58 protein-coding genes (2 of these 58 cut by a window edge) are annotated in these 56815 nt (G+C 63.9%); 30 read left to right on the top strand and 28 right to left on the bottom strand.

What is annotated here, in order from left to right:
* The 3 genes in view from AC6H0N_RS07160 to lexA are tightly spaced (at most 13 nt apart) and all read right to left on the bottom strand, a layout consistent with a single transcriptional unit that may run on beyond the window.
* Positions 1-72, bottom strand: partial view of a Y-family DNA polymerase gene (locus AC6H0N_RS07160; protein WP_497573411.1) — the start only. Its footprint begins 1359 nt before the window's first position; 72 of the gene's 1431 nt are visible here — the first part of the coding sequence; its start codon is at positions 70-72; the stop codon falls past the left edge of the window.
* Positions 8-703 carry a translesion DNA synthesis-associated protein ImuA gene (gene imuA / locus AC6H0N_RS07155; RefSeq protein ID WP_497573410.1) on the bottom strand — a complete coding sequence of 232 codons (696 nt, stop codon included), beginning with the start codon at positions 701-703 and terminating at the stop codon, positions 8-10. The genes AC6H0N_RS07160 and imuA overlap by 65 nt, the downstream gene beginning before the upstream one ends.
* A 13-nt stretch (positions 704-716) precedes the next feature.
* Complete coding sequence (gene lexA, locus AC6H0N_RS07150) at positions 717-1331, bottom strand: transcriptional repressor LexA (protein WP_497573409.1); 615 nt, start codon at positions 1329-1331, stop codon at positions 717-719.
* Between the two features lie 233 nt (positions 1332-1564).
* Between lexA and AC6H0N_RS07145 the strand changes: the two genes are divergently transcribed.
* The 3 genes from AC6H0N_RS07145 to AC6H0N_RS07135 all read left to right on the top strand — a co-directional run bounded on the left by AC6H0N_RS07145 (position 1565) and on the right by AC6H0N_RS07135 (position 3652).
* Entirely contained in the window at positions 1565-2026 is a 462-nt protein-coding gene (locus tag AC6H0N_RS07145; RefSeq protein ID WP_497573975.1) for a peroxiredoxin, read from the top strand.
* A 13-nt stretch (positions 2027-2039) separates the two neighbouring features.
* Positions 2040-2519: an FKBP-type peptidyl-prolyl cis-trans isomerase gene (locus tag AC6H0N_RS07140; protein ID WP_497573408.1), complete on the top strand. Its 480-nt coding sequence runs from the start codon at positions 2040-2042 to the stop codon at positions 2517-2519.
* Between the two features lie 188 nt (positions 2520-2707).
* Positions 2708-3652: a GGDEF domain-containing response regulator gene (locus AC6H0N_RS07135; protein WP_497573407.1), complete on the top strand. Its 945-nt coding sequence runs from the start codon at positions 2708-2710 to the stop codon at positions 3650-3652.
* Between the two features lie 6 nt (positions 3653-3658).
* Here the strand turns inward: AC6H0N_RS07135 and gloB are convergent, their stop codons facing one another.
* Positions 3659-4450: a hydroxyacylglutathione hydrolase gene (gloB, locus tag AC6H0N_RS07130; RefSeq protein WP_497573406.1), complete on the bottom strand. Its 792-nt coding sequence runs from the start codon at positions 4448-4450 to the stop codon at positions 3659-3661.
* Here gloB and AC6H0N_RS07125 point away from each other — a divergent pair.
* Genes AC6H0N_RS07125 through dnaQ form a run of 3 tightly spaced genes read left to right on the top strand, consistent with a single transcriptional unit; the run spans position 4449 to position 6359 of the window.
* Complete coding sequence (locus tag AC6H0N_RS07125; protein WP_497573405.1) at positions 4449-5183, top strand: class I SAM-dependent methyltransferase; 735 nt, start codon at positions 4449-4451, stop codon at positions 5181-5183. The genes gloB and AC6H0N_RS07125 overlap by 2 nt on opposite strands.
* Positions 5184-5191: 8 nt before the next feature.
* Complete coding sequence (gene rnhA / locus AC6H0N_RS07120; protein WP_497573404.1) at positions 5192-5635, top strand: ribonuclease HI; 444 nt, start codon at positions 5192-5194, stop codon at positions 5633-5635.
* A 13-nt stretch (positions 5636-5648) separates the two neighbouring features.
* Positions 5649-6359, top strand: a complete 711-nt coding sequence (gene dnaQ / locus AC6H0N_RS07115) for a DNA polymerase III subunit epsilon (RefSeq protein ID WP_497573403.1) — start codon at positions 5649-5651, stop codon at positions 6357-6359.
* 8 nt (positions 6360-6367) lie between these two features.
* Here dnaQ and AC6H0N_RS07110 read toward each other — a convergent pair whose 3' ends face one another.
* From AC6H0N_RS07110 to AC6H0N_RS07100, 3 genes are all read right to left on the bottom strand, one after another.
* Positions 6368-7120: a fused MFS/spermidine synthase gene (locus AC6H0N_RS07110; RefSeq protein ID WP_497573402.1), complete on the bottom strand. Its 753-nt coding sequence runs from the start codon at positions 7118-7120 to the stop codon at positions 6368-6370.
* Between the two features lie 4 nt (positions 7121-7124).
* Positions 7125-9656 carry a DNA mismatch repair protein MutS gene (mutS, locus tag AC6H0N_RS07105; protein WP_497573974.1) on the bottom strand — a complete coding sequence of 844 codons (2532 nt, stop codon included), beginning with the start codon at positions 9654-9656 and terminating at the stop codon, positions 7125-7127.
* A gap of 76 nt (positions 9657-9732) precedes the next feature.
* Positions 9733-10521, bottom strand: coding sequence for an inositol monophosphatase family protein (locus AC6H0N_RS07100; RefSeq protein WP_497573401.1), 789 nt, complete (start codon positions 10519-10521; stop codon positions 9733-9735).
* A gap of 136 nt (positions 10522-10657) precedes the next feature.
* On the opposite strand from AC6H0N_RS07100, the gene AC6H0N_RS07095 reads away from it, so the two are divergent.
* The 11 genes from AC6H0N_RS07095 (at position 10658) to iscX (ending at position 18911) form a co-directional block, all read left to right on the top strand.
* Positions 10658-11386, top strand: coding sequence for an RNA methyltransferase (locus AC6H0N_RS07095; RefSeq protein ID WP_497573400.1), 729 nt, complete (start codon positions 10658-10660; stop codon positions 11384-11386).
* Between the two features lie 40 nt (positions 11387-11426).
* Positions 11427-12239, top strand: coding sequence for a serine O-acetyltransferase (gene cysE, locus AC6H0N_RS07090; RefSeq protein WP_497573399.1), 813 nt, complete (start codon positions 11427-11429; stop codon positions 12237-12239).
* 99 nt (positions 12240-12338) lie between these two features.
* A complete protein-coding gene (gene iscR / locus AC6H0N_RS07085) occupies positions 12339-12821 on the top strand; it encodes a Fe-S cluster assembly transcriptional regulator IscR (protein WP_497573398.1) in 483 nt (160 codons plus the stop codon).
* A gap of 8 nt (positions 12822-12829) precedes the next feature.
* Positions 12830-13978: a cysteine desulfurase family protein gene (locus AC6H0N_RS07080; protein WP_497573397.1), complete on the top strand. Its 1149-nt coding sequence runs from the start codon at positions 12830-12832 to the stop codon at positions 13976-13978.
* Positions 13979-14012: 34 nt separating this feature from the next.
* The gene (locus AC6H0N_RS07075) at positions 14013-15224 is read left to right on the top strand and encodes an IscS subfamily cysteine desulfurase (protein ID WP_497573396.1); all 1212 of its coding nucleotides are present in this window, start codon (positions 14013-14015) and stop codon (positions 15222-15224) included.
* Positions 15225-15252: 28 nt separating this feature from the next.
* Entirely contained in the window at positions 15253-15636 is a 384-nt protein-coding gene (gene iscU, locus AC6H0N_RS07070) for a Fe-S cluster assembly scaffold IscU (protein WP_497573395.1), read from the top strand.
* A gap of 14 nt (positions 15637-15650) precedes the next feature.
* Entirely contained in the window at positions 15651-15974 is a 324-nt protein-coding gene (gene iscA, locus AC6H0N_RS07065) for an iron-sulfur cluster assembly protein IscA (protein ID WP_497573394.1), read from the top strand.
* 6 nt (positions 15975-15980) lie between these two features.
* The gene (gene hscB, locus AC6H0N_RS07060; RefSeq protein WP_497573393.1) at positions 15981-16514 is read left to right on the top strand and encodes a Fe-S protein assembly co-chaperone HscB; all 534 of its coding nucleotides are present in this window, start codon (positions 15981-15983) and stop codon (positions 16512-16514) included.
* Positions 16514-18382: a Fe-S protein assembly chaperone HscA gene (gene hscA / locus AC6H0N_RS07055; protein ID WP_497573392.1), complete on the top strand. Its 1869-nt coding sequence runs from the start codon at positions 16514-16516 to the stop codon at positions 18380-18382. The genes hscB and hscA overlap by 1 nt, the downstream gene beginning before the upstream one ends.
* Positions 18379-18717, top strand: coding sequence for an ISC system 2Fe-2S type ferredoxin (gene fdx / locus AC6H0N_RS07050; protein WP_497573391.1), 339 nt, complete (start codon positions 18379-18381; stop codon positions 18715-18717). The genes hscA and fdx overlap by 4 nt, the downstream gene beginning before the upstream one ends.
* Positions 18717-18911, top strand: a complete 195-nt coding sequence (iscX, locus tag AC6H0N_RS07045) for a Fe-S cluster assembly protein IscX (protein ID WP_497573390.1) — start codon at positions 18717-18719, stop codon at positions 18909-18911. Before fdx ends, iscX begins: the two co-directional genes overlap by 1 nt.
* 27 nt (positions 18912-18938) lie before the next feature.
* Here iscX and prmB read toward each other — a convergent pair whose 3' ends face one another.
* From prmB to dapC, 5 genes are all read right to left on the bottom strand, one after another.
* Positions 18939-19889: a 50S ribosomal protein L3 N(5)-glutamine methyltransferase gene (gene prmB / locus AC6H0N_RS07040; RefSeq protein WP_497573389.1), complete on the bottom strand. Its 951-nt coding sequence runs from the start codon at positions 19887-19889 to the stop codon at positions 18939-18941.
* A 1-nt stretch (position 19890) separates the two neighbouring features.
* Entirely contained in the window at positions 19891-21039 is a 1149-nt protein-coding gene (dapE, locus tag AC6H0N_RS07035) for a succinyl-diaminopimelate desuccinylase (protein WP_497573388.1), read from the bottom strand.
* Between the two features lie 45 nt (positions 21040-21084).
* Positions 21085-22248: a PilT/PilU family type 4a pilus ATPase gene (locus AC6H0N_RS07030; protein WP_497573387.1), complete on the bottom strand. Its 1164-nt coding sequence runs from the start codon at positions 22246-22248 to the stop codon at positions 21085-21087.
* A 68-nt stretch (positions 22249-22316) separates the two neighbouring features.
* The gene (gene dapD / locus AC6H0N_RS07025) at positions 22317-23141 is read right to left on the bottom strand and encodes a 2,3,4,5-tetrahydropyridine-2,6-dicarboxylate N-succinyltransferase (protein WP_497573386.1); all 825 of its coding nucleotides are present in this window, start codon (positions 23139-23141) and stop codon (positions 22317-22319) included.
* A gap of 20 nt (positions 23142-23161) precedes the next feature.
* Positions 23162-24355 (bottom strand): succinyldiaminopimelate transaminase, encoded by a 1194-nt coding sequence (dapC, locus tag AC6H0N_RS07020; RefSeq protein WP_497573973.1) that lies wholly within the window; start codon positions 24353-24355, stop codon positions 23162-23164.
* Between the two features lie 103 nt (positions 24356-24458).
* On the opposite strand from dapC, the gene smc reads away from it, so the two are divergent.
* The 4 genes from smc to galU all read left to right on the top strand — a co-directional run bounded on the left by smc (position 24459) and on the right by galU (position 32509).
* A complete protein-coding gene (gene smc / locus AC6H0N_RS07015; RefSeq protein ID WP_497573385.1) occupies positions 24459-27986 on the top strand; it encodes a chromosome segregation protein SMC in 3528 nt (1175 codons plus the stop codon).
* Positions 27987-28086: 100 nt separating this feature from the next.
* Positions 28087-29235 (top strand): cell division protein ZipA, encoded by a 1149-nt coding sequence (locus AC6H0N_RS07010; RefSeq protein ID WP_497573384.1) that lies wholly within the window; start codon positions 28087-28089, stop codon positions 29233-29235.
* 11 nt (positions 29236-29246) lie between these two features.
* Positions 29247-31601: an NAD-dependent DNA ligase LigA gene (gene ligA / locus AC6H0N_RS07005; protein WP_497573383.1), complete on the top strand. Its 2355-nt coding sequence runs from the start codon at positions 29247-29249 to the stop codon at positions 31599-31601.
* Positions 31602-31624: 23 nt separating this feature from the next.
* Positions 31625-32509, top strand: a complete 885-nt coding sequence (gene galU, locus AC6H0N_RS07000; protein WP_497573382.1) for a UTP--glucose-1-phosphate uridylyltransferase GalU — start codon at positions 31625-31627, stop codon at positions 32507-32509.
* Here the strand turns inward: galU and AC6H0N_RS06995 are convergent.
* The 3 genes from AC6H0N_RS06995 to typA all read right to left on the bottom strand — a co-directional run bounded on the left by AC6H0N_RS06995 (position 32494) and on the right by typA (position 37000).
* Positions 32494-33705 (bottom strand): EAL domain-containing protein, encoded by a 1212-nt coding sequence (locus AC6H0N_RS06995; protein ID WP_497573381.1) that lies wholly within the window; start codon positions 33703-33705, stop codon positions 32494-32496. The genes galU and AC6H0N_RS06995 overlap by 16 nt on opposite strands.
* An 89-nt stretch (positions 33706-33794) precedes the next feature.
* Positions 33795-35087 (bottom strand): cyclic di-GMP phosphodiesterase, encoded by a 1293-nt coding sequence (locus AC6H0N_RS06990; RefSeq protein WP_497573380.1) that lies wholly within the window; start codon positions 35085-35087, stop codon positions 33795-33797.
* A gap of 98 nt (positions 35088-35185) precedes the next feature.
* Positions 35186-37000 carry a translational GTPase TypA gene (typA, locus tag AC6H0N_RS06985; protein WP_497573379.1) on the bottom strand — a complete coding sequence of 605 codons (1815 nt, stop codon included), beginning with the start codon at positions 36998-37000 and terminating at the stop codon, positions 35186-35188.
* Positions 37001-37143: 143 nt separating this feature from the next.
* Here typA and AC6H0N_RS06980 point away from each other — a divergent pair, with 143 nt between their 5' ends.
* The gene (locus AC6H0N_RS06980; RefSeq protein WP_497573378.1) at positions 37144-37881 is read left to right on the top strand and encodes an S-methyl-5'-thioinosine phosphorylase; all 738 of its coding nucleotides are present in this window, start codon (positions 37144-37146) and stop codon (positions 37879-37881) included.
* A 44-nt stretch (positions 37882-37925) separates the two neighbouring features.
* A complete protein-coding gene (locus AC6H0N_RS06975; protein ID WP_497573377.1) occupies positions 37926-38312 on the top strand; it encodes a DUF4124 domain-containing protein in 387 nt (128 codons plus the stop codon).
* A 318-nt stretch (positions 38313-38630) separates the two neighbouring features.
* On the opposite strand, the gene radA is transcribed toward AC6H0N_RS06975, so the two are convergent.
* From radA to AC6H0N_RS06945, 6 genes are all read right to left on the bottom strand, one after another.
* Positions 38631-40007, bottom strand: coding sequence for a DNA repair protein RadA (radA, locus tag AC6H0N_RS06970; RefSeq protein ID WP_497573376.1), 1377 nt, complete (start codon positions 40005-40007; stop codon positions 38631-38633).
* Positions 40007-40930, bottom strand: a complete 924-nt coding sequence (locus AC6H0N_RS06965) for a LysR family transcriptional regulator (protein ID WP_497573375.1) — start codon at positions 40928-40930, stop codon at positions 40007-40009. The genes radA and AC6H0N_RS06965 overlap by 1 nt, the downstream gene beginning before the upstream one ends.
* An 81-nt stretch (positions 40931-41011) precedes the next feature.
* The gene (locus AC6H0N_RS06960) at positions 41012-41821 is read right to left on the bottom strand and encodes a uracil-DNA glycosylase (protein WP_497573374.1); all 810 of its coding nucleotides are present in this window, start codon (positions 41819-41821) and stop codon (positions 41012-41014) included.
* Entirely contained in the window at positions 41818-42270 is a 453-nt protein-coding gene (gene rimI / locus AC6H0N_RS06955; RefSeq protein ID WP_497573373.1) for a ribosomal protein S18-alanine N-acetyltransferase, read from the bottom strand. Before rimI ends, AC6H0N_RS06960 begins: the two co-directional genes overlap by 4 nt.
* Positions 42267-42950 carry a tRNA (adenosine(37)-N6)-threonylcarbamoyltransferase complex dimerization subunit type 1 TsaB gene (gene tsaB / locus AC6H0N_RS06950; protein WP_497573372.1) on the bottom strand — a complete coding sequence of 228 codons (684 nt, stop codon included), beginning with the start codon at positions 42948-42950 and terminating at the stop codon, positions 42267-42269. The genes rimI and tsaB overlap by 4 nt, the downstream gene beginning before the upstream one ends.
* A 53-nt stretch (positions 42951-43003) precedes the next feature.
* Positions 43004-43402 carry a hypothetical protein gene (locus AC6H0N_RS06945; protein WP_497573371.1) on the bottom strand — a complete coding sequence of 133 codons (399 nt, stop codon included), beginning with the start codon at positions 43400-43402 and terminating at the stop codon, positions 43004-43006.
* Positions 43403-43583: 181 nt separating this feature from the next.
* Here AC6H0N_RS06945 and ompR point away from each other — a divergent pair, with 181 nt between their 5' ends.
* Genes ompR through AC6H0N_RS06915 form a run of 6 tightly spaced genes read left to right on the top strand, consistent with a single transcriptional unit; the run spans position 43584 to position 47599 of the window.
* Positions 43584-44327, top strand: coding sequence for an osmolarity response regulator transcription factor OmpR (gene ompR, locus AC6H0N_RS06940; protein WP_497573370.1), 744 nt, complete (start codon positions 43584-43586; stop codon positions 44325-44327).
* Positions 44308-45750 carry an ATP-binding protein gene (locus tag AC6H0N_RS06935; RefSeq protein ID WP_497573369.1) on the top strand — a complete coding sequence of 481 codons (1443 nt, stop codon included), beginning with the start codon at positions 44308-44310 and terminating at the stop codon, positions 45748-45750. The genes ompR and AC6H0N_RS06935 overlap by 20 nt, the downstream gene beginning before the upstream one ends.
* 27 nt (positions 45751-45777) lie before the next feature.
* The gene (locus AC6H0N_RS06930) at positions 45778-46176 is read left to right on the top strand and encodes a group II truncated hemoglobin (RefSeq protein ID WP_497573368.1); all 399 of its coding nucleotides are present in this window, start codon (positions 45778-45780) and stop codon (positions 46174-46176) included.
* Between the two features lie 52 nt (positions 46177-46228).
* A complete protein-coding gene (locus tag AC6H0N_RS06925; RefSeq protein WP_497573367.1) occupies positions 46229-46528 on the top strand; it encodes a YciI family protein in 300 nt (99 codons plus the stop codon).
* A complete protein-coding gene (locus tag AC6H0N_RS06920) occupies positions 46525-46806 on the top strand; it encodes a BolA family protein (RefSeq protein WP_497573366.1) in 282 nt (93 codons plus the stop codon). Before AC6H0N_RS06925 ends, AC6H0N_RS06920 begins: the two co-directional genes overlap by 4 nt.
* A gap of 10 nt (positions 46807-46816) precedes the next feature.
* Positions 46817-47599 carry a peptidyl-prolyl cis-trans isomerase gene (locus tag AC6H0N_RS06915; RefSeq protein ID WP_497573365.1) on the top strand — a complete coding sequence of 261 codons (783 nt, stop codon included), beginning with the start codon at positions 46817-46819 and terminating at the stop codon, positions 47597-47599.
* Positions 47600-47650: 51 nt separating this feature from the next.
* Here AC6H0N_RS06915 and AC6H0N_RS06910 read toward each other — a convergent pair whose 3' ends face one another.
* Genes AC6H0N_RS06910 through ppx form a run of 6 tightly spaced genes read right to left on the bottom strand, consistent with a single transcriptional unit; the run spans position 47651 to position 53115 of the window.
* Positions 47651-48316, bottom strand: coding sequence for an energy-coupling factor ABC transporter permease (locus tag AC6H0N_RS06910; protein ID WP_497573364.1), 666 nt, complete (start codon positions 48314-48316; stop codon positions 47651-47653).
* A gap of 7 nt (positions 48317-48323) precedes the next feature.
* Entirely contained in the window at positions 48324-49262 is a 939-nt protein-coding gene (locus AC6H0N_RS06905) for an electron transfer flavoprotein subunit alpha/FixB family protein (protein ID WP_497573363.1), read from the bottom strand.
* Entirely contained in the window at positions 49262-50011 is a 750-nt protein-coding gene (locus tag AC6H0N_RS06900) for an electron transfer flavoprotein subunit beta/FixA family protein (protein WP_497573362.1), read from the bottom strand. Before AC6H0N_RS06900 ends, AC6H0N_RS06905 begins: the two co-directional genes overlap by 1 nt.
* Before the next feature lie 28 nt (positions 50012-50039).
* Positions 50040-50837, bottom strand: a complete 798-nt coding sequence (locus AC6H0N_RS06895; RefSeq protein WP_497573361.1) for a TatD family hydrolase — start codon at positions 50835-50837, stop codon at positions 50040-50042.
* Positions 50838-50841: 4 nt separating this feature from the next.
* Positions 50842-51603, bottom strand: coding sequence for an enoyl-CoA hydratase-related protein (locus AC6H0N_RS06890; protein WP_497573360.1), 762 nt, complete (start codon positions 51601-51603; stop codon positions 50842-50844).
* A gap of 3 nt (positions 51604-51606) precedes the next feature.
* On the bottom strand, positions 51607-53115 hold the full coding sequence (gene ppx, locus AC6H0N_RS06885) for an exopolyphosphatase (RefSeq protein ID WP_497573359.1): 1509 nt from the start codon (positions 53113-53115) through the stop codon (positions 51607-51609).
* A gap of 188 nt (positions 53116-53303) precedes the next feature.
* Here ppx and ppk1 point away from each other — a divergent pair, with 188 nt between their 5' ends.
* Positions 53304-55385: a polyphosphate kinase 1 gene (gene ppk1 / locus AC6H0N_RS06880; RefSeq protein WP_497573358.1), complete on the top strand. Its 2082-nt coding sequence runs from the start codon at positions 53304-53306 to the stop codon at positions 55383-55385.
* Between the two features lie 6 nt (positions 55386-55391).
* Here the strand turns inward: ppk1 and AC6H0N_RS06875 are convergent, their stop codons facing one another.
* On the bottom strand, positions 55392-56815 hold the 3' portion of the coding sequence (locus tag AC6H0N_RS06875; RefSeq protein ID WP_497573357.1) for a RelA/SpoT family protein. The gene runs 778 nt beyond the window's last position; 1424 of the gene's 2202 nt are visible here — the last part of the coding sequence; the start codon falls outside the window, past its right edge; the stop codon is at positions 55392-55394.

The following is a 56815-nucleotide window of genomic DNA, read 5'->3' as shown; positions in this document are numbered from 1 at the left end:
CGTGTCGTCAGGCGATCCGCGCGTGAATACCTGGAGGGCCAGATCGGGGCAGGTAAGGGCGATCCACAGCATGGTGAGGCGATTTCCAGGGGCGTTCGAGTGGCAGCAAGATTGGTTCAGCGGCAGCCGGGCCGCGGCGTTTGAGGATGTCCACGCGCAGACCGTTTGCAGCGCCGGACAACTGCAGGCGCAGGCTGGCCGGGGAGGGCTGACGCGCGGCCTGAGCTGGGCGGAACAGGAACAGCGGCGTGCCGGAATCCTCAGCCGCCAGTTGCAGGCGGCGCAACGCTGCGGTGTCGGGACGATCGAGCCAAGCCAGCACGCAGTGACAGGCCGTTGAAGTGAGCGCCTGACGCGTCGCCCACAGCGCGGCGGCGCGCGTTTCGGGGCGGATCACCAGCAGTTGCTCAAGGGCCATATCGCGCGCGACCAGCGCTGGCGCATAGGGCAGCCAGGGCGGAGCTACCCACAGGTTCAGCGACGGTGCGACGGCGAGTGCAAGCAGCGGCAGCAGCAGTTCGATTTCGCCGACACCGGGGGTGTCGAGCAACAGTTCGACGATGCTGCCGCGCGGCCATCCGCCGCCCGGCAACTGGGCGTCGAGCGCAGCGAAGCCGGTCGGCAGGCCAGGTGCTGCGGGGCGGGCAAGGTGCTCGCCGGTCCACACCAGACCGGCGGGCAGTGATTCAAGGGCGAGGGCCACTGCATCTCCCGGATCAGGCCGGCAGCCCGTTGCGGATCAGGCCGACCACCACACCTTCGATGGCCAGCGACTCGCGCCGGGTGTCGACCACGATGGGCGCGAATTCGGCGTTGGCCGGCAACAACTGCACGATGGCGCCGCGACGGCGGAAGGTCTTGACCGTGACTTCGTCTTGCACGCGCGCAACCACGATCTGCCCGCCGCGCGCTTCGGGCGTGGCGTGCACGGCGAGCAGGTCGCCGTCGAGAATGCCGGCGTCGCGCATGCTCATGCCGCGCACGCGCAGCAGGTAATCGGCGCGCGGCGAGAACAGTGCGGGGTCGATGGCATGGCGCGATTCAACGTGTTCGATGGCGAGCAGCGGCGAGCCGGCGGCGACGCGACCGATCAGCGGCAGCCCGACGCCGTCGGCCAGCCGGATGCCACGCGCACGGCCTTCTTCCAGCACGATGGCGCCTTTGGCAGCGAGCGCACGCAGATGGGTCTCGGCGGCGTTCGGCGAGCGAAAACCGAAGGCCGTGCACAGCTCGGCGCGGGTTGGCGGGCGGCCGCTGCGCGATACGGTGTCGCGGATGAAATCGAGTATTTCCTGCTGACGCGCGGTCAGCGCGCGGTCGGAAGAGGACATGCGAGGGCCTGTCTCGGAGGGTTGCCGGGGACTGTAATTTTAAACAGTAATGCGCGTCACGCAAGACCCGCCGGCGGGTTTTCCCTGCTTGAGCGAGATGGGATGCTGGTCTATTCCTTTAGTACCAAGACGGTCCGGAGGAGGCCACCATGCCAGTCCATGCTGCGGTCCATTTGCCTGGAGTTCGAGCCGGTTCCGGGCTAGAATCGCGCCCACGTCAGGAGGGCCGAACGCTGCGCGTTGGTGATCGAGCCCCGGATTTCGCTCTGCCCGATGCCGACATGGAGGTCTTCGATCTCGCAGCCATGCGCGGCATACGTAACGTGGTGTTGTACTTCTATCCGCGCGACAACACGCCGGGATGTACGCGCCAGGCGGTCGATTTCAGTGATCACGTGGATGACTTCGAGCGCTTCGATTGCAGCGTGGTCGGAGTCAGCCCGGATGATTGCCTGACCCACGCCGAGTTCCGCGACCTGCATGGTCTGTCGGTGCGCCTGCTGTCAGATGAGGACATCGATATCTGCAGACGCTACGGTGTATGGGAGTCACGTACGGTCGACGGCATTGTCCGGACCGGCGTGACGCGGACAAGTTTCGTAATCGACAAGCAGGGTGTCGTCCGCCACATATTTCGCAACGTTGCGCCACGTGATCACGTCGCCGAAGTCCTGCAAACTCTCTGCAAACTCTGAACGGAACCCGCATATGCAAATCATCAAGAACACGGTCGTTACGCTGGACTACAAGGTCATGGACAGCGACGGCAACCTCATCGACGACGGCAAGAACCCGCTGGTGTATCTGCACGGCGGCTACGACGGCATTTTCCCGATCATCGAGGAAGCGCTGCACGGCAAGAACACCGGTGAGAGCTTCACCCTCAAGCTGCAACCGGAAGACGCTTTCGGCGACTACGACGAAGAGCTGGTCATGATCGAGGGCCTTGAACAGTTCCCCGAGAACATCGAAGTCGGCATGGCTTTCGAGCGCGTCGGTGAAGACGGCGAAGAAGACATGGTCTACCGCATTACCGACATCCAGGACGGCAAGGTCGTGGTGGATGGCAATCACCCGCTGGCCGGCATGTCGCTGGTGTTTGACGGCAAGGTCGCCGATGTACGCGAAGCCACCGCCGAAGAGCTGTCGCACGGCCACGTGCATGGCGCCGGGGGCCATCACCACTGAGCGGTTTTGCCGCTTGCCAGAAGGCCGCGTAAGCGGCCTTTTTTGTTGGCGCACAAACGGAGCGACATTTTCCACGTGAGAGGCGTGGTTTTTGTCACGACCGAGCCGGGGTGCCGCTGCCCGAAATGGCTGATATGGCACAATTCGCCATCAATCAAGGGAAACAGCCGCGTGGATCAAGTCACCGCATGAAGGTACTGGTCGTAGAGGATACCGTCACCAGCGCAACGCTGATTTGCCAGATGCTTGGCAAAATGGGGCTTTCCACCGTACATGCGCGCAACGGCGAGGAAGGCATCAAAGCCTTCATGCGGGAGAAGCCCGATCTCGTTCTGCTCGATGTGATCATGCCGGACCTGGACGGCTTCGACGTGGCACGGAGCATTCGCAAGCGCGAGAAGGGGGTCGAATGGACCCCGATCATTTTCCTGTCTGCACGCGCCAACGATGAAGACCTCGCCCACGGCATCGCCGCCGGCGGCGACGACTACCTGATCAAACCCGTGTCCGAGATCGTGCTGCGCGCCAAGGTCGACGCCATGCGGCGCATTGCCACCATGCGCACCACGCTGGTGGAACTGACCCGCAAGCTCGACGAGGCCAACCGCGAGCTGGAACGCCTGAATGCCATCGACGGACTGACCGGGGTGGCCAACCGGCGGCGTTTCGACGAGGCGCTGCAGCATGAGTGGCGGCGGGCCGCCCGCGGCTCGCATCCGCTATCCCTGCTGCTCATTGATGTCGACGAATTCAAGCCTTTCAATGACGGCAATGGCCACCTTTCCGGCGATGAATGCCTGAAGGATCTGGCGCGTCTGCTGGAAGCTTCGCTCAAGCGCCCCTCAGATCTGGTGGCACGCTATGGTGGCGAAGAGTTTGCCGTGATCCTGCCGGAAACCGACCCCGATGGCGCTTTCCAGGTCGCAAACACCCTGGTTGCTGCCGTTCGGGAAGCCGCGATTCCGCACGGTTACTCCTCGGTATCACCGTTCCTGACCATCAGTATCGGCGTCGCCACCGCGGTGCCGGAGCGCGGTGACGAGGCAGGCCATGAAATGCTCATCACCGTCTCGGACGAGGCCTTGTACAAGGCCAAGCATGCCGGCCGCGACCGCATCGTGCAGGCCGACTGAAGCTCTTCAGAAGTTGTCCTTCCAGGCTCTCAGGCGGGTAAAGCAGTCTTGCGCATCGCGCGGCTGAGCCCCTGAATGACCTGTCACGCTGGCAATCACCGCAGCATTTTCGATACGCAGAAATGGATTGATCGCGCGTTCGCGCTCGATGGTGCTCGGCAGCGTTGGCTCGCCCGCTGCTCGCAAGGCCTTGCAGTGCTTGAACCAGGCATCGCGCTCGGCATTGTCCGGCTCTGCAGCACACGCAAATTTCAGGTTGGCCAGCGTGTACTCATGCGTGCAATACACGCGGGTCTCGCCCGGCAACTGCTTCAGGCGCTCAAGCGAAGCATGCAGTTGCTCTGCCGTGCCCCCCAGCAAACGGCCGCAGCCGGCCGAAAACAGCGTATCGCCGGGGAACAGCATGCCGTGACCGAGGAAGGAGATATGCGTTGCCGTATGGCCGGGCACTTCGAGCACCTCGAAGCGCAATCCGAGTTCGGGTACGGCGATCTGGTCACCATCGGCCACGCCCGCGGTAACCCCGCGAATATCGTGGGCGGCAGGGCCGTAAACCGGGATGTCGCGCCGCGCCGTCAGCGCAGCGATGCCGCCGGTGTGGTCGCTGTGATGATGCGTTATCAGAATTGCGGTAAGGTCGATGCCGTTGTCCGCAAGCCAGTCCTCAACGACCTGCGCATCGCCCGGATCGACCACCGCGGCCAGATTGCCCCGGCGCAGGGCCCAGATGTAGTTGTCGTTGAATGCGGGGAGCGGCAATACGGCCAGATCGCCGCTATCGGAAGCAGGAAAATTCATGTCGTCCAATGCAAGTCTGTCGGAATGGTTCGTAAGCCCCCAGGGCGGATACGTGCTCGCACGAGAGCAGGAATGCATCGACGCCGTGGTGGCGGATGTGTTTGGTTATAACGCATTGCAGCTGGGCCTGCCAATGCACGACCTGCTGCGCGCCAACCGCATTGCCCACCGCTTCGCCTGCGATCGGGACGGACCGGCAGCGGTGCGAGCCGACCCACTTGAGCTGCCGTTTGCCACGGCCAGCCTGGATTTGGTGGTGCTGCCGCACGTACTGGAGTTCGCGCGCCATCCGCACCACATCCTGCGCGAAGTCGAACGGGTTCTGGTGCCCGAGGGCAGCATCGTCATTGCCGGTTTCAATCCGTTCAGCCTGTTTGGCGCGCGCCGATTGTGCTCACGCGGGCGCGGTCAATATCCGTGGCGCGGGCATTACTTTTCGGTTCCGCGCCTGCGCGACTGGCTTACACTGCTCGGCTTCGAAATCGAGGTCACCCGTTTCGGCTGCCATGCGCCACCAGCACGCTCGCCGAAATGGCAGGAACGCTGGCAGTTCATGGAGCGCGCCGGCAAGCGCTGGTGGCCCGTGTGTGGCGGCTTCTTCGTGATTCACGCCGTGAAGCGCGTGCAGGGCATGCGTCTGATCACCCCGAAGTGGCGTGACCGCAAGGCATCGGCCAAGGCACTGGCCCCGATTGCGCGCGGTCGGCGCATCGCACAGAAAAACAGGACATAAGGCAAGGCATGACGGACAGCGTCGACATCTACACGGACGGGGCCTGCAGCGGCAACCCCGGCCCTGGCGGCTGGGGCGCGATCTTGCGCGCGGGCGGCCACGAGAAGGAAATCTGGGGCGGCGAAGCCCACACCACCAACAACCGCATGGAATTGCTAGCGGTGATCCGGGCGCTGGAGTTGCTCAAACGACCGGTTTCGGCGCGCGTGCACACCGACAGCCAGTATGTGCAGAAAGGCATTTCGGAGTGGATTCACAGCTGGAAGGCGCGTGGCTGGAAAACCGCGGCCAAGGCGCCGGTGAAGAACGCCGATCTGTGGCAGGAGCTTGACCGCGCCGCAAGCGCGCACCAGATCCAGTGGATCTGGGTGAAAGGCCACGCCGGCCATGTCGAGAACGAACGCGCCGACGCGCTGGCGCGACGCGGCGTTGAATCGATCCGCGGCAACTGACGGAGACGCAGCCTTGAGACAAGTCCTGCTCGATACAGAAACCACCGGCCTCGACTGGCGCAACGGCCATCGCGTGATCGAGATCGGTTGCGTGGAGATGCTGAACCGCAGCCTTACCGGCCGGCATTACCACGTCTATCTGAACCCGGAACGTGAGATCGACGCTGAAGCCGAGGCAGTGCACGGCATCAACCTCGACTTCCTGGCCGACAAGCCGAAGTTTTCCGACATTGCCGGCGAATTCGAAGAGTTCGTGCGCGGCGCTGAATTGGTGATCCACAACGCGCCGTTTGACGTTGGCTTTCTCGACAACGAATTGTCGCGTCTGGGGCGGCAGAAGCTCGCGACGATCTGTGCCGGTGTCGTCGACACACTGCGCATGGCGAAGGAGCAGAACCCCGGCAAGAAGGCCTCGCTCGACGCCTTGTGTGATCGCTACGAGATCGACAACGGGCATCGCACACTGCACGGCGCGCTGCTCGATGCGGAGATTCTGGCCGAGGTCTATCTGGCCATGACGCGCGGCCAGGAGAGCCTGATCATCGGGCTCGACGATAGCGGCCCGGCCCATGGAGCCGATTCGACCGTAGTTTTGGCTGAGCGGCCGGCGTTGAAAGTGCTGCGCGCCAAAGAGGCCGAGTTGGAAGCGCATCAGCGCGTGCTGGCGGAAGTCACCAAGGCTGCAGGCGGACGTTGCTTGTGGGCGCCGACTGACGGGACGTAGCTAAACGCTCAGAACGTCAGCACGCCCCCCGGCACCTGGCCAGCCTGTTCCAGCCGCGAAACAGTCGGCAGCAAATCCAGCCCGGTGCGGGCTTTCAGCGCCCGCGCACGTTCGCGCATGTCGGCCATCTGCAATTCGATTGGCTCGCCGACCGCAGCAAACACGATGACGTTGCCGCTGTCGCACGACGGAAAGGCCAGCACACGTTCGCCGAAGACCTCGCAGATGCGCGCCAGACTGGCGTCAAAACCCCGCGAACTGCCAAACAGATTTACGGCCATCAGGCCGCGCTGACTCAGCCGCGCCCGCACGGCCGAGTAGAAGGCCACCGTATCGAGCGCGCCGCTGCGTGCTTTGGCGTCGTAGCCGTCCACCAGGATGTAGTCGAAACGCCGTTCGCCATGCTGGATGTACTCGGCGCCATCCCCGATCTCGACGGTCAGTCGCAGGCCGGGCTCGGGCAACTCGAAGAAGTGGCGCGCTGCGGCCACCACGCGCGGCTCGATCTCGACCACATTGAGGCGGGTTTGCGGGCAGTGGTGATAGATGAAGCGGGTCATCGAAGCCGCGCCCAGACCGATGGCCAGCGCCGTGCGCGGCCAATCCTGTTCGCTCAGCAGGAGGCCGGCCATCATTTCGCGGGTGTATTGCAGTTCCAGCGCGTTCGGGTCCTGCAGGCGCATGGCGCCCTGGATCCAGTCGGAACCGAAGTGCAGATAGCGCACGCCGGCTTCTTCGCTCACATCGATCTGGGTTGCCACGGTTTCAGAGCATTCGCTTGAGCAGATACAGCCGCTCCAGCGCGTCGCGCGGGGTCAGGCTGTCGGGGTCGATTTCGTCGAGCGCGGTCAGTACCGGATGGGACAGGGTCTGCGGCTCGTCGTCGGGCAGATCGGCAAACAGGTCCGATTGCGGACCGCCGCCGACCTCGCGGTTTTCCAGCGCGCGCAGGCGTTTGCGCGCCTCTCGGATCACCGGCGCCGGCACGCCGGCCAGCGCGGCGACCTCGATCCCGTAGCTCTGACTCGCCGGGCCTTCCTCGACGGCATGCAGGAAGACGATGCGGTGGGCGTGCTCGACGGCGTCCAGATGCACGTTCACGCACTCGGCAAAATCGGTGTTGAGACGCGTCAGCTCGAAGTAGTGCGTTGCGAACAGCGTCTGGCAGCGATTGTGGGCGAGCATGTGGCGCGCGATCGAAAAGGCCAGCGCCAGACCGTCGAAGGTCGAGGTGCCGCGGCCGATTTCATCCATCAGCACCAGACTGTGCTCGGTCGCCCCGTGCAGGATGGCGGCGGCCTCGGTCATTTCGACCATGAAGGTCGAGCGGCCGGAAGCGAGGTCATCCGACGCGCCGATACGCGTGAAGATGGCGTCGGTCGGGCCGATGCGCGCTGCCGCAGCGGGGACGAAGGCGCCGACATGCGCCAGCAGCGCAATCAGCGCAACCTGCCGCATGAAGGTCGATTTACCGCCCATGTTGGGGCCGGTGATCATCAGCATGCGGCGCGTGGGGCCGAGCCGGCAGTCGTTGGCGATGAAATTGTCGACTTCACGCTCGACCACCGGATGGCGACCGCGCTCGATCTCCAGCCCCGGCTGATCGACGAATACCGGCCGGCTGTAGTTGTAGCGCAGCGCGATCTCGGCAAAGGCGCCAAGCCCGTCGAGCAGAGCCAGCGCGCGCGCGATGCGCTGCAGCGGCGGAATTTCGCCGGCCAGCGCTTCGAGCACTTCGTCGTAGAGCATCTTCTCGCGCGCCAGCGCTCTGTCCTGAGCGGACAGCGCCTTGTCTTCGAAGGTTTTCAGCTCGGGCGTGATGTAGCGCTCGGCATTCTTCAGCGTCTGGCGGCGGCGGTAATCGTCCGGCACCTTGTCGGCTTGCGCGCGGCTGACCTCGATGTAGAAGCCATGCACACGGTTGTATTCCACCTTCAGGCCGGCAATGCCGCTGCGCTCGCGCTCGCGCGCTTCGAGCGCCATCAGGAATTCGCCGCAGTTGCTCTGGATGTCGCGCAGTTCATCCAGCTCGGCATCGAATCCGGGCGCGATCACGCCGCCGTCGCGCACCATGGCGGCCGGTTCGACATCAATGGCGCGCGACAGCAACTCGAACGCGCGATCCGGGCGGGCGATGTCGGCGCGCACGCCCGACAGCAGCTCGGAATCGGATTCGCCGATGGCCGCCTGCAGCGTCGGCAATGCGGCCAGCGCATCGCGCAGCGCGGAGAGGTCGCGCGGTCGGGCGCTGCGCAAGGCCACGCGGGCGGTGATGCGGTCGACGTCGGCGATGCCCTTCAATGCGGTGCGCACGTCGCCCAGCCGGCGTCCGTCGCCTTCGCCGATCAATGCCGCCACGGCCGCATGCCGCCGGGCCGCAAGCTGCCGGTCGCGCAGCGGGTGGTGCAGGGCGTGGCGCAGCCAGCGCGAGCCCATGCTCGTGGCGCAGCAGTCGAGCAGCGAGAGCAGGGTGGGCGAAGCTTCGCCGCGCAGGGTTTCGGTGAGTTCGAGATTGCGCCGCGTGGCCGCATCGAGCCGCAAATACGCCGATTCGCGCTCAACGTGCAGCGCGGTGACGTGCTCGAGGGTCTGGCGTTGCGTGCCGCGTGCGTACTCGAACAACGCGGCCAGTGCAGCCAGCCCGGCGGCTAGTCCTTCAGCGCCGAAACCGGCCAGGTCCTGCGTACCGAAGTGACCGGTCAGCAGGCGCTCGCCATTGCCGGCGTCGAACTGCCATTCGGGCAGACGGCGCGGTGGCGGGGTGAGGGCGCTGAGAAAGGGCAGGCTGAGCCCGTCGGGAATCAGCACCTCGGCCGGACGCAGGCGCTCGAACTGGCTCTGCAACTGCTCAGCCGGGCATTCCATGGCGCGAAGGTCGCCGTTAGCCAGATTCAACCAGGCCAGACCCAGCGTGCCGCGCTGCAGGGTCAGCGCCAGCAGCAGCGCATCGCGCCGGTCATCGAGCAGGGCGGCGTCGGTCAGCGTGCCGGGCGTGACGATGCGGCTGACCGCACGCTCCATCGGCCCCTTGGTAGCGCCGGGCTCGCCGACCTGCTCGGCGATCACGACCGATTCGCCCATCTTCACCAGTCGCGCCAGATACTGCTCGACTGCATGAAAAGGCACGCCGGCCATCTTGATCGGCTGCCCGCTGGACTGGCCGCGCGTGGTCAGCGTGATGTCGAGCAGGCGCGCGGCCTTCTCGGCATCCTCGAAGAACAACTCGTAGAAGTCCCCCATGCGATAGAACAGCATCAGGTCGGGGTACTGCGCCTTGAGACGCAGATACTGCTGCATCATCGGCGTGTGGCCGGCGATGGAGGCTTCGTCGAAGGCGGGTTTGGCGGCGTCTCGGCTCAAGGCGGGCAGATGCTCAGTTGCTGCCCATGTGCGATTGCACGATCGGCAACAGTTGTGCGAAGACCTTCGGCGTGCCGGCCACTACGCGGCCGGTATCGAGGTAAGCGCTGTTGCCACCGAAGTCGGACACCAGGCCACCGGCTTCCATGATCAGCAGCGCGCCGGCTGCCATGTCCCAGCTGCTCAGGCCGGCTTCCCAGAAGCCGTCGAGGCGGCCGCAGGCGACATAGGCCAGGTCCAGTGCAGCGGCACCAGGACGGCGAATGCCGGCGGTTTTCTGCGACAGTTCGCGGAAGGCGCCGATATAGGCTTCGATGTTGTCGTTCTGACGGTACGGGAAACCGGTGCCGATCAATGAATCCATCAGCTTGATGCGACGCGAAACGCGGATGCGGCGATCGTTCAGGAAAGCGCCGGCGCCCTTGGAGGCGGTAAACATCTCGTTGCGCACGGGATCGTAGATCACGGCCTGTTCAAGGACGTTGTTGCGCGCCAGCGCGATCGAGATCGCGTACTGCGGAAAACCGTGGATGAAGTTGGTGGTGCCATCGAGCGGGTCGATGATCCAGCAGTACTCCGACTCGCCGGAACGGCCTGACTCCTCTGCTAGAATCGCGTGCTCCGGATAGGCCTCGCGCAGCACTTCGATGATCGCGACTTCGGCGGCGCGATCGACTTCGGTAACGAAATCATTGGGTGATTTCGATTGCACGGTGAGCAGATCAAGCTGCGTGGAAGCGCGGTTGATTACACTCGCGGCGCGGCGGGCAGCCTTGACGGCGATGTTCAGGGTCGGATGCATGGAACGGGTTCTCGGTTGCTGCGGATACACCATTGGAAGCCGCAGAAATGATGATCTTGGATAGCCGCGCATTCTAACCGCAAACCCCTTCTTACGGTCCCGAATGCGGCACCGTGGAACCCGAATCAGGTATCCGATGCAAGACACTCCTCTGCTCGAGCGCATTCGCGTGGTCCTCACGCGCACCAGCCACCCTGGCAACATCGGCGCCGCAGCGCGTGCGATGAAAACCATGGGGCTGTCGCGCCTCGTGCTGGTCGCGCCTGATTCCTTCCCTGATCCGGTCGCCGACGCCCGTGCGTCCGGCGCACTGGACGTGCTGAACAACGCCGTCGTGGTGCCGACGCTGGCCGACGCACTCGAAGGCACGGTCTTCTCCGCGGCACTCACTGCGCGCCGACGCGAGCTGTCGCTGCCGCTGCTGATGCCGCGCGAAGCCGCGCCCGAGTTGGTGCGCTATGCGCAGGGCGGCGATGTGGCGCTGGTGTTCGGCACCGAGTCGAGCGGGCTCACCAACGACGAGGTGGCGCTGTGCGGCATGCCGGTGACGATTCCGGCCAACCCTGCGTACTCCTCACTCAACCTGGCCGCCGCCGTGCAACTGCTTTGTTATGAGCTGCGCCTGGCCGCTCTTGATGAGTCTGCGCCGCAGATGCCGCCGGAAGACGCCGCACGGTTTGAAGATGTGGAAGGCTTCTACGGCCACCTCGAAGAAGCCATGCGTGACTCGGGTTTTTACGACCCGGCCACTTCGCGCCGCCTGTTGCCGCGCCTGCGTCGGCTGTTCGGGCGAATTCGCCTGGAGCGCGACGAGATCAACATCCTGCGCGGCATCGTGGCTGCATTGCAGCGCAAACCTGATTAAAATACTCGACTATTGAAATCGTCCCGCTCCGCCCGCAGTTATGGGCGTACGAGCATTTTTCCGGGAGACACCGTTCATGTTCAGCCGTCTGCGTGAAGACCTTGCCAGTGTCCGCGAACGCGACCCCGCCGCGCGTTCGACCTGGGAGGTGCTGACGTGCTATCCCGGCGTGCATGCGCTGGCCATGCACCGCTTCGCCCACTGGGCCTGGAAGCGCGAGCTTTACTGGCTGGGGCGCTTCGTCAGCCACATCAGCCGCTTCCTGACCGGTATCGAGATTCATCCGGGCGCGGTGATTGGTCGTCGGGTGTTCATCGATCACGGCATGGGCGTAGTCATTGGCGAAACCGCAGAGGTCGGAGATGACTGCACCATCTATCAAGCCGTCACGCTCGGCGGCACCTCGCTGTATCGCGGCGCCAAACGCCACCCGACCTTGGGCAAATGTGTGGTGGTCGGCGCAGGCGCCAAGGTGTTGGGGGGCTTCGAGGTCGGTGACAACGCCAGAATCGGGTCCAACGCCGTCGTGATCCGACCGGTGCCGGCGGGCGCTACCGCGGTCGGCAACCCGGCGCGCATTCTCGACAACGAACGCAAGGAAGAGCGCGACGAGCGTGACGCGGAGCGCGAGAAGAAGGCCGAGCAGATCGGCTTCTCGGCCTATGGCATCACGCGCGGCATAGACGATCCGCTGGCCAAGGCGCTGCATGCGCTGCTGGACCATACGGTCGAGACCGACAAGCGTTTTCACCTGCTGGTCGATCGCCTGCAGAAGGCGGGCATCCAGATCGATGAGACGATTGAAAAAGACGATGATTTCGATGCCGGCCGGCTATCGAAAATGGTGGATTAACGCGGGTTCCAGTAGTTGACCGTTTTTGTCGGGAACCGGTATAGTTGACCGAAACCATCAGGTATTCCACCGACCCGCTGCACAGCACGAGGACCCACCATGAGACTGACCACAAAAGGCCGATTCGCGGTAACCGCGATGATCGATCTTGCATCGCGTGAAGGCGAAGGGCCCGTCACCCTGGCGGGCATCGCTGAGCGTCAGAAGATTTCGCTCTCTTACCTCGAACAGCTCTTCGGAAAACTGCGTCGCTACAAGCTGGTTTCCAGCGTTCGAGGCCCGGGCGGCGGTTACCGACTTGCGCGCGACATGGACGGCATCACGGTTGCCGACATCATCGTCGCCGTGGATGAACCGCTGGATGCCACGCAATGCGGTGGCAAGCAGAATTGTCATGACGAACAGCGCTGCATGACACACGATCTGTGGACCAATCTGAACAAGCGTATGTACGAATATCTGGACTCGGTCACGCTCTTGGCGCTGGTCAATCACGAGATCAAGGCCGACTCTGAAGTCAACGTCATCAAGGACGTACGCCGCCGCGCGACGATTTCGCTGCGCGAGGCCGCTGCGGTCTGAGAAACGCCATGTTTGCCCCGACCTACCTCGACTGGAACGCCACCACGCCGCTTGATCCGGTGGTGCGCGAAGCCATGCTGCCGTGGCTTGACGCTCGCTTCGGCAATGCGTCGAGCCGGCACGAGTACGGTCGTCAGGCGCGTGCCGCGATTGACGAGGCTCGGGCACAGGTTGCTGCAGCCGTTGGCGCGCATGCCACAGAAGTGGTCTTTACCAGCTGCGGGTCGGAAGCCAACAACCTGTTCATCAAGGGTGTTGCCGCATGTCGCAAACCGGGTCTGGTGGCGATCAGCGCCATTGAACATCCGTGTGTGCGCGAGCCCGCCAAGGCTTTGCGCCGGGCAGGCTGGACGCTGCGAGAGATCGCGGTGGATTACGCCGGCCGAATTGACGCTGCCGACTGGGCCGAGGTGCTTGAAGCCAAGCCGGCCATCGTGTCGGTAATGCTCGCCAACAACGAAACCGGCGTGCTGCAGGCGATTGACCGCCTCGCGCCGGAAGCGGGCAGGGCGGGAGCCTGGTTCCACACGGACGCTGTGCAGGCGTTGGGCAAGATTGCAGTGGATTTCCGCCGTCTCGGCGTGCACGGCTTGACGGTTTCGGCCCACAAGATCGGCGGCCCGCTGGGCGCCGGCGCACTGATTCTCGACAAGAGGGTTGAAGTTGCGCCGTTGATCGCCGGCGGAGGCCACGAACGCGGGCTGCGTTCCGGCACCGAGAACGTCGCCGCCATCGTCGGATTTGGCGTGGCATGTGAAGTTGCAGTGAAGCGAGTCGAAATGGAAGCGCGCCGCCTGACGGTCTTGCGTGAGCGACTGGAGACCTCGCTGGCTGGTCTGGGTGCGCGCATTTTCGCGCTGGACGCTGAGCGCTTGCCGAACACCAGCTTCTTCACCATCGAAGGCATTGATGGTGAAACCCTGGTCGCCAAGCTCGATCGTGCCGGTTTTGCATGCGCCAGTGGTTCGGCCTGCTCCAGTGCCAACCCGGAGCCGTCGCACACGCTGATGGCGATGGGCGTCGAACCTGAACTCGCACGCAACGCCTTGCGCGTCAGCCTCGGGCGCAGCACCACCGCTGACGACATTGAACGCTTTGCCGCCGGCTTTGCCCGGCAGGTACAGGAACTGAGAAGTCTGGCCGCGATTGCGGTCTGAACAACGACAACACCAGGTTTTACGGAGAAACACGATGCTGAAGTTTCCGATCTACCTCGACTATTCGGCCACCACCCCGGTGGATCCGCGCGTTGCAGCGAAGATGATCCCGTGGCTGACCGAACAGTTCGGCAACCCGGCGAGCCGCTCGCACGCTTACGGCTGGGAAGCCGAGAAGGCTGTCGAAGATGCGCGCGGAGAAGTCGCTGCGCTGGTCGGTGCCGATCCGCGCGAGATCGTGTGGACCTCGGGCGCCACCGAATCGAACAACCTCGCCATCAAGGGCGCGGCGAACTTCTATCAGGGCAAGGGCAAGCACATCATCACGCTCAAGACCGAGCACAAGGCGGTACTCGACACCGTGCGCGAACTCGAGCGTCAGGGCTTTGAAGCCACCTATCTCGACGTGCAGGAAAACGGCCTGGTCGACCTCGATGCGCTGAAGGCCGCGATCCGCCCGGACACCATCGTGATCTCGATCATGATGGTCAACAACGAGATTGGCGTGATTCAGCCGATCGCCGAAATCGGCGAGCTCTGTCGCGAGAAGGGCATCGTCTTCCACGTCGATGCCGCGCAGGCCACCGGCAAGGTCGCCATCGACCTGAACACGCTGAAGGTCGACCTGATGTCGTTCTCGGCCCACAAGACCTACGGCCCGAAAGGCATCGGTGCGCTGTACGTGCGCCGCAAGCCGCGTGTGCGCCTGGAGGCCCAGATGCACGGCGGCGGCCACGAGCGCGGTCTGCGCTCGGGCACGCTGGCCACGCACCAGATCGTCGGCATGGGCGAAGCGTTCCGTCTGGCGCGCGAGGAAATGGCTAGCGAGATGGAACGCATTCGCAGCTTGCGCGACCGTCTAATGAACGGCTTCAGCGACATGGAAGCGGTCTATGTGAACGGCGACGCTGATCATCGCGTGCCGCACAACCTGAACATTTCCTTCGCCTATGTCGAAGGCGAGTCGCTGATCATGGCGATCAAGGATGTCGCGGTGTCGTCCGGCTCGGCCTGCACCTCGGCCAGCCTGGAGCCGTCCTACGTGCTGCGCGCGCTGGGCCGCAACGACGAACTGGCGCACAGCTCGATCCGTTTCACGATCGGCCGTTTCACCACGGTCGAAGAAATCGATTTCACCATCGATCTGCTCAGGAAGCGCATCGGCAAGCTGCGCGAACTCTCCCCGCTGTGGGAGATGGTGCAGGAAGGCGTAGACCTCGATACCGTACAATGGGCGGCTCACTGAGCCGGCCGGAAACCGAAGGAGATTCACCATGGCATATAGCGAAAAACTTCTGGACCACTACGAGAACCCGCGCAACGTCGGTTCGTTCGCCAAGGACGATGACGGCGTAGGTACCGGCATGGTCGGTGCTCCGGCCTGTGGCGACGTGATGAAGCTGCAGATCAAGGTCGGCGCTGATGGCGTCATCGAGGACGCCAAGTTCAAGACCTACGGCTGTGGTTCGGCCATTGCGTCGAGCTCGCTGGTGACCGAATGGGTCAAGGGCAAGACCGTTGATCAGGCGCTCGAGATCAAGAACACCGCGATCGCCGAAGAACTGGCGCTGCCCCCGGTCAAGATCCACTGCTCGATCCTGGCTGAAGATGCCATCAAGGCGGCTGTGGCCGACTACAAAAAGAAGCGCGAAGTCTGAAAACGGAGGCCAGCATGGGTGTAACCCTTAGCGAAAAAGCTGCACAGCACGTCAGCAACTACCTCTCGAAGCGTGGCAAGGGCCTCGGCATCCGCCTCGGCGTGCGCACGAGCGGATGCTCGGGTATGGCCTACAAGCTGGAGTTCGTTGACGAGCAGCAGCCCGAAGACTTCGTGTTCCAGAGCCACGGGGTGAGTGTCGTGGTCGACCCGAAGAGCCTGCCGTACCTCGAAGGTACCGAGCTGGACTTCGTGCGCGAAGGGCTCAACGAAGGTTTCAAGTTCAACAACCCCAACGTCAAGGACGCCTGCGGTTGTGGCGAGAGCTTTAACGTCTGAGCCCTGATGACCACTGATCTGCAGCAGGATTTCTTCGCCCTTTTCGGATTGCCGCGCCGTTTCCGCATCAAGGAAGCGGCGCTCGAAGCGGCGTACCACGAGCTGCATACGCGTGTTCATCCTGATCGCCACGCTCATCTGCCGGATGCGGACCGTCGCCGCGCCATGCAGTGGGCCACGCGTGTCAACGAAGCCTTCAGCACGCTGAAAGCCCCGCTGGCGCGCGCTCGCTATCTGATCGAGTTGGCCGGCATCGATCTCGGCATCGAAACCAACACCGCGATGTCTCCCGCCTTTCTGATGGAACAGATGGAATGGCGTGAAGCAGTGGAGGAGGCCGAAACGGCCGCTGACGCGAGTGAACTTGAGCATCTGCATCAGCGCCTGCGTACCCAGACCCGCGAACTGCTCGGTGAGTTGGAACGCCTGATTGATGATGAGCAGGCCTACGGCGAAGCCGCCGATACCGCGCGCCGGCTGATGTTCCTCGACAAGCTCAGACACGAAATTGACGACGCCCTCGAGGCGCTGGACAACTGATGGCATTACTTCAGATCGCCGAGCCCGGCCTTGCGGCCGAGCCGCACAAACACAGGCTTGCGGCGGGCATCGATCTCGGCACCACCAATTCGCTGGTCGCTTCCGTGCGCAGCGGTACGACCGACTGTTTGCCCGACGAGCAGGGCAGGGTGATCCTGCCCTCCGTCGTGCGCTACCGCGCCGATGGCGCTACCGATGTTGGCCACGAAGCGGCCGCAGCGGCAGCGACGGACCCGCGCAACACCATAGTCTCGGTCAAACGCTTCATGGGCCGCGGCCTGAGCGACGTCCGGCATGCCGCGTCCGCGCCCTACGATTTCGTCGAAGGCGAGGGCATGCTGCGCATCCGCACCGCTCAAGGTGTCAAGAGCCCGGTCGAGGTGTCGGCCGACATCCTGCGCACGCTCGCGCGCCGTGCCGAAGCCACCCTCGGCGGCGAGTTGACCGGCGTGGTCATCACCGTGCCGGCCTATTTCGACGACGCTCAGCGCCAGGCCACCAAGGATGCCGCGCAGCTTGCCGGCCTCAACGTGTTACGCCTGCTCAACGAGCCGACGGCGGCCGCCGTGGCCTATGGCCTCGACAACGCTTCCGAAGGCGTCTATGCCGTGTACGACCTCGGCGGCGGCACCTTCGACATTTCCATTCTCAAGCTCTCGCGCGGCATTTTCGAAGTGCTGTCGACCAACGGTGACAGCGCGCTTGGCGGCGACGATTTCGATCACTGTGTGTATGACTGGGTGTGCGAAACCGCCGGTGTCACGCCCGCTGACGAACGCGACGTGCGCGCCTTGCTCGACGCCGCGCGCAATGCCAAGGAAGCACTGACTGGCGCCGAAGCAGTCGTACTGCGCCTCAGCCTGTCGTCCGGCGAAAAGGTCGAGCTCGATATCTCGCGTGAAACCTTCGAGCGCATCAGCGCCGATCTGGTCAAGCGCACGCTATCGCCGGTACGCAAGGCGCTGCGTGATGCCGACCTGGGGGCCGAAGACATCAAGGGTGTGGTGATGGTCGGCGGCGCGACGCGCATGCCGCAGATCCAGCGCGCCGTAGCCGAATACTTTCAGTGCGAACCGCTCAACAACCTCGACCCCGACCGGGTGGTGGCGATGGGCGCAGCCATTCAGGCCAACGTACTCGCCGGCAACCGCCAGGACGGCGAAGACTGGCTGCTGCTCGACGTCATTCCGCTGTCACTGGGGCTGGAAACCATGGGCGGACTGGTCGAGCGCGTCGTGCCACGCAACTCGACGCTGCCGACTGCGCGCGCGCAGGAGTTCACCACCTTCAAGGACGGCCAGACCGCCATGGCCATCCACGTCGTGCAGGGCGAGCGCGAACTCGTCGCCGACTGCCGATCCTTGGCACGCTTCGAACTGCGCGGCATTCCGCCGATGACGGCAGGCGCGGCGCGCATCCGTGTGAGCTTTCAGGTCGACGCCGATGGCCTGCTGGCGGTATCCGCCCAAGAGCTGTCCTCGGGTGTCGAGGCCAGCGTGGCGGTCAAGCCTTCCTATGGTCTGTCGGACGACGAGATCGCCGACATGCTGCGCGCCGGTATGGAACACGCCGGCGAAGACATGAACGCGCGCGCGCTGCGTGAGCAGATCGTCGAGGCCGACCGCGTCATTGAAGCCACGCAACACGCGCTGTGGATCGACGGCAAACTATTGTCGGCCGACGAACGCGCAGTCATCGATCAAGCCATTGCCGAATTGCGCGAGCTGCGCGACGGCACTGACCACCGCGCCATCAAGGCCGGCATCGAAACCCTTGCCCATGCGACCGACGCCTTCGCCGCGCGCCGCATGGACCAAAGCATCCGGTCGGCACTGGCCGGCCGCAACGTCAACGAGATCACCACATGACCCAGATCATCGTCCTGCCGCATGTCGAGCTGTGTCCCGACGGCACGGTCATCGAAGCCGAACCCGGCGTCACCATTTGCGACACCTTGCTCGCCAACGACATCGACATTGAGCATGCCTGCGAGAAGTCCTGCGCCTGCACGACGTGTCACGTCATCGTGCGCGAAGGCTTCGGTTCGCTCAACGAAGCGACCGAAGATGAGGAAGACATGCTCGACAAAGCCTGGGGCTTGGAGCCGCAGTCGCGCCTGTCGTGTCAGGCCAAGGTGGCCGACACCCCGTTGGTGGTCGAGATCCCGCGTTACACCATCAACATGGCCCGGGAGCATCACTGATGAAATGGACTGACGTACAGGAAATTGGTATCCAGCTGGCCGACCGTCATCCGGAGGTTGATCCGCTGAAAATCAACTTTGTCGATCTGATGAACTGGGTGGTCGCGCTGCCCGAATTCGACGACGACCCCAAACATTGCGGAGAACGCATTCTCGAAGGCATCCAGCAAGCCTGGATTGACGAGATGGACTAAAAAAAAGGCGCCCGCGGGCGCCTTTCTTCATTCGGGCAGGTCACTCGCCTGCACCAGGAACACCATGTCGTCACCACCCGAAGTCGGAATCCAAACCAGCGGCAGATCAGGGAAGGCCGCTTCAACCAGATCGCGGTTGTGCCCGACCTCGACGGCCAGCACACCATCCGTCGTGAGGTGTGCGCGCGCACCGGCGATGATGTGGCGCACCACATCCATGCCGTCTTCACCCGCAGCCAGCGCCATGCGCGGCTCGTGCAGGTATTCGGCGGGCAGCGCGTCCATGGACTCGTGCGTGACATACGGCGGATTCGACACGATAAGATCGAAGCGACGCCCGGCCAGGCCGGAGAACACGTCGGTCTTCACCAGCTCGACCTGATCCTGCATGCCGTAGTCGTCGACGTTGCGACGGGCCACGGCCAGCGCATCTTCGGACAGGTCGGCCGCGACCACGCGGGCGTTCGGGAAGACATGCCCCATCACGATGGCGAGGCAGCCCGAGCCGGTGCACAGATCGAGTACGTCATGCACCTCACCATGTTCCGGCAGCCACGGCGAAAGCCCGTCGCCAAGCAGCTCGGCAAAGAACGAGCGCGGCACGATCACACGCGAATCCACATAGAAGCGGAAATCGCCGAGCCAGGCTTCGTTCACCAGATAAGCGGTGGGAATGCGCTCGTTCGCACGACGTTCGATCACGTCAAACAGCTGCTCACGCTCCTCGGCGGTGATGCAGGCATCCAGAAACGGCTCCAGACGATCCAGCGGCAGCGCCAGCGTGTGCAGCAGCAGCCACACGGCTTCGTCGTAGGCATCGCTGCAGCCATGACCAAAATGCAGCCCGCCGCGGTTGAAGCGGGTGACGGCGTAACGCAGCCAGTCGCGCAAGGTCACCAGCTCGGCCAGCGGACCGTGCTCGTGCACATGGTCGTGATCCGGGTGATCGCAGTTTTCGTCGCAGTGTTGATCGTGCATCTCAGGGCTTCGCAAGGAGGTTCTTCAGGGTGCGGGCATAGATCGCCGACAGCGGTTCGATGGAATCGACCGGCACGCACTCGTTGAGTTGGTGGATGGTGGCGTTGATCGGGCCGAACTCGACCACTTCACGGCAGATGTCGGCGATGAAGCGGCCGTCGGAGGTGCCGCCGGTGGTGGACAACTCGGTGTCGAGGCCGGCGACATCGCGGATCGCGCTGGACAGTGCCGCCACCAGATCGCCACGCCCGGTCAGGTAAGGCCTGCCCGACAGGTGCCAGTCGATGGCGTACTCGACGCCGTGACGAGCAAGAATTTCGTGCACACGTGCCTTGAGTTCGTCAGCCGTCGTGACCGAGGCAAAGCGGAAGTTGAACAACACTTCGCATTCGCCGGGGATGACGTTGTTGGCGCCGGTGCCGGCGTGGATGTTCGAGACCTGGAAGGTCGTCGGCGGGAAGAACTCGTTGCCGTCATCCCAGTGCGTGGTGGCCAGCTCGGCCAACGCCGGGGCGAAAGTGTGAATCGGATTGGTCGCCAGATGCGGATAAGCCACATGCCCTTGCTTGCCCTTCACACGCAGCGTGCCGGAGAGCGAACCGCGGCGGCCGTTCTTGATCATGTCGCCCAGGGTCTTCACCGAGGTCGGCTCACCAACGATGCAGTAATCCAGCGTCTCGCCGCGTGCGCCCAACGCCTCGACGACCTTGACCGTGCCGTGCGTGGCAATGCCCTCCTCGTCGGAAGTGAGCAGCAGCGCGATGGACCCGGAGTGGTCCGCGTGGTCAGCCAGGAAGGCTTCGATGGCGGTGACAAAGGCCGCCAACGACGTCTTCATGTCAGCCGCGCCACGGCCATACAACTTGCCGTCGCGAATTTCGGGCAGGAAGGGGTCGGAGTCCCATTTGTCGAGCGGGCCGGTCGGGACAACATCGGTATGGCCGGCAAAACACAGCACCGGCGCGGCCGTACCGCGCCGCGCCCACAGATTGCTGACGCCACCGACGTCGATGCGCTCGAAACGGAAACCGAGCGGCGCAAGGCGCTGCTCGATCAGCGCCAGACAACCAGCGTCTTCAGGGGTGACCGAATTGCGCGCGATCAGCGCGCGGGCAAGTTCTAGGGTAGGGGATGCGGCAGATGCGGACATGGGTCTGTTCGTTGGATGCCCTCCGGCACGTGCCGGAGGGATGCCTCATTGCTGAGGCGAGTCTTCGGTGTTGAGCGTAAAGCCGCTGAACGAGCCGCCACCATCAGGGCCGTCTCCACTGCGCGGCTTGTTGCCGCTGCGGCTTTCCTTGACCTGGGCGTTGTTGATGAGCCAGTGCAGGTTGCTCGGCGAATCGGCGTTGGCCAATGCCTCGTCGAGGCTGATGAGCTTCTCGCGGTACATCCGATACAGATCCTGCTCGAAAGTCTGCGAGCCGGGCGACAGGCTTTGCTCCATCGCCTCTTTGATCTCGTTGAGGTTGCCGGCTTCGATCAGCTCGCCAATGTGGCGAGTGTTCATCAGGATCTCGACGGCCGGCGCGCGCAGCCCGTCGGGCTTGCGCACCAGACGCTGCGAGACGATGCATCTGAGCGCCACGGCCAGATCGAGATACAGCAGGGAGCGGTTCTCGAGCGGGAAGAAGTTAACGATGCGGTTGAGCGCGTGATAGGCGTTGTTGGCGTGCAGCGTGGCCAGACACAGGTGCCCGGTCTGCGAGTAGGCCAGCGCGGCCTGCATGGTCTCGCGGTCGCGAATCTCGCCGATCAGGATGCAGTCGGGCGCTTGGCGCATGGCGTTGCGCAGGGCGTCATGCCAGGAGTGCGTATCGATGCCGACTTCGCGCTGGTTCACGACTGACTTGCTGTGCGAGAACAGGTATTCGATCGGGTCTTCGACCGTCAGGATGTGCCCCGACTGGTTGCGGTTGCGGTGATCGATCATCGACGCCAGCGTGGTCGACTTGCCCGAACCAGTGGAACCCACGACCAGCACCAGACCGCGCTTCTCCAGCACGGTCTCGGCCAGTGCCGAGGGCAGGCCGAGTGTGTCGAGCGTCGGGATGTCGCCCTGGATGAAGCGCACCACCACCGCGATGCTGTTGCGCTGCCAGAAGATGTTGATGCGGAAGTTGCCGATGTTGCGCGCGCCGCGCGAGACGTTGAGCTCGCGATCTTTGTCGAAGCGCTCAAGCTGCTCCGGCGTAACCAGCTCTTCGACCATCTTGCGGATCATGGCGGGGTCCATGATCTGCTGGTTGATCGGCATGGTGTGGCCCTGAACCTTGATGTGGATCGGGGCGCCCGCGCTGATGAAGATGTCCGAGGCCTTCTTCTCGGACATCAGCTGGAACAGTTTGTCGAAAATCATCGCTGGCACACTCCTGCAGGGGCAGGGGCTTGTCGCCCCCGCGGGTCATGCGGCGGTCTGCAGGGCGCTCAGGCGCCGCGCAGCAGTTCGTTGATGGCGGTCTTGGAACGCGTCTGGGCGTCCACCTTCTTCACGATCACGGCGCAGTAGAGGCTGTACTTGCCATCGGCCGACGGCAGGCTGCCCGGCACCACGACCGAACCGGCCGGCACACGGCCGTAATGCACTTCGCCGGTTTCGCGATCATAAATGCGGGTGCTCATGCCGATGTACACGCCCATCGAGATTACCGCGTTTTCCTCGACGATCACGCCTTCGACGATTTCCGAACGCGCGCCGATGAAGCAGTTGTCCTCGATGATGACCGGGCCGGCCTGCACCGGCTCCAGCACGCCGCCGATGCCCACGCCGCCCGACAGGTGCACGTTCTTGCCGATCTGCGCGCACGAACCGACGGTGGCCCAGGTATCAACCATCGAGCCTTCATCCACGTAGGCGCCGATATTCACGTAGGACGGCATCAGCACCACATTCTTGCCGATGAAGGAACCACGGCGCGCAACGGCCGGCGGCACTACACGGAAACCGCCTTCGCGGAACTGCTCCGGCGTGTAGTCGGCGAACTTGGTCGGCACCTTGTCGAAATACTGCGTGGCGCCGCCCGGCATGGGTTCGTTGTCGGCCAGACGGAAGGAGATAAGCACCGCCTTCTTCACCCACTGGTTCACCACCCACTTGCCGTCGACCTTCTCAGCCACGCGCAGCGTGCCGGCGTCGAGCCCGGCGAGCACTTCATTCACCGCATTGCGGATCTCGGCCGGAGCGGAGGAGGGGGACAGGGTGGCGCGCGCCTCGAAGGCGTCGTCGATGATCTTCTGCAGTGCTGAGGACATTGGAGGTTCCGTTTCTTGTTTTACAGGGAGCGGCACAGCGCGGCGATGCGCTCGGCGCCTTCGATGCATTCGGCGGTCTCGGCCACCAGCGCGATGCGGATGAAGCCCGCGCCAGGGTTGATGCCACCGGATTCGCGGGCCAGAAAGCTGCCCGGCAGGACCGTAACATTATATTCGGCGACCAGCCGACGGGCGAACTCGGTGTCCGACACCGGCGTACGCGCCCACAGGTAGAAGCCGGCGTCCGGCACCTCGACGCCCAGATGCGGCGCGAGGATGGGCGTGACCTTGGCGAACTTTTCGCGGTACAGGCGGCGGTTGTCTTCGACGTGGGCCTCGTCGTGCCAGGCCGCAACGGACGCCGCCTGCACGGCCGGACTCATCGCGCAGCCGTGGTAGGTGCGGTAGGCATGGAAGGCGCGTACCAGCTTCGCATCGCCCGCCACGAAGCCCGAGCGCAGGCCCGGCACGTTGGAGCGCTTGGACAGGCTGGAGAACATCAGGATGTTGCGGAAGTCGCTACGGCCGAGCTGTGCCGCAGCCTGCAGCGCGCCGACCGGCTTGGCGGCCTCGTCGAAGTAGATTTCCGAGTAGCACTCGTCCGACGCAATGACGAAACCGTAGCGGTCGGACAGTTCGAACAGTTCGGCCCATTCGGCCACCGTCATCACGCGGCCGGTCGGATTTCCCGGCGAACAAACGTACACCAGTTGTACGTCGCGCAACACCGCTTCGGGAACGCCCGTGAAATCCGAGGCAAAGCCGTTTTCCGGGCGGTTATTGACGAACACGGCCTCGGCACCGGCCAGCAGCGCCGCGCCTTCGTAGATCTGATAGAAGGGGTTCGGTGCCAGCACCTTCGCGCCCGGACGAGTGGCGTCGATCACGCACTGCGCAAAAGCGAACAGCGCCTCACGTGTACCGGTAACCGGCAGCACCTGCGTAGCCGCGTCGGTACCGTCCAGCCCATAACGACGGCCGATCCATGCCGCGATGGCTGCGCGCAGCGCGTCGGTGCCCTGGGTCGTCGGGTAGGTGGCCAGGCCGTCAAGGTTGTCGGCTAGCGCCTGCTTGATGAAGGCTGGCGTGGCGTGGCGCGGCTCGCCGATGGACAGACGGATCGGCGCGAGTCCGGCCGGCGGCGTGGCGCCATCGAGCAGCTCGCGCAGTTTCTCGAACGGGTAGGGGTGGAGGCGGTCCAGGTTCGGATTCACGGCAATGGCAGCAGCATTTCGGAAGGGGATGTCGGGCGGGCGAAACAGGCCGGCAATGGTATCATGGCGCGCCATCCCGGAACCCGCTCCAGCAGCCGAAAACGTGCGACTCGCCAAGCTCAAACTCGCCGGATTCAAGACCTTCGTAGACCCGACCACGGTGGTCACGCCGGGCAATCTGGTCGGCGTCGTCGGGCCCAACGGCTGCGGCAAGTCCAACATCATCGACGCGGTGCGTTGGGTGTTGGGCGAGATGCGCGCCAGCGCACTGCGCGGCGAATCCATGCACGACGTCATCTTCAACGGCTCGACCACACGCAAGGCGGTGCAACGCGCGAGTGTCGAGCTGGTTTTCGACAACGCCGAAGGCCGCGCTGCGGGGCAGTGGTCGCGCTATGCCGAAATTGCGGTCAAGCGCGTGCTCGACCGCAGTGGTGAGTCCAGCTACCACATCAACAACACCCAGGTGCGCCGCAAGGACGTCATCGACCTGTTCCTCGGCACCGGCCTGGGCCCGCGCGCCTACGCCATCATCGAGCAGGGCATGATCTCGCGCATCATCGAGGCCCGCCCCGAGGACATCCGCGGCTTTCTCGAAGAAGCCGCTGGCGTCACCAAATATCGCGAACGCCGCAAGGAAACCGAAGGCCGGCTGTCGGATGCACGCGACAACCTCGCGCGTCTCGAAGACATTCGCGGCGAACTCGGCGAGCGTATCGACCACCTGCGCGAACAAGCCCGTGTCGCCAGCCGCTACCGCGAACTGCACACCGCCCACGAGCAACGCCAGCAACTGCTGTGGCTGCTCAAGCTGACCCAGGCGCGCGACGAGCAGCAGCGCATGGAGCAGGAACTGGCGGCGACCTCGTCTCGCCTGGAAGCGGATAGCGCCCGTCTGGCCGAGCTGGAAGCGATGGTCGAGGCGGCACGCGAACAACACCAGCAGTTCTCCGAGACCACGCAGGAAGCGCAGTCGGCGCTGTTCGCAGCCTCGGCCGAAGCCAGCCGCCTCGACAGCGAATTGCGGCACCTCAACGACACCCGATCCCGGCTGGAACAGCGCCTGGCCGAACTCGCCGCTTCGCTGGCTGACTGGCAAGCGCGCGAACGCGCGGCCGTGCAGGACGGCGAGCGCTGGAACGAACTGCGCGACAACGCCGAAACGCGCGCCGAGCAAGCCGCTGCCCGCCACGCCGAGATTGCCGATCGTCTGCCCGGCGTGGAAGCCGAGCGCAGCGCCGCCGATGCCGCTGTTGCGCAGGCACGCCGTGAGTTGAGCGATACCGAACAGCGCCTGCGTGTCGAGGAAACCAATCGCAGCAACGCCCGCCGCGCTATCGACCAGCTCGCACAGCGCCGCAGCCGGTTGGAGGACGAAGCGGGCCGTATCGAAGGACCGGATGCCACAACGATTGCGCGCGACGAGGCCAAAGTCGAAGCGCTGCAAAGCACCCTGTCCGACGCGCAGCACGCGCTGGCCGAACACCAGACGCGCTGGCCGGACGCGCAGGCCGCGCTGAAACGCGCCATCGAACACGAACAACTCGCGCGCCGTGCGCTCACCGAGCAACGCGCCCGCCGCGACGCATTGGCGCAATTGCAGGCGCGCGTGCAGACCAGCGGAAAGCTGGGTGACTGGCTCGAAAAGCACGGCTTGGCCACCCTGCAGCCCTTGTGGCGACACATCGAAGTTGAGACCGGCTGGGAGCGCTCGGCCGAGGCCGTGCTGCGCGAGCGTCTGGCGGCCTTGACCGGCGTGAGCGCCGAGCACGCCGCAACCGTACTCGGCGACATCCCGCCGGGTTCGCTAGCGCTGGCCTTTGCTGACGGCGCAGGCGCGACCGAAATCAGTCCGCCTTCTCCGGATGCACAAGCCTTTGCAAAGCTGATCCGCAGCGCCGATCCGGCGATCGGGGGGCTGCTTGCCGACTGGCTCAACGGCGTGTTTGCAGTCGATTCGCTGCAGCCCTGGCTGGCGCGTCGCAGTGCGCTGCAGCCCGGCTGCATTCTGGTCGACAAGCAAGGGCGCTGCCTCACCCGCAATGCGCTGATCAGCCACCTGCCGGATGACCGCACGCATGGCGTGATCGAGCGCCAGCGCGAAATCGACACGCTCAACACCCGCATCGAAACCTTGCAGCACGAAGCCGAAGTTGCCCACGAAGCCGTTACGGTTTGCGAACAGCAGGCGGCGGAACTGCAGGAAGGGCTCAACGCCGCACGCCGCGACGCGCAGGCGTTGCAGCAGCAACTGCACACCGCACAGGTCGAGCTGCTCAAACTCGTGCAGGCCGGCGAACGGGCGACCGAGCGGCGGGCACAGCTCGAACACGACCTGGCCGAACTAGCGCGTCTGGAAGAAGCCGAGCGCGAACACGTGCAGCGCGCCGAAGCCGAGCACGGACGCAGCGCCGAGCTTGCGGCAATCCAGCGCGAACGGCTGTCTGCCGCGCAGGAAGTGCTGTCCGAGCGGGAGCAGGATGTGCGCGAAGTGCGGCTGCTAGAGCAATCCGCCGCGCGCGAGGAGCAGGAAGCACGTTTCTCGCTGCGCGAATGCGCGGCCAAGCTGGAGGAAGCGGCGCGCGCTGCGACGTTGGCAGCAGAGCAGATCGCGCGCATCGCGGCCGAAACCGCTACGCACGAGGACACCCTGGCAGCCACTGACGTATCGCGTTGCGAGGCCGCGCTGCAGGAGGCCTTGGCTTTGCGCGCTCGTCGTGAGGCGGAGCTGTCGTCCTGCCGGGATGCGCAGGAAGACGCCTCTGCACGGCTGCGCCAATGCGAAGAACAACGGCTTTCATGCGAACACGCCGCCGCGCCGCTGCGTGAGCGCATCGGCGAACTGCGCCTGGCGGTGCAGGCGGCTTCGATGGCTGCAGCGCAGTTCGACGAACGCCTGAGCGAAGCTCAGGCCGACGTCGAAGCCTTGCGCCCGCTGCTCAGCGACGATTTGCGCGAAGCCTCGCTGACACGCGAAGTCTCGCGTCTGGCGCGCGAGATCGAGGAGCTCGGGCCGGTCAACCTCGCGGCACTCGACGAAGTCACCAGCGCCGAAGAGCGCCGCGGCTATCTGGATGCCCAGAACGACGACCTGAGCGAAGCCATCGGCACGCTGGAAGACGCCATCCGCCGCATCGATCGCGAGACGCGCGAGCAGTTACGCCAGACTTACGAAACCGTTAACGGCCATTTCGGGGAAGTGTTTCCGCAGCTTTTCGGTGGAGGCCAGGCCGCACTGGTGATGACCGGCGAAGAGATCCTCGACGCCGGCATCCAGATCGTCGCGCAGCCGCCGGGCAAGAAAAACAGCTCGATACATCTGCTCTCGGGCGGCGAAAAGGCGCTGACCGCGATCGCGCTGGTATTCTCGATGTTCCAGCTCAACCCCGCGCCGTTCTGCATGCTTGACGAAGTGGATGCACCACTGGACGATGCGAACACCGAACGCTACTGCAACATGGTGCGACGCATGTCTGCGCAGACGCAGTTCGTGTTCATCAGCCACAGCAAGATCACGATGGAAATCGCCGAACAACTGGTCGGCGTGACAATGCAGGAACAAGGGGTCTCGCGCGTCGTGGAAGTAGACATGGAAGCGGCCTTGCGCCTGGCCGAACCGGCCGCCGCGTAGTACCCAGGGATTTGCGGCTCAGCTTCTGCGCCGCGCATGGCAATACCGCCTCAGGGCAGGACGGTTCCGGCAAAGAGCGGAATCACTAACAGGAACAACGATGGACAGCGAACTGCAGATTGGCCTGATCGCACTTGGCGTCGCCGCCGTAGTCGGCATTCTTGCCTACAACAAGTGGCAGGAACGCAAGCACCGCAAGATCGCGGAATCCACCTTCCGTTCCGACCACCCTGATGTGCTGCTGGGCGCCGCACCGCGCCGCCGCATCGAACCGAGCCTGGACGGCGATACGGTGGAGGCCGACGACGACTTCGAAGCGCTCGACGCATTCGAGCCAGTGGAGCCGCTGGAGCCGCTTGAACCGACCGAAGATTTCCGCGACGACGATCAGCCCACCGGGCGTCACGCCTTGCCGCAGATTCCGCGCGAACTGGATCCGCGCGTCGATTGCATCATCTGCATCGAAGCCATCGAACAGCTCGACATCGCACGCTTCTGGACGGCCCAGAGCGAGCAGTTGCGCGATCTCTCCAAGGCCGTGCGCTGGTTCGGCTTCGACGATGGTGACAACCATTGGCACGCGCTCACGCCGCACAGCGTTGGCGATTTCCACTGGTTGTGCGTGGCTTTGCAGATGGTCGACCGTCGCGGCGCGATCGACGAACACGAGTTCCGCAGCTTCACCGAAGGCGTGCAGCGCGTCGCCGACCAGTTCCTCGCCGTGCCGGCCAATGCGCCTGCGCGCACGGTTGCCCTCGCCAATGCAGCCGACACCGACACGCTGTGCGCCAGCGTGGACGTGCAGGTCGGCATCAATCTGGTCGCTCTGCGTGCGCCGTTTCCGGGAGCACGCATCCGCGCGCTGGCTGAATCCTGCGGCATGCACCTGGCCGACGATGGCAGCTTCCACTCCAGCGACGCGCAGGGTCGGCCGCTGTTCATGCTGAGCAACCACGAAACCGAACTGTTCGACGCCAGCAGCATGCCGGAGCTGTACACCCACGGCATGACCTTCATCATCGACGTGCCGCTGGTCGCCAATGGTGCGTCGGTATTCGACTCGATGATGCGTATTGCCGAAGTCATGGCCGAATCGCTCGACGGTGACATCGTCGATGACAACCGCGCGCCCTTCGGGCAAGACGAGGCCAACGTGATACGCCGCCAGATCCAGCGCATCCAGGCGCAGATGGAGGAGGGCGGAATCCCGCCCGGCGGCACGCTGGCTGCGCGCTTGTTCTCGGCCTGAGCGAAACACCGATGACTGGCAGCAGTGCTGAGCGCGTGCAGGCTCTACGCGAGCGCCTCGAGGCGTGGAATCACGCCTACTACGTGCTCGACGCACCGAGCGTACCGGACGCCGAGTACGACCGCGTTTTCCGCGAACTGCAAGCACTCGAACAAGCCCATCCCGAACTGCTCACCGCTGATTCACCCACGCAGCGTGTCGGGGGCGCACCAGCGCCCAACCTCAAACCGGTACGCCATGCCGTGCCGATGCTGTCGATCCGCACCGAGACCGACATTACCGAGCAGGGCGCGCGCAATTTTGATGCGCGCGTGCGCAATGCGCTGAAGCTCCCGTCTGACGCGTCGCCGGTGCGTTATCTGGCCGAACTCAAGTTCGATGGCCTCGCCATCAATCTGCGTTACGAAGACGGGCTGCTGGTGTGCGCCGCCACGCGCGGCGACGGCAGCACGGGCGAGGACGTCACGCACAACATCCGTACCATTCGCCAGATACCGCTGCGTTTGCGCGGTACGGCGCCGCCGGTGCTCGAAGTTCGCGGCGAGATCTACATGCGCCGCGACGCCTTCGAGCGCCTCAATGAGCGCCAGCGCGAGACGGATGACAAGGTCTTCGTCAATCCGCGCAATGCCGCGGCCGGCGCCGTGCGCCAGCTCGATCCGCGCATTGCCGCGCAGCGGCCGCTGTCATTCTTTGCCTACGGCATCGGCGAGCACGCCGGCTTCGACCTGCCACCCACCCAGTCCGACATGCTTGAGGCCCTTGGTGCTGCCGGATTTCCGGTGTGCGAGCACCGCACGCTGTCTGAAGGCGTCGATGGTCTGATCGCCTTCCATGCCGAAATCGCCACGCTGCGCGACCGCCTGCCTTACGACATCGATGGTGTGGTCTACAAGGTCAATGACTTCGCGCTGCAGGAGCAGCTCGGATTCGTCACCCGCGAACCGCGTTGGGCCGTGGCGCACAAATACCCGGCTCAGGAAGAGATCACCGAACTGCTCGACATTGAGGTTCAGGTAGGTCGTACTGGCGCGCTAACTCCTGTCGCAAGGCTCGCGCCAGTGTTCGTCGGCGGCGTCACGGTCACCAACGCGACCCTGCACAACCAGGGCGAAATCGACCGCAAGGATGTGCGTATCGGTGACTTCGTGATCGTGCGCAGGGCAGGGGACGTGATTCCGGAGGTCGTCGGGCCGGTGATCGATCGTCGCCCGACGGAGCGCGAATTACCGCGCTTTCACCTCATCGAACGCTACCCGAGCTGCCCGGTATGCGGCTCGGCCACCGTGGCGACCGAAGGCGAGGCGGTCATCAAGTGCTCAGGCGGACTGCACTGCAGCGCACAGCGCAAGCAGGCATTGCTGCATTTCGCGAGCCGGCGCGCCGTGGACATCGACGGCCTCGGCGAAAAGATCGTCGAGCAACTCGTTGACCGTGGCTGGGTGAAGAGCCCGGCCGAGCTCTACTCCTTGACCCCGCAACGGCTGGAGACGCTCGATGGCTTCGCCGAGGTGTCGGCCAACAAGCTTTACGAGGCGATCCAGCACAGTCGCGACGTGACACTCGATCGGCTGGTGTTCGGGCTCGGCATTCCCGGCATCGGCGAGACCTCGGCACGCGAACTGGCGCGCTTTTATGGCTCGATCGAGATGCTCGAGCGTGGGACACTGCTCAGTCTGCAGATGGTGCCCGACATCGGCCTGGCAACGGCGCTCAACGTGCAGCGTTTCTTTCGCGACGCCGAGAACCGCGAAGTCATTGGCGCCTTGCTCGACCCGCAAAACGGCATCCGCAATCCGCTGTTCGAGCGGGCGCCGACCGCGGTGAGCGCAACGCAAGTACTTGCAGCGCTGAGGCCGCTGCAGGTCAGCGAAGAAGATGGCAGCATCGAAATCATTGCCGATGGATTGGGCAAGCGCAGCGAAGATCGCGTTGCCGAACTACACCCGGCGCTGCTCGAACTGCGTGACGAGGCCTGGACGCCCGGCCGTCTTGCTGACGAAAGCGGCTTGTCCGCGCGACAGGCCTCAGCCGTACTTGATCGCATCCGCAGCGATGCGGCGAGTGCGCTATTCGAAGAATTCGCCTGTCTGGGCATAATCGTCGGCACAGCGCCCGAAGCACATGATGAAGGCCGCCTCGCCGGCAAAACCTTTGTGCTCACCGGCACGCTGCCGACGATGAGCCGTGACGCAGCCAAGGAACTCATCGAGGCGCAAGGCGGCAAGGTTGCCGGCTCGGTGTCCAAGAAAACGCACTTTGTCGTGGCCGGTGCCGAAGCTGGCTCGAAACTGACCAAAGCCGAGGAACTCGGCATTCCCGTACTCGACGAGGCGGGCCTGCTCGCACTCGTCGGCAACCCCTGAAGCAACGCCCCCAAGGACGATAGATGAAGAAGATCACCAAGGCCGTTTTCCCCGTTGCCGGCATGGGCACACGCTTTTTGCCCGCCACCAAGGCCAGCCCCAAGGAAATGCTGCCCATCGTCGACAAACCGCTGATCCAGTATGCGGTGGAAGAGGCCGTGGCCGCAGGCATCACCGACATGATCTTCATCACCGGCCGCACCAAGCGCGCCATTGAAGACCACTTCGACAAGGCCTACGAACTGGAAACCGAGCTCGAGGCACGGGGCAAGAAGGAGTTGCTGGATCTGGTCCGTCGTACGGTGCCGGCCTCCGTGAACTGCATCTACATCCGGCAGGCCGAAGCGCTGGGACTGGGTCACGCCGTACTGTGCGCGTCGCATGTCATCGACGACGATGAGGCCTTTGCGGTCATGCTCGCCGACGACCTGCTCGACAACCCGGGCGGCAAAACAGTGATGCAACAGATGGTGGAGGTCTACAACTACCACCGCTGCTCGGTACTGGGCACCATGAACGTGCCGCGAGAGCACACACGCCAGTACGGTATCGTCAGCACCGAAGGCAAGGACGGCAAGGTCATGCGAGTGGCCGGCATCATCGAAAAGCCCAAACCCGAAGATGCTCCGAGCACCCAGGCAGTGGTTGGCCGCTACATCCTCACGCCGCGCATCTTCGAATACCTGCGGGCAGTCAAGCCCGGCGCCGGCGGCGAGTTGCAGCTCACCGACGGTATTGCAGCGCTGCTTAACAACGAAGCGGTACTTTCCTACGAGTTGGAGGGAACGCGCTACGACTGCGGCTCGAAGATCGGATATCTGAAGGCCACCGTCGAGTTCGGGCTGCGGCACGCAGAAGTCGGCGCAGAATTCGACGCCTATCTGAAATCGCGTCAGTCGGCTGACTGAGCCGCTTTGGTGCCGCTCCAGTTGCGGTGCCACGCGATGAAGGCCGCGAGCGGCAGGGCAGGTGAGTACAGGTAGCCCTGGGCGTGCACGCAGCCCAGGGCCTTGACGGCTTGCGCCACGGCACTGGTTTCCACGCCCTCGGCCGTGACTTCCTTGATGCCCAGCCGGTCGGCGAGCTGCACCACTGCGCTGATGATCTCGCGATCATGCTGCGACTCGGTGGCGTTGCGGATGAAGCTCTGGTCGATCTTCACCTCCTGCACCGGCAGATTGCGCAGATAGCTCATGGTCGAGAAGCCGGTACCGAAATCGTCAATGGACAGACTCACGCCGCGCGCCCTGAAGTCGTGCAACACGGCTCGCACCGTTGCAGTGTCGTCGACCATGCCGGTTTCGGTGATTTCCAGGCGTATGGACGAAGGCGCCACCTTGCGTGTATCGAGCGCCTGAGACAGCAGGGCCGGCAATTCGACATCCAGCAGGTCTCCGGCAGACAGGTTCAGTGAAAGCTGGATGTGAATGCCTTCGTCGGCCAATGCACGGACGTTTTCGGCGGCTTCCATGAACAGCCAACGCGTGAAGTAGCTGCGCAGGTCGAGCTGATCGATCGACGCCAGCACATCGAGCGGCGGCAACCAGCCGTCGTCAGCCAGCGCAAAACGCAACAGGGCTTCGGCGCTGTCGCAACGGCCGTCATCCAACCGCACCTTGGGTTGCAGAAAAAGGCGGAAACCCTGGCCCGACAGCAGGCTCTTGCGAATGGCACGTTCGATCTCCTCTTGCCGGAAAGACAGATCGGATTCCATCTCCGGCACGTACCGCCCGTGCGCTCCGGGATTCAGGGATTTTTGATGCACTGCGATGCGTGCGGCCTGCACCAGCTCAAGCGGGGCAGGGGCATCGTCCGGCCACAGGGCGCCGCCGAACTGCAGGCGCGGCGGAAATTCCTGCCCCTCGACGACGAGTACAAGATCGGCAAACGTCCGTTCGAGCTTCAGCAAGGCCAACTCAAGCACAGCGGGGCTGCGCAGGTCGGGAAGCAATAGCAACCATTCCCCGGCGGTCAGCCGATACACGCCGTCGCCGTCACGCAAGACCTCTGCCAGCCGCGCCGACAGAGCGGCTTCAAGCTGCAAGAAGGCGTCCGGCAACATGCGCCGAAAACGCGAGTTGTCGGCCAGGGTGGCGATGATCACAGCACATGGCCGCGCGTCGCTTGTCATGGCGCGCGCGAGGGCATCGAGGGCACGACTGAGTTCTGCGGATGGGGCGAGAGGTCGCATCGTCAGTCGAGAAAGAAATCGCGCGGATCCAGCCCGTGCGATCCGGGCGGCAATGCCCGCACGATGCGGTAGTCCTCGCCCGAGGGCTGAGCCGGCGACAGCAAGAGGTCGATGCTGCGGGGGTAGCGTTCCAGCGACTTGTCCGGCCCGAGTAGCACCAGCACCTTGGGCTGCAGCCTGCGTACCCGATGTTGCTGGATCACCACGGCGACTTCACCACTGTTCAGTTCCACCAGCGTGCCGACAGGATACAGCCCGACGCATTGCAGGAACTGGTCAACCAGCGCGTCGGCAAAGGCACTGCCGCGACTCTGCTGGATGCGCTCCAGAGCGCCCTGCGGACTGAGTGCGTCACGGTACGGTCGGCGCGCAACCATCGCGCAATAGCTGTCCACCAGGCCGGAAGCCTGCGCGGCGATATCGAGTCGATTGTCGTGCAAGCCAAGCGGATAGCCGCTGCCATCAACCCGCTCATGGTGCTGCGCAATGATGGTGCGCACCGGCGCAGGAAGATTTCCCTGTTCGCCAAGCAGCGCCAGGCTGTGATCCACATGCGTGCGCACATGGGCGACTTCCGCCTCGGTCAGGGGCTCGACCTTGCCGAGCGTGGCCGGATCGAGCTCAAGCTTGCCGACGTCCTGCAGCAAGCCGGCGACGCCCATGGCCTGGATCTGAGCCTCCTGCAGACTCAGAAAGCGCCCGAAGACCATCAGATGGACCGACACGCTGAGCGCGTGGTCGTAGGTCGGAATGTCGCGTTGGCGCAAATGGCTCAGCCACAGCAGGGCGTCGGCGTTGCGTCCGACGCTTTGGGCCATCTCACCGATCAGGCTGTCGATACGACTGATCTCGTAATGTCCGCGCGACTTCAGTGATTCCAGCAAAAACGCGAACGCCCCCATTACCTCGTCGGCAATCGGGGCCACATATTCGAGTTCGGCATCGATACGACTACGCCCGTCCTGATCAACTGGCGGCGGCACCGCCAATTTGCGCTTGAGCGGCTTGCCGCTGCGCAGTTGCCGGCTGATGGCGAGAAACGCCAGCGCATCCTCGGAAGGATTACGCGCAACTCTTACGGGGTCTGGCTCGTCAAGAGCCCGGCGGTATTGAGCGCCCTGCGAAAGCAGGCGATCGACTCTGACATTGCGACAACAGGTCTGCAGATCGGCAATCTGATCGTTGTTCTCGATCAGAAAACCCTGAAACCAGAAAGGCGTTCCCAGCCACGGACGATCAAGCTCCGCGACATACATACCGACCTTCAGGTCGTGAGTGGAAACGGTTTCGATCAAGTTCTGCCCCAGCCGGCGACATTCTGGTCGAGTCTAGCACCAGTTGTCGCAAGCCGGACAGAGGCCGGACACGCCTCAGCGTGCCCGGCCCAGATACATCAGGCCTCGGCCTTGGAGGCGCGCTTGCGGTCGCTTTCTTTCAGGTAACGTTTGCGCAGGCGAATGCTCTTGGGCGTGATCTCGACGATCTCATCATCGGCGATGAACTCGATCGCGGATTCGAGCGTGAGTCCAATCGGCGGCACCAGACGCACGGCCTCGTCGGTACCCGACGCACGAACGTTGGTCAGCTGTTTGCCCTTGATCGGGTTCACCACCAGATCGTTGTCACGGCTGTGGATGCCGATGATCATGCCTTCGTACAGCGCCTCGCCGGGGCTGACGAACATACGGCCGCGGTCCTGCAGGTTCCACAGCGCGAATGCCACGGCAGCGCCGTCGTTCTGCGAGATCAGCACGCCGTTGCGGCGCTCGCTGAGCGCGCCACCCATGGGGCCGTAATCGTCGAACACGTGGCTGGCCAGACCCGTACCACGTGTCATGGTCAGGAACTCGCCCTGGAAACCGATCAGGCCGCGAGCCGGAATGCGGTACTCAAGGCGGACACGCCCCTTGCCGTCCGGCTGCATGTCCTGCAAATCGCCGCGACGACGTCCCAGCTCTTCCATCACGCTGCCCTGGTGGTCTTCCTCGACGTCCACGGTCAGCATTTCATACGGCTCAGACTTCACACCGTCGATTTCCTTGAAGACCACGCGCGGACGACCGACGGCCAACTCGAAACCTTCACGACGCATGTTTTCGAGCAGGATGGTGAGGTGCAATTCGCCACGGCCGGACACTTCGAAGACGTCCGAGTCGCTGGTGTAATTCACGCGCAGCGCCACGTTCTTGAGCAGTTCCTTCTCCAGACGCTCACGGATCTGGCGGCTGGTCACGAACTTGCCCTCACGGCCGGCCAGCGGCGAGGTGTTGACCATGAAGTTCATCGTCAGCGTCGGTTCATCGACGGCGATCGGCTTCATGCCGTCGAGCTTTTCCGGGTCGCACAGCGTGACACCGATGTTGACCTGATCGATACCGGCCACCAGCACGATGTCGCCGGCTTCGGCGAACTCGGCCGGCGAGCGCTCGAGGCCCTTGAAGGTCAGGATCTGGCTGACCTTGCCCTTGCCGCGGTTTTCTTCGCCGTACATCACGACCACTTCCTGGTTCGGACGGATGCGACCACGCTTGATGCGGCCGATACCCATCTGACCCATGTAGGTCGAATAGTCGAGCGAGCAGATCTGCAGCTGCAGCGGGCCGTCAGCATCCACCTCGGGCGCCGGAACGTGCTTGAGGACGGCCTCGAACAGCGGACGCATGTCCGTGCGCTCGTCGCCGAGCTTTTCCATCGCAAAGCCGTTCAGACCGGAAGCGAAGATCACCGGGAAGTCGAGCTGCTCTTCCGTCGCGCCAAGCTTGTCGAACAGGTCGAAAGTCTGGTCGATGACCCAATCCGGACGCGCGCCCGGACGATCGATCTTGTTGACCACGACGATCGGGTTGAGGCCCAGCGCCAGCGCCTTGCGGGTCACGAAGCGCGTCTGCGGCATCGGGCCTTCCTGCGCATCGACCAGCAGCAGCACGCTATCGACCATCGACAGCACGCGCTCCACCTCACCACCGAAGTCCGCGTGTCCCGGGGTGTCAACGATGTTGATGTGGGTTTCGCCGTACTGGATTGCGCAGTTCTTCGAGAGAATGGTGATGCCACGCTCCTTCTCGATATCGCCGGAGTCCATGACCCGTTCGGTCATTGCCTGGTGCGCGGCGAAGGTGCCGGACTGGCGGAGAAGCTGATCGACAAGGGTGGTCTTGCCGTGGTCAACGTGGGCGATGATGGCGATGTTGCGGATGGCGCGTGACATGGGAACCTGGAAGTGTCTGAAAAACCGGCGATTCTAGCATGGAGACATGAATCTTCCGTGAGTAAACTTGCTTCCCCCTCCAGACGAGGAGGGCGCAACGGCGTACATGCTAAAATCGGCGCCGTTTTTCCCTGGAGAATCGGATGCTTGCCATCATCGGCGGCAGCGGCCTGTCCCGCCTGTCATCGCTCGACGTTACACGCCGCGAGATCATGCGCACGCCATACGGCGAGCCCTCCGGCCCGCTTATCTTTGGGCGGCTGTGCGATCAGCCTGTGGTCTTCCTGGCGCGACATGGTTACGGCCACACCATCCCGCCTCACATGGTGAATTACCGCGCAAACATCTGGGCGCTGCGCGAAGCAGGTGCGTCTGGCGTGCTGTCTGTGGCTTCGGTCGGCGGCATCCGCTCAGACCTCGTGCCGGGTGCGCTGGTCGTGCCTCATCAGATTCTTGACTACACATGGGGCCGCGTCGGCACGTTCTTCGACCGGCCTGATGAGCCAGTGCATCACATTGATTTCACACACCCCTACGACGAAATCCTGCGCAAGCGCATTCTCGCAGCCGCAGAGCGGGCAGGGGAGCCCATGCTGGACGGCGCCGTGTACGCGACGACGCAAGGGCCACGCCTCGAAACCGCGGCCGAGATCGTCCGGTTCGAGCGTGACGGAGCCGATGTAGTCGGCATGACCGGCATGCCGGAAGCCGCGCTCGCCCGCGAACTCAACCTGCCGTATGCCGCCATCAACGTCGTCGCCAACTACGCCGCGGGCCTCGGCGACAGCACGAAGGGGATCGCATTCCAGCAGATCGAAGACGTTCTGCAAGACGCCATGACGCGCGTCCGATCTGTACTCGAGCACATTTGCGTCTGCTGACGTGGCCAAAGAAGGCGGCCAGATTCGAAACAGGAGGTTCACCTATGCGTCCCCTGACATTCGTCTTGTTGCTGCTTGCGGCGTCTTCCGCAAACGCTGACGTATTTCGATGCGACACCGCATCGGGAACCGTTTATCAGGGCCAACCATGCGCCCAGGCTACGCAACAACGCGAGATTGAGGAGCGCCTGACGGTCGTGCCTGGCAGCCCGATAAGACCGTCAGCCCAAGAATCTGCGACGCCGCCGCAAAGCCGAGCCGCCGTCCTCGACGCATCACAGCAATCGCAAGAGCCGAAACAGTGCCCACGGCTGCGCACTCGACTCGATAGTATCGATCGGCAAGCACGCCAACGTTCGACGGAGCGTCTAGCGGAACAACGGCGCAAGGTTTCAGCACAACTCCACGAGTTGAAGTGTTCGCTGCTCTAGGAGAGGTCGGCTCAGGGCGGAGTCGATGTACGCTTTTCCTGATCTTATAACGCGATAATTTGTATTATGTTAAGTAGAATATGGGAGGCAGACGCCGGCTAAGCGCGTCTTGCGCCACCTGGCGAATTGGTCCGCTCCGGGATGTCGAACGATCGACGTTCTCCGCGGCCCGCCGGTCACCAGCGAGGGGCGCAAAGCGCTGGCCGCTGCCGTCATCATCCGCACACGCGATCCATTATTCACGCCCGAGCTACCAAGAACCATCGCCATCACCCTGCGTGCCTCGATCCAATGGGAAGCCTGGCCGAGCTTTTGGAATCAGCCAGACAGTTCGGCAACTCGGGTTAGCGCCTCGTCGATGCGGTCGACAGCGATGACTTCGATGCCGCGCAGCTTCTGCTTCGGCGCATTGGCCTTGGGTACGACGGCCGTCGTGAAACCCAGCTTGGCGGCTTCACGCAAGCGCTCCTGACCGCGCGGCGCGGGCCGGATCTCACCTGCCAGGCCAACTTCACCAAACACTGCAAGTTCGCGCGGCAAGGCTTTGCTTTTCAACGAAGAAACGATCGACAGAAGCACAGCAAGATCAGCCGCCGGTTCGGCGATCTTGACCCCGCCAACGGCATTGACGAAGACGTCTTGATCAAAACAGACAATGCCTGCGTGCCGGTGCAGCACGGCCAACAGCATGGCCAAACGGTTCTGCTCCAACCCGACGCTGAGGCGACGCGGATTCGGGCTGTGTGCAGAATCGACGAGAGCCTGGATTTCGACCAGCAGCGGGCGCGTGCCTTCCTGCGTCACCAACACGCAACTCCCCGGAACCTGGCGCTCGTGCTGCGATAGAAAGATCGCCGACGGGTTGCTGACTTCGCGCAGGCCGCGGTCGGTCATGGCAAATACACCGAGTTCGTTGACCGCGCCAAAACGGTTCTTGATGGCGCGCACGAGGCGAAAGCTCGAATGCGTTTCGCCCTCGAAATACAGCACCGTGTCGACGATGTGTTCGAGCACGCGCGGCCCAGCCAGCGCACCGTCCTTCGTCACGTGACCAACCAGGACCAGACTAACGCCCGAGGTTTTAGCGAATCGGGTCAACTGGGCCGCGCACTCGCGCACCTGGGCAACCGATCCCGGGGCCGATTGCAAGGCCTCGGAATACATGGTCTGGATGGAGTCGATCACCGCGATACGCGGCCGCTCTGCGGCCAGCACGGCGAGAATTCGCTCAAGCTTGATCTCAGGCAGCATCCGCAGCCCGGAGGTATCGAGCTGCAGACGCTTTGCGCGCAGCGCGACCTGCTCTCCTGACTCCTCGCCGCTGACGTAGATGGCCGGATGCTCGGCGGCCAGCAAACTGAGCGCCTGCAACAACAGCGTTGATTTTCCGATCCCGGGGTCCCCGCCAATCAGAACAACGCCACCTGCAACCAGGCCGCCGCCGAGCACGCGGTCGAATTCCGCAATGCCGGTGCTGACGCGCGGTTCTTCGCGCGCCTCAAGCGCAGACAGCGGCTTGAGTTCGCCTACCGTTCCCGCCAGCGCTGCAAAACGCCCGCTCCCGCCGCCACCGCCCTGCTCCGCCACCGTTTCCGACAGCGTGTTCCAAGCTTTGCATTGCGGACACTGACCTTGCCACTGAGGTGCTTGCCCTCCGCACTCGCTGCATACGAAAACCGCGCGAGCCCGCGCCATCAGGTCTGTTCCCTCGCGATCTCAGCCGCCCGACGAGTCAGCGACTCAACCGCGTGATCAGCAAATGTGCGGATCAGGCGCGAGCAGAACTTGTCCTTGGGCATGATGACTTCCAGCGAGTTGTACAGGCGTGGCTCCAGACGGACGGCCGCGAGAGAGCCTTCGGTGAGCTCACGCTGGATCGCGGCGTTCGACGCAAACGCGTACCCCAGGCCACGCACCACCAACTGCTTTACGCTGGCCAGACTGCCCAGTTCGGCACACACCTCGAGCCGCGAAACGTCTACGCCACCGTCGGTAAAGAAGTTCTCGGTCAGTTCACGCACAGAATTGCCAGTGTCGCGGTTGATCAGCGGATAGTTGGCGAGGTCCTTGGCATGCGCGACTTTGAGTTGCGCAATCGGGTGATCCGGACGGCAGATGACCATGATCTCGTCGCGTGCCGCGGTCAGTCTCTGGATATTGGGGTCGTCCGCCGCAATCTCGACAAAACCAAGGTCGAGCTCACGCGCAGCCACCCGCTCCTCGGTCAGCAGCGAGTTGCCGACCACCACGCGCGGAATCACGCGGGGAAACTTTTGTTTGAACTCGTCGATGATGGCTGGCAGCCAGTAGCCGGCAATCGTCATGCTGGTGCCGATGTTGAGCGGGCCGGACAGCTCGTCCGTCAGCTCCGCCACGCGCAACTCCATTTCCTCGCTCAGATCGAGAATGCGTTCAGCAAAGGACTGGACGATTTCACCGGCCGGCGTCAGTGACACCTTGCCGTGGCCGCGTTCAAGCAGCCTGGTATTGAAGTGTTCTTCGAGTTGCTTGATCTGGAATGTGACCGCGGGCTGGGTCATGAACAGATGTTCGGCAGCCCGGGTAAAAGAGCCGTGTTTGGCGACAGCGGCGAATACTTGTAGTCTTCGGTCGGCCACGATTTTCCCATAAAGCACGTTTATGGGTGCATGGTAATCACAAATACAGAACCCGGCAAGCGCGCGGGCAACACGTTGGTCTTAGTCAGCATCCACCGCGGCTTCGAGCTGCTGTCGGATCGCGCACAAATCTTCCCAGACTTTTGCCTTGTCCGCCGGATTTCGCAGCAGGTATGCAGGGTGGTAGCTTACCAGAACGGGGGTGTCGGCATGCCGGAACAACCTGCCGCGTACCGCGCTGATACGCAGGTCGGCATCTCCAAGCAGCACCTGAGCAGCCGGACGGCCGAGAGCCACCAGTAGGCGTGGCTCCAGGAGCTGGATCTGCCGTTCCAGATAGGGCTTGCAGGCGGCCATTTCGTCCGCTTCGGGCGTGCGGTTGCGCGGCGGACGACATTTTACGGTGTTGGCGATGTACACGCCGGCCTCGCGCGACAGCCCGATGGCAGCCAGCATTGCGTCCAGCAGTTGTCCGGCGGCGCCGACGAACGGCAAGCCTTGGCGGTCTTCCTCGGCACCAGGTCCTTCACCTACGAACATCACCTGCGCCTCGCGGTCTCCCATCCCCGGCACCACTTGCTGACGGCCTTCGCACAGCCGGCAGGCACGGCATTGCTCAATATCGGACTCAAGTTCGTCCCAGGTGAGTTGGGCGATGCGCGAGGCGCGCGCTTCATCGACGACCACTGGTGCTGGAACTTCCGGCGGCGGCGCCGACAAATCCGGCTTTGCGGGGATGAGCGGGCGCGCCGACGCCGATCGCGAACGCTCTGGGGCCCCTTGTGGGGCCTCCGGCGCGCGGTCTTCGGGCGACGTGACTGCCCTGCTCCGCAACCGCCAGACCGGGCCGAGGCCCATTTCACGCAGTACAGAATCGCGCAGGCTGCTCACAGCGCCCTCCGCATCAGGATTGCATCCTCGCGCTCACCGCCCGCCACAGGGTAATACCGCTTACGCCGTCCGACCGGTTCGCATGCGCACGCGCGGTAAAGTGCCAGCGCTGCGGCGTTTGAGGGTCGAACCTCAAGGAACAACTGGGTTGCGCCATGGTTGCGAGCCAGTTCGAACAAGCGCTCGAGCAACACTCGTCCGAGTCCGGCGCGCTGGTGGCTGCGGATTACGCTCAGATTGAGAAGATGTGCTTCGTCCATGACCAACATCATCACCGCATACGCCACGCGCTCGCCACCCAGGCGCAATACATGCGCGAGATAGCCCGCGCCCAGCGAATCGGAAAAATTGCCGTGGGACCATGGAAACGCATGCAATTCGCGCTCATGGGTAACGACCCATTCGAGGTCAGCCTCGATCATCGGGTCGAGACTCGTGTCGCCACTCACGCCTTGCCTCCGCGCGCCATGCGTTCTGCCGTAGTCAAAGCCACCTTGTTCCGGATATACAGCGGTACTGCCTGCTCCGGTGACAAACAAGCGCCGTGCTCCGCGGCGATCGCTGCAAGTGTGGCCACTTCACGTGCCCGCGGAACCGCCCGCGGCTCGCGCCCCAACACGCCGCGAGCACCTTCCGGAAACAAGTCCGGATACGCTTGCAGTGCCGATCCGAGAACATGCCAATCCCCTGCCACCTCGAATCCGGCAGGGGCAACACAACACGGAGCAAGCGCCTCACGCACCATCGCGCCGTCGAAAACGTACGCCGCTGCATAAATTTCGCCCATCCGGGCATCCGTCAGCGCCAACACGGCCGGCTTGTCGGCCTGCAATGCGAGGGCCTGGAGCGTACAGATCGGCACAACACCGATGTCGGCGCCCATCGCCATCCCCTGGGCCACTCCGCACGCGAGCCGCAGGCCAGTGAAGGCGCCGGGACCTGCACCAAACCCGATCGCATCCAGCCCGCTAACAGCAAGCCCGGCCTCAGCGAGCAATTCACTCACCGTCGGCAACAGATGCTCCGAATGATTGGCGTGGCCTTGCAGATCACGGCTGAGCATCGCCCCGTCAATGGCTAGGGCGACCGAAGCGTGTTCGCAGGAGGTTTCGATTGCGAGAATTTTCATGGCGGTCGATTCTACCGCCATGCAGCGCCTGCTACCGCAGACGGATGCAGGATTCAGTTGCCCGAACGAAGACTGGAATACCCGCCGTCGTTGAGATCGCGCGTGACATCGCGCAGGTCCTGCAGCAGCGCACGGCGCTCTTCCAGCGACAAATGCTTGCGTTCCTCCGAACCGGAGGGCGGGCGACCATTGACCAGAGTGCGTTTGAGACTGAGACGTTGATCGGGCAGCGCATGACGCTCGAGCCCGACTGCATCCGCTTGACGCCCATTGGGTGCAGCGGAGCCGGTCTGGGACAGCGCCGGAAAGACGCCGCCCGCAGCCACTCCGAAAGAGGCGATGAAACCGGCAACGCCGACAACAAAGCGCAGGGAACGCGTGAACCGCGAACGAAGCTGACAGGACGGGCTGACAATCTGCATGATGGGGTTTACTCTCGCGTTGCGCATCACCGGGGCGCAACATACCGTGATTAGCTGGGTCGTGCAGCAACTCACCCACGACACCCACGAATGCATTGTAAGCACGCATTGCTTAATCGCCAGAGACTTACGAAGCGTTACTGCCAACAACTGCCGGGAAACCGTTGGATACCGCTACTATTGCGGCACTTCCAACCGACTGGATCGGAAAATGAACGGAAAAACTCGCTACAAGGTTCTCATCGTTGACGACGACGCACGCTTGCGCGAATTGCTTTCCCGATACCTCATGGAGCAGGGATTTACGGTGAAGGGGGTCGGCGATGCGCCCAGTATGGACCGCGCCCTGCACCGGGAACACTACGACCTGATCGTGCTTGACCTGATGCTGCCGGGCGAGGACGGACTGACCATCTGCCGGCGTCTGCGCGCCGCGGAGAACACGGTACCGATCGTCATGCTGACAGCCAAGGGTGATGAGGTCGATCGCATCATCGGACTCGAAATGGGTGCCGATGATTACCTGCCGAAGCCGTTCAACCCGCGCGAACTGGTCGCACGCGTTCACGCCGTACTGCGCCGCCAACCGACCACCCTGCCGGGAGCGCCAACCCTGGACGACGAGGTCGTGCGCTTTGGCAGCATCGTCGTGAATCTCGGTACCCGCTCGCTGACGCGGGATGGCGAAGACGTCACCCTCACCACCGGCGAGTTCTCGCTGCTCAAGGTCTTGCTGCAGCATCCGCGCCAGCCGCTGTCTCGCGACAAACTGATGGAACTCGCGCGCGGCCGCGAATATGGCGTTTTCGACCGCGCCATCGACGTCCAGATCAGCCGCCTGCGCAAGCTCGTGGAAGACGACCCCTCGAAGCCGCGTTATCTGCAGACGGTATGGGGCTTCGGTTACGTCTTTGTCCCCGAGGACAGCCGCGCCAGTGAGCCGGAAGAAGGCTGACCCCGTCTCCGCGACGGAAACGAGCCGCCCCCGCCCGGCGCAGCCCGCTGCGGGCGGAGGTTGGCTGCCCCGCTCCCTGCTGTGGCAAACCTTCCTGCTGATTACGCTGGTGCTGATCCTGTCACTGACCGTCTGGTCGGCGATCTTTCGTCATTTCCATGAACCTGCGCGCGCGCGGGACCTGGCCCAGACCGGCGCCAGCATCGTCAACCTCACCCGCACGGCACTCATCAACGCCGAAGTGTCGCGGCGCACCGAGCTGCTCATCGACCTGGCAGCACTCGAAGGCATCCGCATCTACCCGTCGGAGGACACCGACGAAATCGTGCCCTTGCCGAACACGCGCTCGATGGGCCTGCTCTCTGCCGAGATCCGTCGGCAACTGGGCGACCATACCCGCCTGGCGATGCGCTGGAAGACACTCGACGGGTTCTGGATCAGCTTTCGTCTCGACCCGGAAGACGAAGACGACTTTTGGGTGCGGCTGCCTGCAGAGCGCCTGGATTACGCTGACAATCAGGACTGGCTGGTGTGGGTCATCGTGGCTTTTTCGGTAGCCCTGCTGGGCGCCTTCCTGATCGTCTCACGCATTTCGACACCGCTGCGCAGCCTCGCTCGCGCCGCACAGATGGTCGGTAGCGGGCGCAAGCCCCCAGAGCTCGCCGAGGACGGCCCGCAGGAGATCGCCATCGTCACCCGCGCATTCAACCAGATGACCGGTGACCTTGCGCACAACGAGGCCGAACGCGCACTGATCCTCGCTGGCGTTTCACACGATCTGCGCACGCCGCTGGCACGCCTGCGGCTGGGCATCGAGATGACCGGCGCCTCCGATGAAGATCTCTCTCCGATGATTGCCGACATCGAGGAAATGGACCGCATCATCGGCCAGTTCCTCGATTTCGGACGCGGCGAACCGTCGACGCCCATGGAAACCGTCGATCTGAGCGCATTGGTCGAAAGCCTGATCGAGCCGCATCGCCAACGCGGCGTCGACGTCCGCTTCGCGTCATCCGGCAGACTGCGATCCGCGGCCCGTGTGCTTCCGCTGCGCCGTGCCATTTCCAACCTGATCGACAATGCACTGCGCTACGCCGAGAACAGCCCGATCGACGTCCGCGTCTGGCAGGACGCAAACTCGGCCTGTATCGAAGTGGCTGATCGTGGCCCCGGCATTCCTGCCCAGGAAGTCGAGCGCCTGCGTCGCCCGTTCACGCGTCTGGAGGCTGCGCGCTCCGACACCAAAGGGGCGGGATTGGGGCTGGCGATCATCGACCGGGTCATGCGCGCCCACGATGGCCATCTCGACCTGTTGCCGCGTGAGGGGGGCGGATTGCGCGCCGTGCTGGTGATGCCGCTCAAGGCCTCGGAACGACGCAAGCGCGATAAGATGCTGACCGATCCGCCTACACAGATGGTCTGAACCACCCCACCCGTCCCGGAGTTCTGCTTGAGTACACCCTACGAACGCATCGGCGGCGAGCCGGCCTTGCGTGCGCTGACCACCCGCTTCTACCGCTATATGGACACGCTGCCGGAAGCACAAAGCATTCGCACCATGCATCCGGCCGACCTGAACGAATCCACCGAGAAATTGTTCATGTTTCTGTCCGGCTGGCTTGGAGGCCCCAACCTGTTCATCGAACGTTTCGGCCACCCCGCTCTGCGCGCCCGCCACATGCCCTTCAGCATCGCCTCGCCGGATGCCGTCGCCTGGATGCTGTGCATGCGCCGAGCGCTTGCCGACACGATTGCCGACGAGACGCTGCGCAGCCAGCTCGAACAGGCCTTTTCGGGCATCGCCGATCACATGCGCAATCAGCCTGACGCCAGGCTACACAAGCCCTGATCGGTTACAATTGCCCGCTTGTACGCCGGCCCCCGAACTACAGGACAAACCAATGCTCTACGTACTCATCGGCGAAGATGTACCCGAATCGCTGTCGGCCCGCATGGCTGCCCGCCCCGCCCATCTGGCCCGCCTTGAAGCCTTGCGTGATGCGGGTCGTTTGTTCGTGGCTGGCCCGATGCCTGCCATCGACTCACCAGACCCCGGCCCGGCCGGCTTCAGCGGCAGTCTGGTGATTGCCGAATTCGCTTCGCTTGACGAAGCCGAGGCCTGGCTCGCCGCCGACCCCTACGTTGCTGCTGGCGTATTTGCCCGCACGTCGGTACGCCCCTACAAGAAAGTCCTGCCTTGAACCGCATCGACCAGATCCGCGAACGCCTCGCAAGCCTTCAACCGCTTGTGCTCGAAATCGAGGACGAAAGCCATCTGCACGCCGGGCACGCAGGCGCACGCAGCGGCGGCGGCCATTACAGGCTGCGCATGGTTTCCGATTGTTTCCAGGGCCACGGCACGCTGGCACGCCATCGTATGATCTACGCCGCGCTCGGCGACATGATGCAGGGTCCGATCCACGCTTTGGCCATCAAGGCCCTCACGGCCGATGAGGCCGATCATTCACTCACCCGTTGAAGGAACGTCGATGAAACTCATCCCCCACCGCCTCGCCGTCGCGCTCGCGGCCGCTCTCCTCTGCCAGGTCGCATTCGCGGCCGAGCCGGTGGCGACGGTGAACGGCAAGACCATTTCGGCAGCGCGCATGGACGTGATCATGAACGAGCAGCGCTCGCAGGGCGTGCCCGATACGCCGGAACTGCGCGAAGCGATCCGTGAAGAGCTGATCCGTCGTGAAGTACTGGGTCAGGCTGCGGAATCCGCCGGCGTCGACAAGAAGCCCGACGTCCAGACCCAGCTTGGTCTGGCCCGCCAGGCCATCATGGTTCGCGCCTACCTGCAGGATTACCTCGCCAAGAACCCGGTCACCGACGCAGAGATCAGCGCTGAATACGAAAAGGTCAAGCCGCAGATGAGCGGCACCGAGTACAAGCCGCGCCACATCCTGGTCGAGACCGAAGCCGAAGCGCAGAAGATCATCGACAGCCTGACCGCCGGTGAAGACTTCGCCAAGCTCGCCAAGGCCTCAAAGGACCCGGGTTCGCGCGACAAAGGTGGTGAGCTGGGCTGGAGCGCTGCCAACCAGTACGTCAAACCTTTTGGCGATGCGCTTTCTGCACTCAAGAAAGGCCAGTTCACCAAGACGCCCGTCAAGAGCGATTTCGGCTATCACGTGATCAAGCTCGACGATCTGCGCGACGTCGCCCCGCCGTCGCTGGCAGAGCTGAAGCCGCAGATTCGCGAATTCCTTGAGCAAAAGCGCGTGGACGATCACATGCAGGCGCTGCGCGAGAAGGCCTCCGTCAAGTAAGTCGGCGGGTGACGCATATGAACGGCGCTCCTCTGGAGCGCCGTTTCTGTTTCAACGCCGCAGGTAGCGCTGGTCGTCGAAGGTCCCCACCCACTCAGGGCGATAGACGACCATCATCGTCGTCACGGCGCCGCTGATCCAGGCTTCGGAGAAGGCCAGCAGCAGGAAATACGGCAGATATTCGCTGGCCAGATGCGACCACGGATAGGCTCCCGCCGCCAGCAACAGCAAGGTTGCAAACAAGCCGGTGGCCAAGATGACCAGTCCTGCTCCGGCGAACGCCATGACGAAGATGTAGACAAAGAAGTGGCCGGGCAGGAATCGCTCCACGATCGCGCGCAAGGCTTGCGCCACAAGCACCGGCACAAGGCCCATCACCACAAAATTGATTGGCCAGGCGGCCCACTCCACGGCGCCGTTGAGGGTGATGCCGGTCAGCACCAGCGCCAGCGCGAACAGTGCCAGGCGCGGGCCGAACATCAGACAGGCCGCCATCGCGCCAAGCAGGTGCAAATTCAGTCCGGGCAGCACCCCAGCCCGCAGACTCCACAACAAGGTCATGATCACCGCAAAACCGAGCAAGGCGTTCAGGCGCGGCGCCGAATGCGTCAGCGCGCGCCAGTCAACGCGCAGCCCGGCGAGCAGCAAGCTGGCGATGGCGAGCAGCGCCGCACCAAGATGCCAGGGCCAAGAGAAGAGTGCGTAGGGGAGATTCATGGTGCCGTCAGCGCGCTAGCGCCTTGATGAGCTCCGGCACCGCGTCGAACAGATCGGCCACCAGGCCGTAATCCGCTACCTGGAAAATCGCCGCGTCCGGATCCTTGTTGATCGCAACGATCACGCGGGATTCCTTCATGCCGGCCAGATGCTGGATGGCACCGGAAATGGCCACGGCGACATACAGTTCAGGCGCCACGATCTTGCCGGTTTGGCCAACCTGCCAGTCGTTGGGCACAAAGCCCGCGTCGACCGCGGCGCGCGATGCGCCGAGTGCGGCCCCGAGTTGCTCCGCCAACGGCGTCAGCATGGTCTGAAAATTCTCGGCACTGCCCAGGCCGCGCCCGCCCGAAACAACCACCCGCGCCGACCCCAGTTCGGGCCTGTCGGACGTTGTGGTTTCGCGCGAAACGAAGCGTGACAGCCCCAGATCCGGCCCGGCCTCCAGCGCTTCAACCGGAGCAAGCCCGTCGCCCGGCGTTGCCGCTTCGAAAGCAGTGCCGCGAATCGTCAGGACCTTTACGGCATCGGTGCTCTGCACGGTTTCCAGCGCGTTGCCGGCGTAGATCGGATGCACGAAACGCTCGGCCGACTCGATCGCGCAGACGTCGCTGATCTGAGCCACATCGAGCAGTGCGGCCACGCGCGGCATCAGGTTCTTGCCAAAGGTGCTGGCCGGCGCGATCAGGTGGCTGTATCCGGCAGCGTTAGCTACCACCAGCGCGGCAAAGTTCTCGGCCAGCTCATGTTCGTAGTGGGATGCATCGGCACAGCGCACGCGACTCACCCCCGCGATACGCGCGACCTCACCCGCCACCGAGGCACAGTCAGCGCCGGCCACCAGCACCTCGACATGCGGTTCAATCTGCAATGCGGCCGCTATCGTTGCAAGGCTGGCTGGGCGCAGCCTGGCGTTATCGTGTTCGGCAATGACGAGAATGGCCATCAGATCACCTTGGCGTGGTTGCGCAGACGATCGACCAGCGTAGCCACATCCGGCACGCGCTCGCCGGCACGACGCTTGGGCGGTTCGGTGACGCGCAGCACCTGCAGCCGTGGGGCTGCATCCACACCGAGTTCATCGGCTGTCGTACGTTCAAGCGGCTTTTTGCGGGCCTTCATGATGTTGGGCAAGGTCGCATAGCGCGGCTCGTTGAGCCGCAGATCGGTCGTGACCACCGCCGGTAGCTGCACCGAGATGGTCTCCAGACCGCCATCGACTTCACGCGTCACCTCGACCCGCCCGTCGGCAAGCGCCAGCTTCGACGCAAACGTGGCCTGGGCCCAGCCCATCAGCGCGGCCAGCATCTGTCCGGTCTGGTTGGCATCGTCATCGATTGCCTGCTTGCCACAAATCACCAGCCCGGGCGCTTCGCGGGCACACAGCGCAGCGAGCAGCTTGGCGACTGCCAACGGCTGCAGGGTTTGGCTGGTCTCGACCAGCACTGCCCTGTCCGCGCCAAGGGCCAGCGCGGTGCGCAGCGTCTCCTGACAGGCCTCGCTGCCACAACTGACTGCAATCACCTCGCTGGCGATACCGGCTTCGCGCAGACGCACCGCCTCTTCCACTGCGATCTCGTCGAAGGGATTCATCGACATTTTGACGCCATCGAGCTCGACGCCTGTTCCGTCGCCGCGCACGCGCACCTTGACGTTGTAATCGACCACGCGTTTGACCGGCACCATCACTTTCACTGTGCTGTCTCCCTGTTGTTCGGGGTGATTATCGCGAAACTCCTGTCGGCGCCGACAGGCCGGGAAATACGGACCGCGCATTGCGGGCGGTTTGCTCGATCAATTCTTCGGCGCTCGTTCCGCGAAGTTCGGAGATGATCGACGCAATTTTCACCAGGTTTGCGGGCTCATTCGGAATCTCCTGCGCCCACTCCGGCCGGATGTCCGGCGAGTCGGTCTCCAGCACCAACGCTTCGGCCGGCAGCGTGGCCGCAAGCTTGCGGATACGCGTTGAGCCCGAGTAGGTCGATGAGCCTCCAAAGCCGAGCTTGAAGCCCATGGAGATGAAGATATCGGCTTGCTGCCGACTCCCGTTGAAAGCGTGGGCGATGCCTCCGGGCACCTCGATGCGTCGCAGCTCCTTCAGTACGGCGTCAACGGCGCGTCGCACATGCAGGATCACCGGCAGTCCGAAACGGCGCGCGAGCTTGAGTTGTCCGACAAAAAAGCGCCGTTGCAGCTCGGGGTCGATATCGCTGACGTAGTGATCCAGCCCGATCTCCCCCACCGCGAGTACGCCGCCCGCCGCGAGCCGCCCTTCGAGGGCCTCCAGATCGTCGTCGCACGCAGAATTGACGAACAGAGGGTGGATTCCCAGCGCATGTCGCACATCGTCATGGGCGGCCGCCAAGGCTTCGACGGCGTCGAAATTTACCCGGCCGATCGCCGGCACGATGAATCCGCTCACGCCGGCAGCACGCGCGCGCTCAAGCACCGCTTCAATCCCGTTGTCGAACTCCGACGCGTCGAGATGGCAATGTGTGTCGATCAGGCCCTCGAACGCCATCGCCCTACTCCTTGCGGGCCAGAAAATCGCGGATTCGCCGGCGCGCCTCTTCGTCCTGCAGGTTGTCGGCCATGACCTCGGCCGAAAGCTGATGCGCCGCATCGATGCCCATTTCGAGCTGGCGCACGAAGAACTGCTTGCCTGCGCGCACTGCGGCGGGCGGGTGACCACAAATAGTGTTGGCCATTTCGGCCACGACCGCGTCAAGCTGTGCGGGCTCGACCACCCGGTTCACCAGGCCCAGACGCAAGGCCTCTGTGGCATCGACAAACTCGCCGCCGAACAGCATCTCGAAAGCGGCCTTACGCCCGAGGTTGCGCGACAGACCGACTGCCGGCGCCGCGCCGAACAAGCCGAGCCCGATACTCGAGGTAGCAAAGCGCGCTTCGCTCGACGCCACTGCCAGATCGCACATCGCCACGATCTGGCAGCCGCCAGCGGTAGCCAGGCCGTGCACGCGGGCAATCACGGGCTGCGGAATCTTCTGCAGCCGACGCACGAAACGGTTGAACAACCGGAAGGCCTCGCGGTGGGTCGTCGCATCACCCTCGGCCAGTTCGGCCAGATCGAAGCCGGCGCAAAAGGCCTCTCCGACGGATTCGATGACGACTACGCGAATTGAGTCGCTCGCCGCGATGAGTTCAAGCTCGCCGATCAACGCGCGCAGCATGTCGGACGACAATGCGTTGAGTGCATCCGGGCGGTTGATCAGCAGCCTCGCAAGCGGCCCATCAACACGGCAGCAGACGGTGGCAGCGACACTCATGGTTCAGCCCGATTTACGGCGCCGCGGACGCGACGCATCCGAGAGCACTGCCAGCCCACGCCCTACCGACAACCACTGACGCTGCTCTTCTTCCAGCGCGGCGGCGGTCAGCGGCCGACTGGTCAGCCAGTCCGCTGGAATGCCGAGCGCGAAGCCGTGCTCGGTGCGCTCCAGCGAAATCGGCGGCACTTCGCGGCTGTCGCGCGAGCGATTGACGATACAGGCGATGCGCAGGCACACCACCAGCAGCCAATCGGGGTTGTCATCTTCCATCGTGGCGATACGCGCGAGTTTGCCGCGCTGACCGAGCACGACACGCGCCAGACGCGCCTGGTCCATGCGCGAGAAACCGGGCATGTCGGCGTTGCCCAGAATGTAGGCGCTGTGCTTGTGATAGCTCGAATGCGCCACGGAAATGCCGATCTCGTGCAGCAACGAGGCCCATCTGAGAAAGCGCCGGTCCGGATGATCCGGGTCGGCGGCTTCCGGCACCACGCATTCGAGCAGATGACACGCCGATTCGGTGACCGCTTCGGCCTGCGCGCGGTCGATCTGGTAGCGGCCGATGAAGGCGTCCACCGTCGCGTCGCGCAGATCGTGGTGATGGTAGCGACCGAGCAGGTCGTAGAGCACGCCCAGACGCAGTGCGCCTTCCGAGAACACCATGCGCTCGATGCCGAACTCGTGGAACACCGCCGACATGATGGAAAAGCCACCCAGGATGACCGGCAGACGATCATCTTTCAGACCGGCCAGATCCAGGCGATCAAGCTGCCCGGCGCGCAGCAGCGCGGCACGCAGACGATCCAGCCCTTCGAGCGTGATGCCGCCGTCCGACCAGCCGTTCTGTTCCAGCACGTCGGCCAGCGCCTTGGCCGAACCGGAAGAACCGACCGCCACTTCCCAGCCGGTCTGGCGATAGGCGCGCGAGATGGCCTGCAGTTCGCGTCGGGCAGCGTATTCGGCATCGCGCAGGGTGTGCTTGTCGATGCGTCCGTCCGGAAAATAGTTGAGGCTGAAACTGACGCAGCCCATGTACAGCGATTCGAGCAGGATCGGCTCGAAACTCTTGCCGATGATGAATTCGGTCGAGCCCCCGCCGATGTCGACAACCAGTTGCTGACGATGCGGATCGGGCAGCGTGTGCGCCACGCCGACGTAGATCAGGCGCGCTTCCTCGCGGCCCGAAATGACTTCGATCGGCACGCCCAGCACCGCCTCGGCTTCGGCCAGGAAGCTGCGGGCGTTCTTCGCAACGCGCAGGGTGTTGGTTGCCACGGCGCGCACGGAGCCGCGCGGAAAGCCGCGCAGACGCTCGTTGAAGCGCCCCAGAGCGGCCAGCGCGCGCTCACGGGCCGCCTCGTCGAGCAGCTTGTCGCCGGTCAGGCCGGCGGCCAGTCGCACCGGCTCCTTCAGACCGTCGAGCGGATAGATCTGATCGTTGACGATCTTTCCGACTTGCAGCCGGAAACTGTTGGAACCCAGGTCGATCGCGGCGATCAGTTCATGCATGATGTTCGGGTGAGCGCCGTTGGCGTGCAATGCAGATGTGCCGGATTCTACCACTCGCGTCCGCTGCAGCGCCCCGCCTGTCGGGGTCTGCGGTAAGCTGTAAGGCGGCTTTGCGAACTGTCATGAAAACGTAATACGGCCCGGTCAGCATGGGCCGCCTGCGCGCTACCGCGCCCTCCGGAACGACGATGAAACTGCCCCAGCGCCAAACCAACAACTATCCCATCGAGCACTTCATCAATCGCGAGATCTCGTTGCTGCGCTTCCAGCGCCGCGTGCTCTCGCAGGCGGCCGACCGCAACGTGCCGCTGCTCGAACGCCTGCGCTTCCTGTGCATCGTATCGAGCAACCTCGACGAATTCTTCGAGATCCGCGTCTCCGGCATCAAGGAACAGATCCGCCTGGGCATGCGCACCCCCGGCAGCGACGGACTGACGCCGACCGAGCTGCTCGAAAAGGTCAGCGCCGAAGTACACGCGCTGATCGCCCAACAATACGAACTGCTCAACGACGACATCCTGCCGGCGCTCGAAGCCGAGGGCGTGGTCTTCCTGCGTCGCGGTGAATGGACCGAGGAACAGGGCAAGTGGATCGAGGACTACTTCGACCGCGAAGTCAGCCCGGTGCTGACGCCGATCGGGCTCGACCAGGCCCACCCCTTCCCGCGCGTGCTCAACAAGAGTCTGAACTTCGCCATCGAGCTCGAAGGCCGCGACGCTTTCGGCCGCGACTCGGACGCCGCCATCGTGCAGGCGCCACGCGCCCTGCCGCGCGTGATCCGGCTGCCGCGGGAGATCTGCCAGCACGAATACACCTTCGTGTTCCTGTCGTCGGTCATGCACGCTCACGCCGACAAGTTGTTCACGGGCATGCGCGTGTTGGGCTGCTACCAGTTCCGTCTGACGCGCAACTCCGACCTGTTCGTTGACGAAGAGGAAGTCGAAAGCCTGATGGCCTCGCTCAAGGGCGAACTGCAGCAGCGCCACTTCGGCGACGCCGTGCGCCTGGAAATTGCCGACACCTGCTCGGAGGAGATGGAAAACTTCTTGCTGCAGCAATTCCGCCTGCAACGTGCCGATGTCTATCGCACGCCGGGCATCGTCAACCTGGTGCGCCTGATGCAGGTGCCCGACTGGGTCAACCGCCCGGACCTCAGCTACCCGCCCTTCACACCGGGCGTGCCGCGCGGCTTCGACACCAAGCGCGACATCTTCACTACCATCCGCAAGCAGGACATCCTGCTGCACCATCCCTTCCAGAGCTTCGAGCCCGTCGTGCAAATCCTGCGCGAGGCGGTGGACGATCCGCAGGTGCTGGCCATCAAGATGACCGTCTACCGCACCGGCGCCGAGTCCGTGCTGATGGAATTGCTCGCGCGCGCCGCGCAGAAGGGCAAGGAAGTGACGGTGGTGATGGAGCTGATGGCGCGTTTCGACGAAGAGGCCAACATCATGCTGGCCAACCGCCTGGAAGAAGTCGGCGCGCACGTGGTGTATGGCGTGGTGGGCTATAAGACACACGCCAAGATGCTGATGGTGGTGCGGCGCGAGTCCGGCCGGCTGGTGCGCTACGTGCACCTGGGCACCGGCAACTATCACCCGCGCACGACGCGCTTCTATACCGATTTCGGCCTGCTCACCTGCAATGAGGAGATCGGCGCCGACGTGGCTGAAGTCTTCAAGCAGCTCACCGGGCTGGGCAAGGCCTCTGCACTCAAGCACCTGTGGCAGGCGCCGTTCGCGCTGCAGCCGAATGTGGTGACCGCCATCAACGCCGAGGCCGAGGCCGCGCGCGCCGGCAAGAAGAGCCGCATCATGGCCAAGATGAACGCCCTGCTCGAGGCCGAGACCATCGAGGCGCTGTATGCCGCTTCACAGGCCGGCGTGCCGATCGACCTCATCGTCCGCGGTCCCTGCGCGCTCAAACCGGGCGTGCCGGGGCTGTCCGAGAACATCCGCGTGCGCTCCATCGTCGGGCGCTTCCTGGAACATCACCGCATCTTCCACTTCCACGCCAATGGCGAGGACACGGTGTACCTGTCCAGCGCCGACTGGATGGACCGCAACTTCTTCCGCCGCATCGAGATCGCCTTTCCGGTGCTCGACCCCAAGCTGCGCCGACGTGTCATCCGCGAAGGCCTGCGCGCCTACATGGCAGACAACACGCAGGCTTGGGAAATGCTGCCGGACGGCCGCTATCGCCGCCGCAGCGGCCGTGGTACGCGCCGCTCGGCGCAGCTCATGCTGCAGCAGGAACTGTCGAACTCCTGAGCGAGGTCACTTGCGGCGGGCGTCGATCACGCCGCTGACCTCGCGGATCAACTGGATGGCGTGCTGGATCTGCGCCACTCCGCCGACCTCGAAGGTAAAGCACATGAAGGCGCGGCCCTTCTTGGTCAGCGTGTTGACCGCCGTGACATTGATCTTCTCGCGGGAAAGCACATCGGAAATGTCGCGCAGCAGGCCCTGACGGTCCTGCGCCTCGACCCGCACGTCCACCGGGAACACGGACTGCGCCGCCTTGAAGGCGTCGTCGCCCCACTCCGCCTCGACCACGCGCTCCGGTTCCTGTTTGACGAGGTTCTGGAATGAGGGGCAATCCACGCGGTGGATCGACACCCCCCGCCCGCGCGTGACGAAGCCCTGGATCGCATCCGGCGGCGCCGGCTTGCAGCAGCGCCCCAGCGAGGTCATCAGCTTGCCGACGCCGACGATCAGCACCTTGCCGCCGGTGTCACCCGAGCGGCTGCGGCCGACGACAATGCCCGGCTCACCCTCGGTGGCTTCTTCCGCCGCACCGCCGCGCAGCGCGTTCTGGAGCGCGCGCACACCTACTTCGCCGCGCCCGGCCGCCACGAACAAGGCCTCCGCGCCCTTGAAACCGAGTCGCTCGGCAAGGTCGTCGATGTTGGCCTGGGTCTGTCCCTCGCGCTGCAGCTCCTTGATCACGAAGCTGCGCCCGCGCGCGAGCATTTCCGACTCTTCAAGCTGGTTGAAGTACTGGCGGATCTTGTTGCGGGCGCGACTGGTGGCGGTGTAGCCGAGCTGAGCATTGAGCCAGTCGCGCGACGGCCCGCCTTCCTTGGCGGCCACGATTTCGACCGTCTGGCCGCTCTTGAGCTGCGTGTTCAACGGCACCAGATGGCCGTCCACCTTGGCGCCGCGACAACGGTTGCCCAGATCGGTGTGCAGGCGGTAGGCAAAGTCCACCGGCGTCGCCCCGCTGGCCAGGTCGATCACGCGCCCCTGCGGCGTAAGCAGGTAGATGGTGTCGTCGAGCGCCGCGCGGCGCGACTGCGCCACCCAGTCGGCTGAGTCCGCCACCTCGTCGCGCCACGACAGCAGGCTGCGCAGCAGCGCGATCTTCTCGTCGTACTCCTCGCCGGCGCTGCCGCCTTCCTTGTAACGCCAGTGTGCGGCCACGCCGAATTCGGCATGGCGATGCATGTCGTGGGTGCGTATCTGCACCTCCAGCGCGCGCCCGTCTGCGGCGCGCACGGCGGTGTGCAGCGACTGGTAGTTGTTGCCCTTGGGCTTGCTGATGTAGTCGTCGTACTCCTCGGAAATCGGCTCCCACAGCCGGTTCACGATGTCGAGCACCTTGTAGCAATGGTTCACCTTGCGCACCAGCACGCGCACTGCGCGGATGTCGTATACCTGCTCGAAATCGAGCTTCTTCGAGCGCATCTTGTTGTAGATGC

Source organism: Pseudazoarcus sp. NS34 (assembly GCF_059703725.1).
This window is presented reverse-complemented; position numbering and strand designations above follow the sequence as displayed.

Bases quoted from the DNA above. Each gene is read 5' to 3' on its own strand.
- lexA (WP_497573409.1), bottom strand. From the start codon at position 1,331: ATGTCCTCTTCCGACCGCGCGCTGACCGCGCGTCAGCAGGAAATACTC.
- AC6H0N_RS07140 (WP_497573408.1), top strand. From the start codon at position 2,040: ATGCAAATCATCAAGAACACGGTCGTTACGCTGGACTACAAGGTCATG.
- AC6H0N_RS07135 (WP_497573407.1), top strand. From the start codon at position 2,708: ATGAAGGTACTGGTCGTAGAGGATACCGTCACCAGCGCAACGCTGATT.
- AC6H0N_RS07125 (WP_497573405.1), top strand. From the start codon at position 4,449: ATGTCGTCCAATGCAAGTCTGTCGGAATGGTTCGTAAGCCCCCAGGGC.
- gloB (WP_497573406.1), bottom strand. From the start codon at position 4,450: ATGAATTTTCCTGCTTCCGATAGCGGCGATCTGGCCGTATTGCCGCTC.
- rnhA (WP_497573404.1), top strand. From the start codon at position 5,192: ATGACGGACAGCGTCGACATCTACACGGACGGGGCCTGCAGCGGCAAC.
- mutS (WP_497573974.1), bottom strand. From the start codon at position 9,656: ATGCAGCAGTATCTGCGTCTCAAGGCGCAGTACCCCGACCTGATGCTG.
- AC6H0N_RS07100 (WP_497573401.1), bottom strand. From the start codon at position 10,521: ATGCATCCGACCCTGAACATCGCCGTCAAGGCTGCCCGCCGCGCCGCG.
- AC6H0N_RS07095 (WP_497573400.1), top strand. From the start codon at position 10,658: ATGCAAGACACTCCTCTGCTCGAGCGCATTCGCGTGGTCCTCACGCGC.
- cysE (WP_497573399.1), top strand. From the start codon at position 11,427: ATGGGCGTACGAGCATTTTTCCGGGAGACACCGTTCATGTTCAGCCGT.
- iscR (WP_497573398.1), top strand. From the start codon at position 12,339: ATGAGACTGACCACAAAAGGCCGATTCGCGGTAACCGCGATGATCGAT.
- AC6H0N_RS07080 (WP_497573397.1), top strand. From the start codon at position 12,830: ATGTTTGCCCCGACCTACCTCGACTGGAACGCCACCACGCCGCTTGAT.
- AC6H0N_RS07075 (WP_497573396.1), top strand. From the start codon at position 14,013: ATGCTGAAGTTTCCGATCTACCTCGACTATTCGGCCACCACCCCGGTG.
- iscU (WP_497573395.1), top strand. From the start codon at position 15,253: ATGGCATATAGCGAAAAACTTCTGGACCACTACGAGAACCCGCGCAAC.
- iscA (WP_497573394.1), top strand. From the start codon at position 15,651: ATGGGTGTAACCCTTAGCGAAAAAGCTGCACAGCACGTCAGCAACTAC.
- hscB (WP_497573393.1), top strand. From the start codon at position 15,981: ATGACCACTGATCTGCAGCAGGATTTCTTCGCCCTTTTCGGATTGCCG.
- hscA (WP_497573392.1), top strand. From the start codon at position 16,514: ATGGCATTACTTCAGATCGCCGAGCCCGGCCTTGCGGCCGAGCCGCAC.
- fdx (WP_497573391.1), top strand. From the start codon at position 18,379: ATGACCCAGATCATCGTCCTGCCGCATGTCGAGCTGTGTCCCGACGGC.
- iscX (WP_497573390.1), top strand. From the start codon at position 18,717: ATGAAATGGACTGACGTACAGGAAATTGGTATCCAGCTGGCCGACCGT.
- prmB (WP_497573389.1), bottom strand. From the start codon at position 19,889: ATGCACGATCAACACTGCGACGAAAACTGCGATCACCCGGATCACGAC.
- dapE (WP_497573388.1), bottom strand. From the start codon at position 21,039: ATGTCCGCATCTGCCGCATCCCCTACCCTAGAACTTGCCCGCGCGCTG.
- AC6H0N_RS07030 (WP_497573387.1), bottom strand. From the start codon at position 22,248: ATGATTTTCGACAAACTGTTCCAGCTGATGTCCGAGAAGAAGGCCTCG.
- dapD (WP_497573386.1), bottom strand. From the start codon at position 23,141: ATGTCCTCAGCACTGCAGAAGATCATCGACGACGCCTTCGAGGCGCGC.
- AC6H0N_RS07010 (WP_497573384.1), top strand. From the start codon at position 28,087: ATGGACAGCGAACTGCAGATTGGCCTGATCGCACTTGGCGTCGCCGCC.
- ligA (WP_497573383.1), top strand. From the start codon at position 29,247: ATGACTGGCAGCAGTGCTGAGCGCGTGCAGGCTCTACGCGAGCGCCTC.
- galU (WP_497573382.1), top strand. From the start codon at position 31,625: ATGAAGAAGATCACCAAGGCCGTTTTCCCCGTTGCCGGCATGGGCACA.
- typA (WP_497573379.1), bottom strand. From the start codon at position 37,000: ATGTCACGCGCCATCCGCAACATCGCCATCATCGCCCACGTTGACCAC.
- AC6H0N_RS06980 (WP_497573378.1), top strand. From the start codon at position 37,144: ATGCTTGCCATCATCGGCGGCAGCGGCCTGTCCCGCCTGTCATCGCTC.
- AC6H0N_RS06975 (WP_497573377.1), top strand. From the start codon at position 37,926: ATGCGTCCCCTGACATTCGTCTTGTTGCTGCTTGCGGCGTCTTCCGCA.
- radA (WP_497573376.1), bottom strand. From the start codon at position 40,007: ATGGCGCGGGCTCGCGCGGTTTTCGTATGCAGCGAGTGCGGAGGGCAA.
- tsaB (WP_497573372.1), bottom strand. From the start codon at position 42,950: ATGAAAATTCTCGCAATCGAAACCTCCTGCGAACACGCTTCGGTCGCC.
- ompR (WP_497573370.1), top strand. From the start codon at position 43,584: ATGAACGGAAAAACTCGCTACAAGGTTCTCATCGTTGACGACGACGCA.
- AC6H0N_RS06925 (WP_497573367.1), top strand. From the start codon at position 46,229: ATGCTCTACGTACTCATCGGCGAAGATGTACCCGAATCGCTGTCGGCC.
- AC6H0N_RS06915 (WP_497573365.1), top strand. From the start codon at position 46,817: ATGAAACTCATCCCCCACCGCCTCGCCGTCGCGCTCGCGGCCGCTCTC.
- AC6H0N_RS06910 (WP_497573364.1), bottom strand. From the start codon at position 48,316: ATGAATCTCCCCTACGCACTCTTCTCTTGGCCCTGGCATCTTGGTGCG.
- AC6H0N_RS06905 (WP_497573363.1), bottom strand. From the start codon at position 49,262: ATGGCCATTCTCGTCATTGCCGAACACGATAACGCCAGGCTGCGCCCA.
- AC6H0N_RS06895 (WP_497573361.1), bottom strand. From the start codon at position 50,837: ATGGCGTTCGAGGGCCTGATCGACACACATTGCCATCTCGACGCGTCG.
- AC6H0N_RS06890 (WP_497573360.1), bottom strand. From the start codon at position 51,603: ATGAGTGTCGCTGCCACCGTCTGCTGCCGTGTTGATGGGCCGCTTGCG.
- ppx (WP_497573359.1), bottom strand. From the start codon at position 53,115: ATGCATGAACTGATCGCCGCGATCGACCTGGGTTCCAACAGTTTCCGG.
- ppk1 (WP_497573358.1), top strand. From the start codon at position 53,304: ATGAAACTGCCCCAGCGCCAAACCAACAACTATCCCATCGAGCACTTC.